General features: G+C 69.0%; 50 protein-coding genes, 2 tRNA genes and 1 pseudogene (2 of these 53 only partly in view). 32 read left to right on the top strand and 21 right to left on the bottom strand.

Annotation, left to right across the window (positions count from 1 at the left end; genetic code table 11):
- Nucleotides 1-222 carry the 5' end (the start) of a transglycosylase domain-containing protein gene (locus ACZ7OY_RS13560; RefSeq protein ID WP_471911538.1) on the bottom strand. 2,487 nt of this gene lie to the left of the window's left edge, so the window shows 222 of its 2,709 coding nt (coding positions 1-222); it begins with the start codon at nucleotides 220-222; the stop codon falls past the left edge of the window.
- Between the two features lie 374 nt (nucleotides 223-596).
- On the opposite strand from ACZ7OY_RS13560, the gene ACZ7OY_RS13555 reads away from it, so the two are divergent.
- The 4 genes from ACZ7OY_RS13555 to ACZ7OY_RS13540 all read left to right on the top strand — a co-directional run bounded on the left by ACZ7OY_RS13555 (nucleotide 597) and on the right by ACZ7OY_RS13540 (nucleotide 4,391).
- Entirely contained in the window at nucleotides 597-1,280 is a 684-nt protein-coding gene (locus tag ACZ7OY_RS13555) for a PadR family transcriptional regulator (protein ID WP_351609067.1), read from the top strand.
- Between the two features lie 43 nt (nucleotides 1,281-1,323).
- Nucleotides 1,324-2,406: an inositol-3-phosphate synthase gene (locus ACZ7OY_RS13550; RefSeq protein WP_384727162.1), complete on the top strand. Its 1,083-nt coding sequence runs from the start codon at nucleotides 1,324-1,326 to the stop codon at nucleotides 2,404-2,406.
- 122 nt (nucleotides 2,407-2,528) lie between these two features.
- Nucleotides 2,529-3,791 carry an MFS transporter gene (locus ACZ7OY_RS13545; protein ID WP_471911537.1) on the top strand — a complete coding sequence of 421 codons (1,263 nt, stop codon included), beginning with the start codon at nucleotides 2,529-2,531 and terminating at the stop codon, nucleotides 3,789-3,791.
- Nucleotides 3,792-3,908: 117 nt separating this feature from the next.
- Nucleotides 3,909-4,391: an LppU/SCO3897 family protein gene (locus ACZ7OY_RS13540; protein ID WP_471911536.1), complete on the top strand. Its 483-nt coding sequence runs from the start codon at nucleotides 3,909-3,911 to the stop codon at nucleotides 4,389-4,391.
- Between the two features lie 138 nt (nucleotides 4,392-4,529).
- Here the strand turns inward: ACZ7OY_RS13540 and ACZ7OY_RS13535 are convergent, their stop codons facing one another.
- Nucleotides 4,530-5,972, bottom strand: a complete 1,443-nt coding sequence (locus ACZ7OY_RS13535) for a CCA tRNA nucleotidyltransferase (protein WP_471911535.1) — start codon at nucleotides 5,970-5,972, stop codon at nucleotides 4,530-4,532.
- 260 nt (nucleotides 5,973-6,232) lie between these two features.
- On the opposite strand from ACZ7OY_RS13535, the gene ACZ7OY_RS13530 reads away from it, so the two are divergent.
- The 7 genes from ACZ7OY_RS13530 to trxA all read left to right on the top strand — a co-directional run bounded on the left by ACZ7OY_RS13530 (nucleotide 6,233) and on the right by trxA (nucleotide 15,918).
- Nucleotides 6,233-8,638, top strand: coding sequence for a DUF6049 family protein (locus ACZ7OY_RS13530; RefSeq protein WP_471911534.1), 2,406 nt, complete (start codon nucleotides 6,233-6,235; stop codon nucleotides 8,636-8,638).
- 45 nt (nucleotides 8,639-8,683) lie between these two features.
- A complete protein-coding gene (murJ, locus tag ACZ7OY_RS13525; protein WP_471911533.1) occupies nucleotides 8,684-10,924 on the top strand; it encodes a murein biosynthesis integral membrane protein MurJ in 2,241 nt (746 codons plus the stop codon).
- A 118-nt stretch (nucleotides 10,925-11,042) separates the two neighbouring features.
- Entirely contained in the window at nucleotides 11,043-12,734 is a 1,692-nt protein-coding gene (locus tag ACZ7OY_RS13520) for a protein kinase family protein (protein WP_471911532.1), read from the top strand.
- A 21-nt stretch (nucleotides 12,735-12,755) separates the two neighbouring features.
- Entirely contained in the window at nucleotides 12,756-13,481 is a 726-nt protein-coding gene (gene sigM / locus ACZ7OY_RS13515) for an RNA polymerase sigma factor SigM (RefSeq protein ID WP_471911531.1), read from the top strand.
- Entirely contained in the window at nucleotides 13,478-14,395 is a 918-nt protein-coding gene (locus ACZ7OY_RS13510; RefSeq protein ID WP_471911530.1) for an anti-sigma factor family protein, read from the top strand. Before sigM ends, ACZ7OY_RS13510 begins: the two co-directional genes overlap by 4 nt.
- Before the next feature lie 182 nt (nucleotides 14,396-14,577).
- Entirely contained in the window at nucleotides 14,578-15,546 is a 969-nt protein-coding gene (gene trxB / locus ACZ7OY_RS13505; protein ID WP_471911529.1) for a thioredoxin-disulfide reductase, read from the top strand.
- A 39-nt stretch (nucleotides 15,547-15,585) separates the two neighbouring features.
- Nucleotides 15,586-15,918 (top strand): thioredoxin, encoded by a 333-nt coding sequence (gene trxA, locus ACZ7OY_RS13500; RefSeq protein WP_162468644.1) that lies wholly within the window; start codon nucleotides 15,586-15,588, stop codon nucleotides 15,916-15,918.
- 92 nt (nucleotides 15,919-16,010) lie between these two features.
- Here trxA and ACZ7OY_RS13495 read toward each other — a convergent pair whose 3' ends face one another.
- The 9 genes from ACZ7OY_RS13495 to rpmH form a co-directional block, all read right to left on the bottom strand.
- Nucleotides 16,011-16,628 carry a GNAT family N-acetyltransferase gene (locus ACZ7OY_RS13495; protein WP_471911528.1) on the bottom strand — a complete coding sequence of 206 codons (618 nt, stop codon included), beginning with the start codon at nucleotides 16,626-16,628 and terminating at the stop codon, nucleotides 16,011-16,013.
- A gap of 332 nt (nucleotides 16,629-16,960) precedes the next feature.
- On the bottom strand, nucleotides 16,961-18,085 hold the full coding sequence (locus tag ACZ7OY_RS13490) for a ParB/RepB/Spo0J family partition protein (protein ID WP_471911527.1): 1,125 nt from the start codon (nucleotides 18,083-18,085) through the stop codon (nucleotides 16,961-16,963).
- Nucleotides 18,082-19,155 (bottom strand): ParA family protein, encoded by a 1,074-nt coding sequence (locus ACZ7OY_RS13485; protein WP_471911682.1) that lies wholly within the window; start codon nucleotides 19,153-19,155, stop codon nucleotides 18,082-18,084. Before ACZ7OY_RS13485 ends, ACZ7OY_RS13490 begins: the two co-directional genes overlap by 4 nt.
- A 332-nt stretch (nucleotides 19,156-19,487) precedes the next feature.
- Nucleotides 19,488-20,204, bottom strand: a complete 717-nt coding sequence (rsmG, locus tag ACZ7OY_RS13480) for a 16S rRNA (guanine(527)-N(7))-methyltransferase RsmG (protein WP_471911526.1) — start codon at nucleotides 20,202-20,204, stop codon at nucleotides 19,488-19,490.
- 119 nt (nucleotides 20,205-20,323) lie between these two features.
- Nucleotides 20,324-20,836, bottom strand: a complete 513-nt coding sequence (locus ACZ7OY_RS13475; protein ID WP_351609112.1) for a Jag family protein — start codon at nucleotides 20,834-20,836, stop codon at nucleotides 20,324-20,326.
- Nucleotides 20,837-20,851: 15 nt separating this feature from the next.
- On the bottom strand, nucleotides 20,852-22,150 hold the full coding sequence (yidC, locus tag ACZ7OY_RS13470; protein ID WP_471911525.1) for a membrane protein insertase YidC: 1,299 nt from the start codon (nucleotides 22,148-22,150) through the stop codon (nucleotides 20,852-20,854).
- Nucleotides 22,151-22,153: 3 nt separating this feature from the next.
- Nucleotides 22,154-22,519: a membrane protein insertion efficiency factor YidD gene (gene yidD, locus ACZ7OY_RS13465; protein WP_351609118.1), complete on the bottom strand. Its 366-nt coding sequence runs from the start codon at nucleotides 22,517-22,519 to the stop codon at nucleotides 22,154-22,156.
- Entirely contained in the window at nucleotides 22,516-22,887 is a 372-nt protein-coding gene (gene rnpA, locus ACZ7OY_RS13460) for a ribonuclease P protein component (protein ID WP_351609121.1), read from the bottom strand. The genes yidD and rnpA overlap by 4 nt, the downstream gene beginning before the upstream one ends.
- Nucleotides 22,888-22,906: 19 nt before the next feature.
- Nucleotides 22,907-23,044 carry a 50S ribosomal protein L34 gene (rpmH, locus tag ACZ7OY_RS13455; protein WP_005482975.1) on the bottom strand — a complete coding sequence of 46 codons (138 nt, stop codon included), beginning with the start codon at nucleotides 23,042-23,044 and terminating at the stop codon, nucleotides 22,907-22,909.
- 378 nt (nucleotides 23,045-23,422) lie between these two features.
- On the opposite strand from rpmH, the gene dnaA reads away from it, so the two are divergent.
- From dnaA to ACZ7OY_RS13405, 10 genes are all read left to right on the top strand, one after another.
- Complete coding sequence (gene dnaA / locus ACZ7OY_RS13450) at nucleotides 23,423-25,384, top strand: chromosomal replication initiator protein DnaA (protein ID WP_471911524.1); 1,962 nt, start codon at nucleotides 23,423-23,425, stop codon at nucleotides 25,382-25,384.
- A 1,118-nt stretch (nucleotides 25,385-26,502) separates the two neighbouring features.
- Entirely contained in the window at nucleotides 26,503-27,633 is a 1,131-nt protein-coding gene (gene dnaN, locus ACZ7OY_RS13445) for a DNA polymerase III subunit beta (protein ID WP_471911523.1), read from the top strand.
- 172 nt (nucleotides 27,634-27,805) lie between these two features.
- A complete protein-coding gene (gene gnd, locus ACZ7OY_RS13440) occupies nucleotides 27,806-28,681 on the top strand; it encodes a phosphogluconate dehydrogenase (NAD(+)-dependent, decarboxylating) (protein ID WP_471911522.1) in 876 nt (291 codons plus the stop codon).
- A 40-nt stretch (nucleotides 28,682-28,721) separates the two neighbouring features.
- Nucleotides 28,722-29,846, top strand: a complete 1,125-nt coding sequence (recF, locus tag ACZ7OY_RS13435; protein ID WP_471911521.1) for a DNA replication/repair protein RecF — start codon at nucleotides 28,722-28,724, stop codon at nucleotides 29,844-29,846.
- Nucleotides 29,843-30,403 (top strand): DciA family protein, encoded by a 561-nt coding sequence (locus tag ACZ7OY_RS13430; protein ID WP_471911520.1) that lies wholly within the window; start codon nucleotides 29,843-29,845, stop codon nucleotides 30,401-30,403. Before recF ends, ACZ7OY_RS13430 begins: the two co-directional genes overlap by 4 nt.
- A gap of 507 nt (nucleotides 30,404-30,910) precedes the next feature.
- Nucleotides 30,911-32,995, top strand: a complete 2,085-nt coding sequence (gyrB, locus tag ACZ7OY_RS13425; RefSeq protein WP_471911519.1) for a DNA topoisomerase (ATP-hydrolyzing) subunit B — start codon at nucleotides 30,911-30,913, stop codon at nucleotides 32,993-32,995.
- A gap of 42 nt (nucleotides 32,996-33,037) precedes the next feature.
- Nucleotides 33,038-35,632, top strand: coding sequence for a DNA gyrase subunit A (gene gyrA / locus ACZ7OY_RS13420; RefSeq protein WP_471911518.1), 2,595 nt, complete (start codon nucleotides 33,038-33,040; stop codon nucleotides 35,630-35,632).
- An 18-nt stretch (nucleotides 35,633-35,650) separates the two neighbouring features.
- Complete coding sequence (locus ACZ7OY_RS13415; RefSeq protein ID WP_471911517.1) at nucleotides 35,651-36,394, top strand: DUF3566 domain-containing protein; 744 nt, start codon at nucleotides 35,651-35,653, stop codon at nucleotides 36,392-36,394.
- Nucleotides 36,395-36,505: 111 nt separating this feature from the next.
- Nucleotides 36,506-36,582 (top strand) — tRNA-Ile (locus tag ACZ7OY_RS13410).
- Between the two features lie 315 nt (nucleotides 36,583-36,897).
- Nucleotides 36,898-37,794: an alpha/beta hydrolase gene (locus ACZ7OY_RS13405; RefSeq protein ID WP_471911516.1), complete on the top strand. Its 897-nt coding sequence runs from the start codon at nucleotides 36,898-36,900 to the stop codon at nucleotides 37,792-37,794.
- Nucleotides 37,795-37,892: 98 nt separating this feature from the next.
- Here the strand turns inward: ACZ7OY_RS13405 and ACZ7OY_RS13400 are convergent, their stop codons facing one another.
- Nucleotides 37,893-38,252 carry a DUF6344 domain-containing protein gene (locus ACZ7OY_RS13400; RefSeq protein ID WP_471911515.1) on the bottom strand — a complete coding sequence of 120 codons (360 nt, stop codon included), beginning with the start codon at nucleotides 38,250-38,252 and terminating at the stop codon, nucleotides 37,893-37,895.
- Nucleotides 38,253-38,612: 360 nt separating this feature from the next.
- On the opposite strand from ACZ7OY_RS13400, the gene ACZ7OY_RS13395 reads away from it, so the two are divergent.
- Nucleotides 38,613-38,741 (top strand): DLW-39 family protein, encoded by a 129-nt coding sequence (locus ACZ7OY_RS13395; protein ID WP_003999697.1) that lies wholly within the window; start codon nucleotides 38,613-38,615, stop codon nucleotides 38,739-38,741.
- A 175-nt stretch (nucleotides 38,742-38,916) separates the two neighbouring features.
- On the top strand, nucleotides 38,917-40,296 hold the full coding sequence (locus ACZ7OY_RS13390; RefSeq protein ID WP_471911514.1) for a hypothetical protein: 1,380 nt from the start codon (nucleotides 38,917-38,919) through the stop codon (nucleotides 40,294-40,296).
- On the opposite strand, the gene ACZ7OY_RS13385 is transcribed toward ACZ7OY_RS13390, so the two are convergent.
- Nucleotides 40,260-41,909 carry a serine/threonine-protein kinase gene (locus ACZ7OY_RS13385; RefSeq protein WP_471911513.1) on the bottom strand — a complete coding sequence of 550 codons (1,650 nt, stop codon included), beginning with the start codon at nucleotides 41,907-41,909 and terminating at the stop codon, nucleotides 40,260-40,262. The two genes, ACZ7OY_RS13390 and ACZ7OY_RS13385, sit on opposite strands and share 37 nt — an antisense overlap.
- Before the next feature lie 155 nt (nucleotides 41,910-42,064).
- Nucleotides 42,065-42,613 carry a helix-turn-helix domain-containing protein gene (locus tag ACZ7OY_RS13380; protein ID WP_351608954.1) on the bottom strand — a complete coding sequence of 183 codons (549 nt, stop codon included), beginning with the start codon at nucleotides 42,611-42,613 and terminating at the stop codon, nucleotides 42,065-42,067.
- A gap of 183 nt (nucleotides 42,614-42,796) precedes the next feature.
- Between ACZ7OY_RS13380 and ACZ7OY_RS13375 the strand changes: the two genes are divergently transcribed.
- Nucleotides 42,797-42,869 (top strand) — tRNA-Ala (locus ACZ7OY_RS13375).
- Between the two features lie 396 nt (nucleotides 42,870-43,265).
- On the opposite strand, the gene ACZ7OY_RS13370 is transcribed toward ACZ7OY_RS13375, so the two are convergent.
- The gene (locus tag ACZ7OY_RS13370) at nucleotides 43,266-43,964 is read right to left on the bottom strand and encodes a DUF5324 family protein (protein ID WP_471911512.1); all 699 of its coding nucleotides are present in this window, start codon (nucleotides 43,962-43,964) and stop codon (nucleotides 43,266-43,268) included.
- 362 nt (nucleotides 43,965-44,326) lie between these two features.
- Here ACZ7OY_RS13370 and ACZ7OY_RS13365 point away from each other — a divergent pair, with 362 nt between their 5' ends.
- Both ACZ7OY_RS13365 and ACZ7OY_RS13360 read left to right on the top strand, forming a co-directional pair.
- On the top strand, nucleotides 44,327-44,854 hold the full coding sequence (locus ACZ7OY_RS13365; RefSeq protein WP_471911511.1) for a peptidylprolyl isomerase: 528 nt from the start codon (nucleotides 44,327-44,329) through the stop codon (nucleotides 44,852-44,854).
- 112 nt (nucleotides 44,855-44,966) lie between these two features.
- The gene (locus ACZ7OY_RS13360) at nucleotides 44,967-45,848 is read left to right on the top strand and encodes a rhomboid family intramembrane serine protease (protein ID WP_471911510.1); all 882 of its coding nucleotides are present in this window, start codon (nucleotides 44,967-44,969) and stop codon (nucleotides 45,846-45,848) included.
- A 244-nt stretch (nucleotides 45,849-46,092) separates the two neighbouring features.
- Here the strand turns inward: ACZ7OY_RS13360 and crgA are convergent, their stop codons facing one another.
- Nucleotides 46,093-46,347: a cell division protein CrgA gene (gene crgA / locus ACZ7OY_RS13355; protein ID WP_351608942.1), complete on the bottom strand. Its 255-nt coding sequence runs from the start codon at nucleotides 46,345-46,347 to the stop codon at nucleotides 46,093-46,095.
- Nucleotides 46,348-46,488: 141 nt separating this feature from the next.
- Between crgA and ACZ7OY_RS13350 the strand changes: the two genes are divergently transcribed.
- The 6 genes and pseudogenes from ACZ7OY_RS13350 (at nucleotide 46,489) to ACZ7OY_RS13325 (ending at nucleotide 50,584) form a co-directional block, all read left to right on the top strand.
- Nucleotides 46,489-47,271: a DUF881 domain-containing protein gene (locus tag ACZ7OY_RS13350; RefSeq protein WP_471911509.1), complete on the top strand. Its 783-nt coding sequence runs from the start codon at nucleotides 46,489-46,491 to the stop codon at nucleotides 47,269-47,271.
- 26 nt (nucleotides 47,272-47,297) lie between these two features.
- Entirely contained in the window at nucleotides 47,298-47,987 is a 690-nt protein-coding gene (locus tag ACZ7OY_RS13345) for a class E sortase (RefSeq protein WP_471911508.1), read from the top strand.
- Between the two features lie 4 nt (nucleotides 47,988-47,991).
- Nucleotides 47,992-48,202, top strand: a pseudogene (locus ACZ7OY_RS13340) (hypothetical protein).
- On the top strand, nucleotides 48,199-48,837 hold the full coding sequence (locus ACZ7OY_RS13335) for an aminodeoxychorismate/anthranilate synthase component II (protein ID WP_471911507.1): 639 nt from the start codon (nucleotides 48,199-48,201) through the stop codon (nucleotides 48,835-48,837). The pseudogene ACZ7OY_RS13340 and the gene ACZ7OY_RS13335 overlap by 4 nt, the downstream one beginning before the upstream one ends.
- Complete coding sequence (locus ACZ7OY_RS13330) at nucleotides 48,768-49,817, top strand: class E sortase (protein WP_471911506.1); 1,050 nt, start codon at nucleotides 48,768-48,770, stop codon at nucleotides 49,815-49,817. Before ACZ7OY_RS13335 ends, ACZ7OY_RS13330 begins: the two co-directional genes overlap by 70 nt.
- Nucleotides 49,818-49,831: 14 nt before the next feature.
- On the top strand, nucleotides 49,832-50,584 hold the full coding sequence (locus ACZ7OY_RS13325; protein WP_471911505.1) for a class E sortase: 753 nt from the start codon (nucleotides 49,832-49,834) through the stop codon (nucleotides 50,582-50,584).
- Nucleotides 50,585-50,676: 92 nt separating this feature from the next.
- Here the strand turns inward: ACZ7OY_RS13325 and pknB are convergent, their stop codons facing one another.
- The 5 genes from pknB to ACZ7OY_RS13300 all read right to left on the bottom strand — a co-directional run.
- The gene (gene pknB, locus ACZ7OY_RS13320; RefSeq protein WP_471911504.1) at nucleotides 50,677-52,641 is read right to left on the bottom strand and encodes a Stk1 family PASTA domain-containing Ser/Thr kinase; all 1,965 of its coding nucleotides are present in this window, start codon (nucleotides 52,639-52,641) and stop codon (nucleotides 50,677-50,679) included.
- Between the two features lie 169 nt (nucleotides 52,642-52,810).
- The gene (locus tag ACZ7OY_RS13315; protein WP_471911503.1) at nucleotides 52,811-54,277 is read right to left on the bottom strand and encodes a peptidoglycan D,D-transpeptidase FtsI family protein; all 1,467 of its coding nucleotides are present in this window, start codon (nucleotides 54,275-54,277) and stop codon (nucleotides 52,811-52,813) included.
- Nucleotides 54,274-55,710 (bottom strand): FtsW/RodA/SpoVE family cell cycle protein, encoded by a 1,437-nt coding sequence (locus ACZ7OY_RS13310; RefSeq protein ID WP_384724941.1) that lies wholly within the window; start codon nucleotides 55,708-55,710, stop codon nucleotides 54,274-54,276. The genes ACZ7OY_RS13315 and ACZ7OY_RS13310 overlap by 4 nt, the downstream gene beginning before the upstream one ends.
- 27 nt (nucleotides 55,711-55,737) lie before the next feature.
- Complete coding sequence (locus ACZ7OY_RS13305) at nucleotides 55,738-57,273, bottom strand: Stp1/IreP family PP2C-type Ser/Thr phosphatase (protein WP_471911502.1); 1,536 nt, start codon at nucleotides 57,271-57,273, stop codon at nucleotides 55,738-55,740.
- 120 nt (nucleotides 57,274-57,393) lie between these two features.
- Nucleotides 57,394-57,671, bottom strand: partial view of an FHA domain-containing protein FhaB/FipA gene (locus ACZ7OY_RS13300; protein WP_351610948.1) — the 3' portion only. The gene runs 241 nt beyond the window's last position; 278 of the gene's 519 nt are visible here — the last part of the coding sequence; its start codon lies beyond the right edge, outside the window; it ends in the stop codon at nucleotides 57,394-57,396.

Below are 57,671 nucleotides of genomic sequence, written 5' to 3'. Positions count from 1 at the left end.
GCCTCCACCTCTCTGCGCCGCGCGTCGGGCCTCGGCACGGCTGCCGTACGACGACTCGGCGCCGTCCGGCTCATAGGAATCCGACCCGTACGAATCGGACAGAGACCCGGTGGCGCCTCGCGGTGCCGCGCGGCGACCGGAGGACGGACCGGACTGGCCACGTCGGGTCGCGGCACGTCCGCCTCCCTGCGGCTGCGGCGGTTTGCGACGGTGCTCGCTCATCGAACGATTACTCCTCGGGCAGGCGCACCCTTGCGCGCCTGGAAACGGCGGCTGGTTTCCGGTCCCCCCGAAGTACGGATGTGGTCGGTCTCGCATTCACCCGTACTGCACCGAGGACGAGGACGTCCCCAGGCGTCACTCGGTTCCCGGTGGTGTGCATGGCGCACAGACTACGCACCGCCAAAACCCGCCGAGCCTCGAAGTTCACCCCAAATCAGGCAACTTGCACACAACGAATCTGCGATGTGATCCCGTTCACCATCTCTCCCCTTGTCCCAGGAGGAAGGCCGTTCTATCGTGCTGATGTATCGAGTCGATACATCAGCACGACATAGAGACCGTCACGGCCCGTCCGCGGCAGAGAGGAGGCGACGATGAGCCGGCGTTCCGGGATCCTCGAGTTCGCCGTACTCGGCCTGCTCCGCGAATCCCCGATGCACGGCTATGAGCTGCGCAAACGACTCAATACGTCACTCGGTGTGTTCCGGGCGTTCAGCTACGGGACGCTGTACCCCTGTCTCAAGACGCTGGTCACCAACGGCTGGTTGATCGAAGAGACGGGCCATGCGCCCGAGGACGCCCTCGCCGCCTCCCTCGCGGGGCGCCGCGCCAAGATCGTCTACCGGTTGACGGCGGAGGGTAAGGAGCACTTCGAGGAACTGCTCTCGCAGACCGGCCCCGACGCGTACGAGGACGAACACTTCGCCGCTCGCTTCGCCTTCTTCGGGCAGACGTCACGCGATGTACGCATGCGCGTACTGGAGGGTCGCCGCAGCCGGCTGGAGGAGCGCCTCGAGAAGATGCGCGCCTCCCTGGCGCGCACCCGGGAGCGCCTCGACGACTACACGCTTGAGCTTCAGCGCCACGGAATGGAGTCCGTGGAGCGCGAAGTGCGCTGGCTGAACGAGCTCATCGAAAGTGAGCGGGCCGGGCGGGACCTCCAAGGTTCCGCCTCTGGGGGACCCGCTCAGCAGGACAACACATCTGGAGCGACGGGCGTCCTGCCCCGGCCGGGGGTCGACCCCCGGCCGGATACGCCCGACGACACCGCCACGTGAGTCCCATTCAGGGCCTCACTCGTACACACAGGGAGCAACCGGAATGGGTTCGGTTCGCGTAGCCATCGTCGGCGTGGGCAACTGCGCTGCATCGCTGGTGCAGGGCGTCGAGTACTACAAGGACGCCGACCCGGCGTCCAAGGTCCCGGGCCTGATGCACGTGCAGTTCGGCGAGTACCACGTCGGTGACGTCGAGTTCGTCGCCGCCTTCGACGTCGACGCCAAGAAGGTCGGCCTCGACCTCTCCGACGCCATCGGCGCCAGCGAGAACAACACCATCAAGATCTGCGACGTCCCGAACAAGGGCGTCACGGTCCAGCGCGGTCACACCCTGGACGGTCTCGGCAAGTACTACCGCCAGACCATCGAGGAGTCCGCCGAGGCCCCGGTCGACGTCGTCCAGGTCCTCAAGGACCAGCAGGTCGACGTTCTCGTCTGCTACCTGCCCGTCGGTTCCGAGGACGCGGCGAAGTTCTACGCCCAGTGCGCCATCGACGCCAAGGTCGCCTTCGTCAACGCCCTCCCGGTCTTCATCGCCGGCACCAAGGAGTGGGCGGACAAGTTCACCGAGGCGGGCGTCCCGATCGTCGGCGACGACATCAAGTCGCAGGTCGGCGCGACCATCACCCACCGTGTGATGGCGAAGCTGTTCGAGGACCGCGGTGTCCGTCTTGAGCGCACCATGCAGCTCAACGTCGGCGGCAACATGGACTTCAAGAACATGCTGGAGCGCGACCGCCTCGAGTCGAAGAAGATCTCGAAGACCCAGGCCGTCACCTCGCAGATCCCCGACCGCGACCTGGGCGAGAAGAACGTCCACATCGGTCCGTCGGACTACGTGGCCTGGCTGGACGACCGCAAGTGGGCGTACGTCCGCCTCGAGGGTCGTGCCTTCGGTGACGTTCCCCTGAACCTGGAGTACAAGCTCGAGGTCTGGGACTCCCCGAACTCGGCCGGTGTCATCATCGACGCCCTGCGCGCCGCCAAGATCGCCAAGGACCGGGGCATCGGTGGCCCGATCCTGTCGGCGTCCTCGTACTTCATGAAGTCCCCGCCGGTCCAGTACTTCGACGACGAGGCCTTCGCCAACGTCGAGAAGTTCATCAAGGGCGAGGTCGAGCGCTAAGACTGCGCGCCGAGCGTCGGCCAGGCACCACGCCACGACGCTGACACTGCTCCTGCCAGGGCGGTTGAGGGTCCCCGGGTTCCATGACCCGGGGACCCTCCGCATATGTGAGGCTGTGCCCCATGTCCGTCGTCCGCGATCTGCGCGTACTGCTGCGCTTCGGGAACTTCCGGCGCCTGCTGGGCGTCAGGTTGCTCTCCCAGGGAGCCGACGGCGTCTTCCAAGTGGGTCTCGCCACCTACGTCGTCTTCTCACCGGAGAAGCAGACCTCTGCCTCCGCGATCGCCTCCGCGATGGCGGTGCTCCTGCTGCCGTACTCCCTGGTGGGCCCCTTCGCCGGTGTCCTGCTGGACCGCTGGCGCCGACGACAGGTCCTTCTGTACGGCAATCTGCTGCGCACCCTGCTGGCCACGGTGACGGCGGCTCTGATGGTCGGCCGTGTCCCGGACTGGCTCTTCTACGTCTCCGCCCTGTGCGTCACCGCCGTCAACCGCTTCGTCCTGGCGGGACTGTCCGCCGCGCTGCCGCGCGTGGTGGACACCGAACGTCTGGTGATGGCCAACTCGCTCTCCCCGACCGCCGGAACGCTGGCCGCGACCGCCGGCGGCGGCCTTGCCTTCGCCGTCCGGCTGGTGGCCTCGAACTCCGATGCCGCCGTGGTGCTGCTGGGCGCCACGCTGTATCTGTGTGCGGCCCTCTCGTCGCTGCGTATGGCACCCCATCTGCTGGGCCCCGACCTCGCGCCGGTGCACCCCAGGCTGACGGCAGCGCTGAGCGGTACCGCCCGCGGGCTCGCGGCCGGTGTACGGCATCTCGCCGAACCGCGCAGGAGGGAGGCCGCCTGGGCGCTGGCCTCGATGACGCTGATGCGGTTCTGCTACGGCGCCCTGACCGTCATGGTCCTGATGCTCTGCCGGTACGCCTGGTCGTCCGACCCGGACGAGGGACTGGCCCTGCTGGGCCTCGCGGTGGGCGTCTCGGGAGCGGGTTTCTTCGCGGCGGCGGTGGTGACACCGTCGGCGGTGGGCCGGCTCGGGCCGGGCCGTTGGATCGTCGCCTGCTCGGCGGCCGCTGCCGTGCTGGAGCTCGCCCTGTTCCTGTCCTTCACCGAAGTCGGCCTGTTCGTCGCCGCGTTCGTCCTGGGTCTCGTCACCCAGGGAGCCAAGATCGCCACGGACACAGTCGTGCAGTCCTCGGTCGACGACGGCTTCCGCGGCCGGGTCTTCTCGTTGTACGACGTCCTCTTCAACGTCGCCTTCGTCGGTGCCGCCGCGGTGGCCGCCGTGATGCTCCCCGCGGACGGCCGCTCGGTGGCACTGGTGGTGTTCGTGGCCGCGGTCTACGGCGTGGTTGCGCTGGCTATGGCCCGCTTTGAGCATCGATAAGTGTCACATCAAAGCCACAGAGTCCCCTCGGAAAAGCAAAGTCACCAGTGGGGCCCGGTAACTTACCTGGGTCTTACTTCATGTTCAGAACACCCATGTTCCAGGGGGGCTTCACCCGTGACAACTCCGCCGCCGCCGGGCCAGAACCCGTACGCCCAGACTCCTCCCCCGCCCGCGGGGCAGCAGCCCGTCCCGCCGCAGGGGGCTCCCTACGCTCCGTTCCCCAACCAGGATGGCGCTCCGGTTCCCCCTCCGGCCGCTCCGGCCAAGAGCGCCGGCAAGAAGGCCCTGCGCATAGTCGGCGTGATCGTCGTCGCCGTCATCATCGGTCTCATCAAGTTCGGCATCGGCTTCTGGGCCAGCGAGACCGACGCCGAGACCACCTCGGTGGGCGCCTGTATGCACAACGACGGCACGGACAACAACGCGGACCTCAACGAGGTCGACTGCTCCTCCAGTGGCGCCCAGTACAAGGTCGTCAAAATATTCGACGGCTCCAGTGACGAGAAGAAGTGCGACGCCGTCACGGAGGCGACGATCTCCTACGTCCAGTACGGCAACGGCCACGACGTCGTTCTCTGCCTGAGCGAAGTCAAGTAAGGCACTCGGGGGGCAAAAGGCAGGGGCGGTGTTTCACGTGAAACACCGCCCCTGCCTCATAGGGACACGGGGGCATGTTTCACGTGAAACATGCCCCCGTTCCGCGCACCGTCACCTCTGCCGACGCTCCGCGCGCTGTCAGCTCTGCTCGGCCCACCACTCCTTGAGTGCTGCCACCGCCGCGTCGAACTCCATCGGCCCGTGCTCCAGCCGAAGCTCCAGAAGATGCTTGTACGCATGCCCGACGGCAGGACCGGGACCCACACCCAGGATCTCCATGATCTGGTTGCCGTCGAGGTCGGGCCGGATGGAGTCCAGCTCCTCCTGCTCCTTCAGCTGGACGATCCGCTCCTCCAGGCCGTCATAGGCCCGCGACAGCGCGGCCGCCCGGCGCTTGTTCCGCGTGGTGCAGTCCGAGCGGGTCAGCTTGTGCAGGCGATCGAGCAGGGGGCCGGCGTCCCGGACATAACGGCGGACGGCCGAGTCCGTCCACTCCCCGGTGCCGTAGCCGTGGAAGCGCAGATGGAGTTCAACCAGCCGTGAGACGTCCTTCACCAGCTCGTTGGAGTACTTGAGCGCGGTCATGCGTTTCTTGGTCATCTTCGCCCCGACCACTTCGTGATGGTGGAACGAGACCCGGCCGTCCGTCTCGAAGCGCCGCGTACGCGGCTTGCCGATGTCGTGCAGCAGCGCGGCCAGCCGGAGGGTGAGGTCGGGACTGTCCGCCTCCAGCTCGATCGCCTGCTCCAGGACGATCAGGGTGTGCTCGTAGACATCCTTGTGCCGGTGGTGCTCGTCGCTCTCCAGACGCAGCGCGGGAAGCTCGGGAAGCACATGATCGGCCAGGCCCGTGTCGACGAGCAGGCTCAGCCCCTTGCGCGGGTGCGCGGACAGGATCAGCTTGTTCAGCTCCTCCCGCACCCGCTCCGCCGAGACGATCTCGATCCGGCCGGCCATCTCCTTCATCGCGGCGACGACCTCGGGGGCGACCTCGAAGTCGAGCTGGGCCGCGAAGCGCGCGGCCCGCATCATCCGCAGCGGGTCGTCGGAGAAGGAGTCCTGCGGAGTGCCCGGGGTATGCAGCACGCGGGCCGCGAGGTCCGCACGGCCACCGTGCGGATCGATGAACTCCTTCGCCGGCAGCGCCACGGCCATCGCGTTCACCGTGAAGTCACGGCGGACGAGATCCTCCTCGATGGAGTCGCCGTAGGAGACCTCGGGCTTGCGCGAGGTCCGGTCGTACGCCTCGGAGCGGTAGGTGGTCACCTCGATCTGGTAGCCGTCCTTCTGGACCCCGACCGTGCCGAACGCGATCCCGACCTCCCACAGGGCGTCCGCCCAGGGCCGGACGATCTTCAGTACGTCCTCGGGACGGGCGTCGGTCGTGAAGTCCAGATCGTTGCCGAGCCGACCGAGCAGCGCGTCCCGGACCGACCCGCCGACCAGGGCGAGGGAGAACCCGGCCTCCTGGAAACGGTGGGCGAGCTCGTCGGCGACAGGAGCGACCCGCAGCAGTTCACTGACCGCGTGGCGCTGCCCCTGGCTCAGGGCACTGGAGGTGTCTTCGTTGGCGTTCGGCACAACAGAAGAGGGTACGTGGCCGGGGCGGCCGGGGGCGTCCGCATTAATCACGCACAGACATCCCAGCCGATACGCTCGCAGAGTGCGCCTTTGTGAACCTAGATCGAAGGTTCTCTTCATATCGGCAGATAGGGGTCCGGTGCACCGGCGATCCCCGATCTTGTAGTGCAGTCCGCGGCACTTCCCCTCAGCGCACATCGTTACCATGCGTGGACGCACATTCCAACGACCACTGACGACGACGAGGGACGGGCGAGCGCGTGGCCGAGGCGGCAGACTTCCAGGGGACGAGTCCCTCACCTGCCCGCCGGTTGCTGCGGCGCACCGGAGCACTGCTCGCCGGGGCACCGCTGCTGGCCGGTCTGCTCCAGCTGCCCGCTGCCGTCTCCGCGCAGGCCGCGAGCCAAGACTCCGCCCGGGAGGCCTCCGGCTCCCGCACCGTGTCCGTCTCCGTCGACACGCTCACCCCGTCCGTGCCGACCGACGGGGACACCGTGACCGTCTCCGGCACGGTGACGAACAACGGCAAGCAGGCGGTCAGCGACGCCCATGTGGGCCTGCGGGTCGGTTCCGTGCTGACCACCCGCTCGGCGATCGACAACACCGCCGTCCGCACCGGTTACTCCGGCGCGGACGGCTCGGAGGTCGGCGGCTCGTACGAGCAGGAGTTCCCCGAGCTCGCTCCGGGTGTCGCGCAGCACTTCAGCATCTCCGTACCGGTCGACAAGCTGGACCTCGGCAAGGACGGCATCTACCCGCTCGGTGTCTCCCTCTCCGGGCAGACGGCCGCACAGCCGTGGGAGCAGGTGCTGGGCATCCAGCGGACGTTCCTGCCGTGGCAGCCGGACGAGGCGGACACGAAGACGAAGACAACGGTGCTCTGGCCGCTGATCTCGACCGTCCACATGACGGCGGAGACCGGCTCGAACGAGCAGCAGACGCCGGTGTTCCTCAACGACGACCTGGCCCAGGAGATCTCCCCGGGCGGCCGTCTCGACCAGTTGCTGTCCCTGGGCAAGAGCCTGGACGTCACCTGGGTGATCGACCCGGACCTGCTCGCCTCCGTCGACGCCATGACCCGCAGCTACCGGGTGCGGGGCCCCGAGGACACCACCACGGCGGGCACCCACCAGGCGATCGCCAAGGCATGGCTGGCCGAGCTTCAGAAGGCGGTGGTGGACAAGGACGTCGTCGCCCTGCCCTTCGCCGACCCCGACCTTGCGGCTCTCGCCCACAACGGCACGAGCGTCACCGGCTCGCTCAGCCACCTCAAGGCGGCCTCCGACGTGGTCGCCAACACGGTGGAGCCGATTCTCCATGTGACGCCGAACACAGACTTCGCCTGGCCCGTCGACGGTGCCGTCGACCCGTCGATCGTCAAGGTCGCCACCTCCGCGGGGGCCGACAAGGTGATCGCACGCAGCGACAGCCTGGTGGAGACTGGCGGCCTGTCCTACACCCCCTCGGCCGCCCGCCCCCTCGGCGGCGGCACCACGGCGGTGGTCGCGGACTCGAGGCTGTCCAAGGCGTTCCAGGGCGACCTGACGAAGGCCTCGGACTCCACGCTCGCCGTACAGCGGTTCCTGGCCCAGAGCCTCGCGCTCGACCTCCAGACCGACAAACAGCGCAGCATCGTCGTGGCACCGCAGCGCATCCCGTCCGGCAGCCAGGCGCAGGCGATGGCCGCGGCCCTGAGCGCCCTGCAGAGCGGGAGCTGGTCCCAGTCGCAGGAGCTCACGGCGGCCGCCAAGGCCAAGCCGGACCCGGACGCCACCACCAAGATCCCCTCGGCGTCGAAGTACCCCTCCTCGCTGCGCAGGAAGGAACTGCCGCGGTCGGCCTTCGCGCAGATCGCCGCCACGCAGGACACGCTCGACAACTTCCAGGTGATCCTCTCCGACAGGTCCCGTGTGGTGACCCCGTTCGGCCGGGCGCTGAACCGTGAGATGTCCACGTCGTGGCGTGGCCGGCCGGTCGAGGCGAGCACGTTCCGCCAGGACGTCGAGGCCTACCTCGACACGCTCACCGTCCAGGTCAAGCTGATCGACAAGTCCGACACCAAACTCTCCGGGCGCAGCGCCACCATCCCCGTGACCGTGCAGAACAACCTGGTGCAGGGCGTCGACCATCTGGTGCTGCGGCTCACCTCGACCAACTCGACCCGGCTCAAGATCGGCGGCAAGCCCTACTCCGAGCAGCCCATCGCGGTCTCCGGCGGGCACAGCCAGACGGTGAAGTTCCCCACGTCCGCCAACGTCAACGGCCAGACGACGGTGATCGCCCAGCTGTACACGCAGGACGGCCAGGCGTACGGCGCACCGGTGACCTTCGACGTGAAGGTCACCGAGATCACCGCGACGGTGATGCTGGTCATCGGCGGTGGCGTGCTGCTTCTGGTCCTGGCCGGGTTCCGCATGTACACCCAGCGCAAGCGCGCGGCGGCCCGGGAGGGCCAGGAGAACGGCCCCGACGAGGACGACGAGAATGACGAGGCCGGCGAACCGGCCGAAGGCCCGCTGAACACCGAGGGGCCCCGCAGCCGTCTTGAGGAAGAGTCCGGCAGCCGGTCCGGGGCAGACGACCCGGAGCAGCAGAGTGACCCGACACCGGACACCGCAGCGGAAAGCACAGACCCGTCCGGCACGGGTGAGAGAGTGGACCGTTGAGGATGTCGTGGCCGGTGGGCCCGGGACGATGAGGTGGGGTAATCCATGAACGCGCCGTACGACGGTGACCGCGGCCAGGCCGCGGGCGGCTCGGGCCACCCCGAGGGCCCGCCGCCCGAGCATGGCCAGGTGCCGCCGCAGCACCCGGCGGACATGTACCTCCAGGACGCCTACGACCAGGACCCCTACCGGGCACAGGACCTCTCCGCCCAGGACCCGGTCGCCGAGGCGCTCTACGACCGTGCCGCGCACCCTCCGCCGCCGCCGGGCACGTACGAGCCGCAGCAGCCGCTGTACGGCCGGCCGCAGCAGTCGCCGTACGCCCCCGACCCGCGGGTCTGGGCCCAGACCCCCGCGCCGGAGCCGGCCGGCCCGACCCAGTACCTGCCGTTCGGCGAGGACCCGCGTACCACCCAGTTCGTGGGCGTCGACGACCTGGTGACCCAGGCCGGTGAGGAGCGTCACGAGACGGACGCCTTCGCCCACCTCTTCCAGGACCAGCAACAGGGCTCCGTGCGCCCGCAGACGGACGCCATGGCCGTGTCCGGACCCGCCACCCCCACGGTGGCGGCTCAGGGGCCCGTGGGGCCCCACCAGGCACCGCCGGCGCCTCCCGCGGCCGAGTCTGCCGCGCCGGCTCCCGCCGCGAAGAAGGGCGGGCGGGCCTCGGGCCTGCTGAAGTCGAGCGCCGTCATGGCCGCGGGCACGATGGTCTCGCGCCTCACCGGCTTCGTCCGCTCCGCGCTGATCGTCTCCGCCCTCGGTCTCGGCCTTCTCGGCGACTCCTTCCAGGTCGCCTACCAGCTGCCGACGATGATCTACATCCTGACCGTCGGCGGTGGCCTCAACTCGGTCTTCGTCCCGCAGCTCGTGCGGGCGATGAAGGAGGACGAGGACGGCGGCGAGGCCTTCGCCAACCGGCTGCTGACCCTGGTGATGGTGGCACTCGGCGCGCTCACCGCGCTGGCGATGTTCGCCGCACCGCTCCTGGTCCGCATGCTCTCGATCCCGGTCGCCAACGACCCCGCGGCCAATGACGTCGCCGTCACCTTCACCCGATACTTCCTGCCCTCGATCTTCTTCATGGGCGTGCACGTGGTGATGGGGCAGATCCTCAACGCACGTGGCCGGTTCGGCGCGATGATGTGGACCCCGGTCCTGAACAACATCGTCATCATCGTGACCCTCGGCATGTTCATCTGGGTCTACGGCACCGCGGGCAGCTCCGGGATGACGGCGGGCAACATCCCGCCGGAGGGCCAGCGACTGCTCGGCATCGGTGTCCTGCTCGGCCTCGTCGTCCAGGCCCTCGCGATGATCCCTTACCTGCGGGAGACCGGCTTCCGGCTGCGGCTGCGCTTCGACTGGAAGGGCCACGGCCTCGGCAAGGCCGCGATGCTCGCCAAGTGGACGGTGCTGTTCGTCCTCGCCAACCAGGCGGGCGCCATGGTCGTCACCCAGCTGTCCACCGCCGCCGGCAAGGACTCCGGCGTCGCGGGCACCGGTTTCGCCGCCTATGCCAACGCCCAGCTGATCTGGGGCCTGCCGCAGGCCATCATCACCGTCTCGCTGATGGCCGCGCTGCTGCCGCGGATCTCCCGCTCGGCGGCCGAGGGGGACGGCGGCGCCGTCCGCGACGACATCTCCCAGGGTCTGCGCACCACGGCCGTCGCGATCGTGCCCATCGCCTTCGGCTTCCTCGCCCTCGGCATCCCGATGTGCACGCTGATCTTCGGCTCCTCGGGCACCAGCGAGGCCACCAACATGGGCTTCATGCTGATGGCCTTCGGCCTCGGCCTGATCCCCTACTCCGTGCAGTACGTGGTCCTGCGCGCCTTCTACGCCTACGAAGACACCAGGACCCCCTTCTACAACACGGTCATCGTGGCCGCGGTCAACGCGAGTGCCTCGCTGCTGTGCTACTTCCTGGTCCCGGCGCGCTGGGCCGTGGTCGGCATGGCCGCCGCATACGGCCTCGCCTACGCCATCGGCGTGGGCATCGCCTGGCGCCGGCTGCGCAAGCGTCTGGGCGGCGACCTGGACGGCACGCACGTGCTGCGCACCTACGCGCGGCTGTGCATCGCCTCGGTACCGGCCGCCCTCATGGCGGGAGCGGCCTGTTACGGCATCGCGCAGACGCTCGGCCAGGGAGCCGCGGGTTCCTTCGCCGCGCTGCTGGTCGGCGGTGTCGTTCTGCTCGGCGTCTTCTACCTGGCGGCCCGCCGCATGCGCATCGAGGAACTCAACTCCCTCGTCGGCATGGTGCGCGGGCGCCTGGGGCGCTGAGGTGGGGGTAGGCGCACAACCATCGTGCGCCATCGTGTGTCGTGCATAGCAGCGGACTGTGGGCACAATTGGATTCGACGTCGTAGGGCGCGCAATGGATGGGGAGGCAGGGACGACGGTGGCAGAACGTAGTACGGCTGCCGTCGACGTGGCAGACAACGGCGGCGACAAGCTGCCGGCCGCGCAGGCGGACCAGTCCACGGCCGACGGGGTGGCCCAGAACCGGGAGCGGGACACGGACATCGACGAGGCACAGGGGAGTGGCGGGACCGAGAGTCCCGAGAAGGCCTCACCGCCCGAACTGCACAGCGGCCACAAACTCGCCAGGCGCTACCGCCTCGAAGAGTGCGTCACCCGTCTGGACGGATTCAGCAGTTGGCGCGCGGTCGACGAGAAACTTCGTCGCGCCGTCGGCGTCCACATCCTGCCGGCGGACCATACGCGAGCCCGGTCGGTACTGGCCGCCGCCCGTTCCTCCGCGCTGCTGGGTGATCCCCGGTTCGTGCAGGTGCTGGACGCCGTCGAGGAGAACGACCTCGTCTACGTCGTCCACGAGTGGCTGCCCGACGCGACCGAGCTGACCGCACTGCTGTCCGCCGGCCCGCTGGAGCCGCACGACGCCTACCAGATGGTCAGCCAGATCGCCGGGGCCATGGCCGCGGCCCACCGTGAGGGTCTCGCGCATCTGCGGCTGAACCCCAACGCGGTGCTGCGCGCCTCCACCGGCCAGTGGCGCATCCGTGGCCTCGCTGTGAACGCCGCGCTGCGCGGCATCAGTTCCGACACCCCGCAGCGCACCGACACCGAGGCGATCGGCGCCCTGCTGTACGCGGCCCTCACCCAGCGCTGGCCGTACGAGAACGACGCCTACGGCCTGTCCGGCCTGCCCAAGGACATCGGCCTCATCGCGCCCGATCAGGTGCGCGCCAATATCCACCGCGGCCTGTCCGAGCTCGCCATGCGCGCGCTCGCCAACGACGGTGCCACGGCCTCCCGCCACGAGGCCGCGTGCACGACGCCCGAAGAGCTGGTGAAGGCGATCGGCGAGATGCCCCGCATCCGTCCGCCGGAGCCCGCGTTCGCCGGGCCGCCGGAGTATCAGCGCACGACGTACCAGCAGGGCACCTACGGGCGCCCTGCAGCGCATCCGGGGGTCACCCAGCAGCTGCCGCCGACCCCGCCGCCGCCGTTGCAGAGCCGCACCGGCAAGGTTCTGAAGTGGGCCGTCTCGGCGCTTCTGATCGCCGCTCTCGGCCTGGGCAGCTGGCAGTTGGCCGACGCCCTGATGGACCAGGGCAACTCGCCCGACGACACCACCCAGACGACGGACGACGGCGACAAGACCACAGAGTCGCCCAAGCCGGCCTCCAAGCCGATCGCCATCGTCGGCGCCCGCGACTTCGACCCGTTCGGCGACCAGTCGGAAAAGCCCCGCGACATAAGCAAGGCCTACGACAGCTCGCCCAGCACGTACTGGCAGACCGATTACTACCTGGGCTCGGAATTCGGCAACCTGAAGTCCGGCGTCGGCATCATCCTCGATCTCAACAAGGTCCAGGACGTCGGAAAGGTGACGGTGTCCTTCGTCGGAGCCACGTCCGTGGAACTCCGAGCCGCTTCCGGTGACGAAACTTCGGAACCGACGACGTTCGACTCCTATGCCAAGGTCGCGTCGGGATCGGGCATCAATGTGACCCTCACCCCCACCAAGGAGCTCAAGTCCCGCTACCTTCTGGTCTGGCTGACCAAGCTGCCGCAGTCCGGCGGTGAGTGGCGGGGCCGAGTGGCAGACATCAAGGTGAACAGCTGACGACGAGGGAGAGGGGGTCCGATGGCAGATGGCACCGCATACGGCGGCACAAGCGATCAGGACCTCCTCACCCGTCATACAGCGGGGGATCCGGACGCCTTCGGTGAGCTCGTACGGCGTCATCGCGACCGTCTCTGGGCGGTCGCGCTGCGCACCCTGGGCGACCGCGAGGAGGCCGCTGACGCCGTCCAGGACGCCCTCGTCTCCGCTTACCGGGCCGCCCACACCTTCCGCGGCCAGTCGGCTGTCACGACGTGGCTGCATCGCATCACGGTGAACGCCTGTCTCGACCGTGCCCGGAAGGCAGCCTCCCGCAAGACCTCACCGGTCGACGACACCGAGCGCCTGGAACAGCTGCTGGAGCCGCACGAATCGGCCTCGGCCCCCGCCGAGCGCAACGATCTCCACCGTGAGCTCCTGGAAGCTCTGGGGACGCTCCCGCCCGATCAGCGGGCCGCTCTCGTCCTGGTCGACATGCAGGGCTACCCCGTCGCCGAAGCCGCCCGCGTCCTCGACGTGCCGACCGGGACGGTGAAGAGCCGCTGCGCCCGGGGCAGAGCCAGACTCCTGCCGCTCCTCACTCACCTGCGGCCGGAAAAGGCCGGTGACGACAGCGCGGTGAGCCAGGGGCGGAACCGGACGGAGGGGACATCCGTCCCACCGGCAGCGGGATCGCACGACAAGGATTCCCGTGATCCAGGATCAAGCGACTCAGCTGCTGTGAAGGGCGGAGGTGGGCGAGCGTGACATCCACGACGGACATGGCCGGGCACCCGGACGTCGCGGAGATCTCCGACCTCACCGAAGGTCTGCTGTCACCGTCCCGCACCACGCAGGTACGCCGGCATCTGAACATGTGCGAGCTCTGCGCGGATGTCCACGCCTCTTTGGAGGAGATCCGGGAACTGCTCGGAACGGCCTCCGGCCCGCCCCGCATGCCGGCCGAGGTCGCGGGCCGTATCGACGCGGCTCTCGCCGCCGAAGCGCTCCTTAGCGCCACGGCACCCGCCATCGGCGGCTCCCCGGCACCGACGGCCTCTCCTCGGCCCGCTTCCCCCGTGGGGGACGGCACGCATGTTTCACGTGAAACATCGGCCACCACGGACCGCCCCTCGGGCCATGCGCGCACCGACTCGACCGGACCAGGACGCAAGAGCAGCCGAGCGCGCGGGCGCCGCAAGGTGGTCGTCCTGGGGGTGGCCTGCACGGCTGCCGTCCTGGCATTGGGTTCCGTGCTGCTGTCCTCCCTCTGGAACAACACCTCGTCCGGGAACACGGCCCAGGGGCATCAGTCCACGGCCGCGGACACCTTCTCCGAAGGACAGCTCGAAGGCCAGGTCACCACACTCCTCGCTCACAGCACAGGCAGCTCGGAAGCCCCGAACAGCCTCGGCGCGGAGACCGCTCCCGGCACGGTGAAACCGAAGATCCTCCGCCAGCCCACGGTCCCGCCCTGCATCCAGCAGGGCATCGGCCGCAACGATGCAGCGCTCGCGACCGAGCTGGGCATCTACCAGGGGACGGACGCGCTCCTCGTGGTGCTCCCCGACGCATCCGACAGCACACGGGTCACCGTCTACATCGTGGATACGACCTGTGTGAGCCACCCGTCGGCCACCCCGGCCAAGGTGCTGCTCACCCACTCCTACACGCGCTCCTGAGCGCTCACACCGCGCCTCAGGCCTCTCTGCTTCCTCTGTGGTGTCCCGTTCGGTGACGCATCCGGGTGTGCCCGGACACAGCGGGAATGCGCGCCCCTTAGGATCCGTTGGGTGGGGTGAGAGTCTCGACAGGGTCTCCACCGGCCGTACGACGCAGCAGTCCAGAGACGAGGAATCAAGTCGTGAGCGACGTCCGTAACGTGATCATCATCGGTTCGGGGCCCGCCGGCTACACGGCGGCGCTGTACACCGCACGCGCGTCGCTGAAGCCGCTGGTGTTCGAGGGCGCCGTCACCGCGGGTGGCGCGCTGATGAACACCACCGAGGTGGAGAACTTCCCCGGTTTCCGCGACGGGATCATGGGCCCCGAGCTCATGGACAACATGCGCGCCCAGGCCGAGCGCTTCGGCGCCGAGCTGGTTCCGGACGATGTCGTCTCCGTCGACCTGACCGGTGACATCAAGACCGTCACGGACACCTCGGGCACGATCCACAAGGCCAAGGCCGTCATCGTCACCACCGGCTCGCAGCACCGCAAGCTCGGTCTGCCCAACGAGGACGCTCTCTCCGGCCGCGGAGTCTCCTGGTGCGCCACCTGTGACGGGTTCTTCTTCAAGGACCAGGACATCGCCGTGATCGGCGGCGGTGACACCGCGATGGAGGAGGCGACCTTCCTCTCCCGGTTCGCCAAGTCCGTGACGATCGTGCATCGCCGCGACTCCCTGCGCGCCTCCAAGGCGATGCAGGAGCGTGCCTTCGCCGACCCGAAGATCAAGTTTGTCTGGGACAGCGAGGTCGCCGAGATCCACGGCGACCCGAAGCTGGCGGGTCTGAAGCTGCGCAACCTCAAGACCGGCGAGCTGTCCGACCTGGCGGTCACCGGCCTGTTCATCGCGATCGGCCACGACCCGCGTACCGAGCTGTTCAAGAGCCAGCTCGACCTCGACGACGAGGGCTACCTCAAGGTCGCCGCACCGTCCACGCGAACCAACGTGACGGGTGTCTTCGCCGCGGGTGACGTGGTCGACCACACCTACCGTCAGGCGATCACCGCCGCCGGCACCGGCTGCTCCGCCGCTCTCGACGCCGAGCGCTTCCTCGCCGCTCTGGCGGACGAAGAGCAGGCCGAGCCCGAGACGACCTCTGTCTGACCCCCATCCTCCCCACGCATAACCAGTAAGGAGCCCGCTGTGGCCGGCACTCTGAAGAACGTGACTGACGCCTCCTTCGACGAGGACGTCCTCAAGAGCGACAAGCCCGTCCTGGTGGACTTCTGGGCCGCCTGGTGCGGTCCCTGCCGCCAGATCGCGCCCTCGCTCGAGGCGATCGCCGCCGAGTACGGCGAGAAGATCGAGGTCGTCAAGCTCAACATCGACGAGAACCCGGACACAGCTGCCAAGTACGGCGTCATGTCGATCCCGACCCTGAACGTCTACCAGAACGGCGAGGTCGCCAAGACCATCGTCGGCGCGAAGCCGAAGGCCGCGATCGTCCGCGACCTTGAGGACTTCATCGCCGAGTGACGTTCGAAGCCGTCTAGCCGACGGCGGATGTTTCACGTGAAACACGAATGGGCCAACCCGGAAGGGTTGGCCCATTCGCATATCAGCCGTCGCTACAGCGGCCGCAGGGCCGGCTCCTTCTGTACTGCTCCCAGCAAGCGGTCCAGCGCCATCTCGACGTCTTCCTTCCAGGAGAGCGTCGTCCGTAGCTCCAGACGCATACGCGGATACGTGGGATGCGAGCGGACCGTCTTGAAGCCCACGGCGAGCAGATGGTCGGCCGGAAGCACGCAGGCAGGCTCTTTCCAGCGGGCGTCGCCGAAGGCCTCGATCGCCTTGAAGCCACGGCGCAACAGATCCTTGGCGACCGTCTGCACCATCACCCGGCCCAACCCCTGGCCCTGGTAACCAGGCATGATGAAGGCGGTCATCAGCTGCACCGCGTCCGACGAGACGGGGCTTGTGGGAAAGGCCGTGGAGCGCGGCACATAAGCAGGCGGCGCGTAGAGCACGAAGCCCACCGGCACATCGTCGACGTAGACGACCCGACCGCACGATCCCCAGTCCAGGAGAACCCCGGAGATCCAGGCCTCCTTCTCCAAGGCGGGCGTACCCGCCTTCAGCGCGGCTTCACCACTGACAGGGTCCAGTTCCCAAAAGACACACGAGCGACAGCGCTGGGGAAGGTCCTGAACGTTGTCCAGCGTGAGCGGTACGAGCCGACGCCCCATGAAGGCTGTTCCTCGCTTCCTTCGCCCGCGGCCTCGCGGGCGGCTGCCAGAGCGTTCCGTTCCCTGAGCAAGCTGCCGACGAACCCGCCTACCGCGCCCAGCCCGAGCGTCACGCTCACCAGTCCGGTCCGGCTCATCGTTCGCATGGCCCCGGCCTCCCCATCAGAGGTGCTGCCAAAGGTGGATGCGCCTTACCCCCTGGCATCGTATCCACGATGCGATTACGTCGATACCGCCTAAAAGCAAAGAGCAGGCCGTGTTCCGGCATACACCGGACACGGCCTGCTCTGACTGGCCGGACGGGCTCAACCGCCCTGCCGACCCAGGCGGACTCAGTCCTCCGACTCGGCGGACTCGCTCGCCTGAAGGTCCTGCTGAACGTCCTGCTGAAGATCCTGCTGAAGGACCGGGCCCTCACCCGGAGCAAGCGAACCCAGGATCCGCTCCAGATCCTCCATGGAGGCGAACTCCACGGTGATCTTGCCCTTCTTCTGCCCCAGGTCGACCTTCACTCGGGTCTCGAAACGGTCCGAGAGTCGAGTCGCGAGATCGGACAGTGCGGGAGACACCCGTCCCCCCGCCCGCGGGCTCCTGGACCGCTGCGCCGTCTGCGGCCGCGACCCCATGAGGGTCACGATCTCCTCGACGGCGCGCACCGAGAGACCCTCGGCCACGATCCGGTGAGCCAGACGGTCCTGCTCCTCCGAGTCGTCGACCGACAGCAGCGCCCGGGCATGTCCGGCGGAGAGCACCCCGGCGGCCACGCGGCGCTGGACGGCCGGCGAAAGCTTGAGCAGACGCAGGGTGTTGGAGACCTGAGGGCGGGACCGGCCGATGCGGTCAGCCAACTGGTCGTGGGTGCAGTTGAAGTCCTTCAGCAACTGGTCATAGGCCGCAGCCTCTTCCAGCGGATTCAGCTGCGCTCGGTGCAGGTTCTCCAGGAGCGCGTCCAGGAGAAGCTTTTCGTCGTCCGTGGCCCGCACGATCGCCGGGATCGCCTCGAGCCCAGCCTCACGGCAGGCCCTCCAGCGCCGCTCGCCCATGATGAGCTCGTAGCGCGCGGGACCCAGCTGACGCACGACGACCGGCTGAAGGAGCCCGACCTCCTTGATGGAGGTGATCAGCTCCTGAAGGGCGTCCTCGTCGAACACTTCACGCGGCTGCCGAGGGTTCGGCGTGATGAAGTCGAGCGGGAGCTCGGCGAAGTGCGCACCCATCGGAGGCGCCGGGATCTCCGCAGCGCCACTCAGCGGCAGATCATCGGTTTCACGTGAAACAGGCGCCAACGTGGTCACCTTGGCCGCGGCCACACCGCGGTCCGCAGTCAGCACCGGACCTGGTGCAGGAGCCGCGGAAGCGGCTCCCCCTATGGCAGGCGGAGCCGGCGTCATCTCCGTCGGCGCAGCAGGGATCAGCGCGCCGAGCCCACGGCCCAGCCCCCTCCGTCGCTCACTCACTGGATCCCCTCCACCATGCTCGGGTCGCTCTGAGCGCCAATGTGGGCGTGTGTCGCGTCATAGCGGACGCCCACACCCCTCAGCGCAATTTCTCGTGCCGCCTCAAGATAGGAGAGGGCACCGCTCGATCCTGGATCGTAGGTCAGCACCGTCTGCCCATAACTCGGCGCCTCGGAGATACGGACCGAGCGAGGAATGCTAGTCCGCAGCACCTCCTCAACGAAGTGGGTGCGCACCTCTTCGGCGACCTGGGACGCCAGACGCGTCCGGCCGTCGTACATGGTGAGCAGGATGGTCGACACGTGCAGGACGGGGTTGAGGTGCCCCCGTACCAGGTCGACATTGCGCAGCAGCTGTCCCAGACCCTCCAGTGCGTAGTACTCGCACTGGATAGGGATGAGCACCTCCTGGCCCGCGACCATCGCGTTGACCGTCAGCAGACCGAGCGAGGGCGGGCAGTCGATGAGGATGTAGTCCAGCGGCTGCTCATAGGCCTGGATCGCCCGCTGAAGGCGGCTCTCGCGTGCCACCAGGGACACCAGCTCGATCTCGGCACCGGCGAGATCGATCGTGGCGGGGGCGCAGAAGAGACCCTCGACATCCGGGACGGGCTGGACGACCTCGGACAGGGGCTTACTGTCGACCAGGACGTCGTAGATGGACGGGACCTCTGCGTGATGGTCGATCCCCAGGGCGGTGGAAGCGTTGCCCTGCGGGTCGAGGTCGATCACGAGGACACGGCCACCGTGCAGGGCCAGGGAAGCGGCAAGGTTGACGGTGGTCGTCGTCTTGCCTACGCCACCCTTCTGGTTGGCCACGACCATGACACGGGTCTGGTGGGGCCGTGGCAGACCCTCGCCGGCGCGGCCGAGCGCCTCCACCGCCAATTGGGCAGCACGACCGATCGGTGTGTCGTCCATGGGGGGCGGTGTTTCACGTGAAACATCCTCCCCCATCGACTCGGTACGGGGACCGGGGACCGGATCGGTCATCGGTCCCGCGATGTTGGCGTCGGACCGCAAGGATTCACTCTCCTCGACTTCAAGCTCGCAATGAACAGAGCCTCCCATGTCTTCGGGGTCGTGAACCAGTGAGCCCTGGGGTTCTGTGGAGAAATCCACCTCTGTGGACAACTCCGTGCCCCCTTCGTGGGAGATCTCGGCCCCGGAGGCAGGGGCCTCGCTGCGGGATCCAAGAGGCTTACGGTCGCGAGGTTGAGCCGCGGCGTGGCCTCGGCTGATGATTCCGTGCAGCAGGGAGCGACGTTTCACGTGAAACACGATGCACAGCGGTTACGGCCAGGCCTTCGCGACACTCCGGGCTGCGTAGACGGGGAAGCTTGTGTGGAGTAGGTCTCACCCTCACGAAGGATCGGAGACACTCATCACACTGGACTTCAGTACTAGCGACGACGCCGCGTTCGGCTCGTCCGGGCGGCCTTCGCACGCTTCGCTGCGAACCGTACGCCGCCAGGGCTCTCCCCGACCTCGACCCGGACCACCGTGGACAGCGGGTCCACCACGCCCTCACCCACATGCAGGATGGACGTCTCCACGGCCCCGAGCTTGCTCAGCGCCGTGGCCGCGCTCTTGAGCTCCTCCTCCGCGGTGTCGCCCTTGAGCGCCAGCATCTCCCCGTACGGCCGCAGCAGCGGGATGCCCCAGGTGGCCAGCCGGTCCAGCGGAGCCACGGCCCGGGCCGTCACGACATGCACCGGCTGAACCTTGCCCATGACCTCCTCCGCGCGGCCACGGACCACGGTCACATGGTCGAGCCCCAGCAGTTCGACCACCTCGGTCAGGAAGTTCGTACGCCGCAGCAGGGGCTCCAGAAGGGTGATCTTCAGGTCCTCCCGCACCAGCGCCAGAGGGATACCGGGCAGACCCGCGCCCGAACCGACGTCGCACACCGTCACGCCCTCGGGCACGACCTCGGAAAGCACCGCACAGTTCAGCAGATGCCTCTCCCACAGGCGGGGCACCTCCCGCGGGCCGATCAGCCCACGCTGGACTCCTGCCTCAGCCAGGAGCTCGGCGTACCGGACCGCATCCTCGAAGCGATCACCGAAAACCTCACGCGCCTGTTCGGGCGCAGGGGGGAGCTCCGCTGCCTCCGTCACGGGGGACCGTCCTTCCGTACCGCATCGGCGCTCCGAGCGCCGACCACCAGAACCATCAGGCTGACAAAGATCGGCCCCGCCTGCGCAACAGACGGGGCCGGAGAGATGTACGTACCGAATCAGTTGGGCAGTACGACGACGAACCGCTGCGGCTCCTCGCCCTCGGACTCGCTGCGCAAGCCCGCTGCCTTGACCGCGTCGTGCACGACCTTGCGCTCGAACGGGGTCATCGCCTTCAGCTTCACCGGCTCACCGGTGCTCTTCGCCTCGGCCGCGGACTTGGCCCCGAGCTCGGAGAGCTCGGCACGCTTCTGCGCGCGGTAGCCGGCGATGTCCAGCATCAGCCGGCTGCGGTCCCCGGTCTCCCGGTGCACGGCCAGGCGGGTCAGTTCCTGAAGAGCCTCGAGCACCTCGCCGTCACGGCCGACCAGCTTTTGGAGATCCCGGCCGCCGGCGTCGCTGATGATCGAGACCGAGGCGCGGTCGGCCTCGACGTCCATGTCGATGTCGCCGTCGAGATCAGCGATGTCCAGCAGACCCTCGAGGTAGTCCGCGGCGATCTCACCCTCCTGCTCCAGGCGGGACAGGGTGTCTGCACCCTCGGCAGCGGCGGAGGTGGTGCCTTCCGTCACGGGATGGGCTCCTTCTTACTTCTTGGACGGGGACTTGGGGCGCTGCGGACCCTTGCGCTGACCGGACTGGGCCCTGCTGCGGCTGTTGCCGGTACCGGGCTTCGCGGCGGGGTTCTTCGCGGCGGCAGCGGGCTTGGCGTCCTGCGGCTCGTCCTGCGGCTCGTCCTCGGACTTGCTCAGCGACGTCGTGGGCTGCTCGGTCTCATCACCGGCCGGCTTCGCCGTACCGGTCTGACGCTGCGCCTTGGTCTGGCGCTTGGGCTGCTGCCGCTTGGCCACGGGCGCGGTCGACACGCCGTCCTCGGTCTGGAGGGCGACCTGGCTCTCGGCCTTGGTCACGTTGCCGTCGGCCTGCGCGGCAAGACCGGACTTGCTCAGACCGTTGATGAACTTCCGCTCGAACTCGTTGCGGTCGCGGCCCTTGGACACGATGGCCTTGACGATGGCCTTCTCACGGCGGTTGCGGGTCTTGCCGTGGTTCGTGACGTGCTTGTGCAGGCGCTCCAGGTACGCGGCCTGGGCCTTCGAACCCGGGGTCGGGTTGTTGTGGATGACGTACATCTGCTGGCCCATGGTCCACACGTTGGTGGTCAGCCAGTAGACGAGGACACCGACCGGGAAGTTGATGCCGAAGACGGCGAACATGACCGGGAAGACGTACATCAGCATCTTCTGCTGCTGCATGAACGGCGTCTTGACCGTCGTGTCGACGTTCTTGGTCATCAGCTGGCGCTGCGTGTAGAACTGCGAGGCCGACATCAGAACGATCATGATCGCGGTGACGACCCGGACGTTGGTGATGTCAGCGCCGAGCTGGGAGACCGCGGACGCGCTGTCGGTGAACTTCGCGGCGAGCGGGGCACCGAAGATGTGGGCCTTACGGGCGCTGGCGAGCAGCTGCTCGTCGATCACACCGATCGTCGTGCCGGTCGCGATGCCGTTGAGCACGTGGTACAGCGCGAAGAAGAACGGAGACTGCGCCAGGATGGGAAGGCACGAGGAGAGCGGGTTGGTACCCGTCTCCTTGTACAGCTTCATCATCTCTTCGGACTGGCGCTGCTTGTCGTTCTTGTAGCGCTCCTGGATCTTCTTCATCTCGGGCTGCAGCGTCTGCATGGCCCGGGTCGCCTTGATCTGCTTCACGAAGAGCGGGATCAGACAGATGCGGATCAGGATCACCAGGGACACGATGGACAGGCCCCAGGCCCAGCCCGTGTCGGGGCCGAAGACCTTCCCGTACACCGAGTGGAACTGGACGATGACCCAGGAAACGGGTGTCGTGATGAAGCTGAAGAGGCTGGCAATCGTGTCCACTAATCATGCTCCTTGGACATGGGACGGGGTCTCTGCGGCCGGGCTCGAGGGGTGGTCGGACATCCCCTGCCCCTCGGTGGCCGGTTCGGCGGCGGAGGTCCCGCCCTTGCGTGCGCGCCATGCGTTGCGCAGCAGTTCGTGCCACCGCGGACGCTTGCGCGGCGGAACATGGTCCACGCCACCGAGCGACCACGGGTTGCACCGCAGAATGCGCCAGGCGGTGAGTGCCGTTCCCTTGATCGCGCCGTGCCGGTCGATGGCCGTGTAGCCGTAGTGGGAGCACGACGGGTAGTACTTGCAGACCGGTCCCAGCAATGGACTGATCGTCCACTGGTACAGCTTGATCAGAGCCAGCAGCGGGTACTTCATCGCGCGCCCCCTCCCAGCAGCCGCTGAACTGCGGCGTCCAGGTCTCGGGCCAGCTGTGCATGGTCGGCGTCGCCCGCTCCGGGCAGCGCTCGTACGACTACCAGGCTACCGGGGGGAAACAGGGCGACTCGGTCACGCATCAGATGGCGCAGTCTGCGCTTCACTGTGTTGCGCACGACCGCGCCACCCACGGCCTTGCTCACGACGAAACCCGCACGCGTCCGGGGAGCGCTCTCCCCAGGCGCGTGCGGGTCCGTGACACCGCTACGAAGGTGGACGACGAGGAGCGGGCGTCCAGCCCGACGACCCCGTCGTACCGCGGCCGCGAAGTCCTCGCGCCGCCTCAGCCGATGCTCGGTAGGCAGCACGACGTCACGACCTGTGAAATCAGGCGGACAGGCTGGCGCGACCCTTGCTGCGGCGGTTCGCCAGGATCGCGCGGCCGGCACGGGTGCGCATCCGCAGGCGGAAGCCGTGGGTCTTGGCGCGACGACGGTTGTTCGGCTGGAAGGTGCGCTTGCTCACTCGGGGGCTCCAGAAATCAATCGGTAGTTGCGGGGTGCCGTCCTGGCTGTCACCGTGCGCCCACGAGTAGCTCGCGTTACGCCCGAGTGCACCGCTTCCCGATCACCGAAACGCGATCTGTGCCCATCGGAGGCAGGCGGCAGCAGCCATCGACAACTCGACCTGGTTACGGTACGCGGGGCTACGCCATCCGGTCAAACCGGGGCTCGCTGAGGGACACTGTCCACAGGCTGGGGACAACAACTTGAACCACACCCGCTGCCCTGACTACCGTGGCTGAACTCCGATTCGTTCCCTTGACCCCTGCCCCACCCGATTTGAAATCCCGATCCGTCCCGCAAGCGCACCCGCGTGGGACCCCGTGAGAGAGCGTGCCCTGTGGCTGACGTACCTGCCGATCTTGCCGCAGTGTGGCCACGCGTACTCGAACAACTTCTCGGCGAGGGCCGCGGACAGGGCGTCGAGGTCAAGGACGAACACTGGATCCGGCGCTGCCAGCCGCTCGCGCTGGTGGCCGACACGGCCCTGCTCGCCGTACCGAACGAGTTCGCCAAGAACGTGCTCGAAGGACGCCTCGCCCCCATTGTCAGCGAGAGCCTGAGCCGCGAGTGCGGCCGCCCCATCCGAATCGCGATCACCGTCGACGACTCCGCGGGCGAGCCCCCGGCTCCGCCGGCACCCCCCGCCCCGTCGCCCTCGCGCTACGAGGACGCCGAATCCCCCTCCGGCCAGTACGAGGGGGGATACGGCCGCCACCGCGCCGAGCCGTCCGCCCCCGCACAGGGCGACCAGCGTTCCCACCAGCGCGGCGAACAGATGCCCACCGCCCGCCCGGCCTACCCGTCCGAGTACCAGCGCCCCGAGCCCGGCGCCTGGCCCCGCCCGGCGCAGGACGAGTACAGCTGGCACCAGCAGCGCCTCGGCTTCCCGGAGCGCGACCCGTACGCCTCGCCGCCCCGTGACGCCTACGGCTCACCGCAGGACTCGTACGGCTCCACGGGTCCGGACACCTACGGCTCGTCCTCCCAGGACTCCTACGGCTCCAAGGGCCCGGACTCCTACGGCCCGCCGTCGGACTACCGCCCGCAGCCCATGGACCGGCCGCCCTACGACCAGCAGCGCTCCGACTACGAGTCGTCACGCGCGGACTACGACCAGCGCGAGCCCGCCCGCCGCGACCTGCCCGAGCCGCCCGCCGGCTCCGGACAGCCGCACCGCGGCGGCCCGGCCGGCTCCGGGCCGCCCACCGCCGGCGCGCCCGGCCCGCTGGCGGCGAAGCCCGCACCGGCCGCCGGACCCGGTGAGCCCACCGCGCGCCTGAACCCGAAGTACCTCTTCGACACCTTCGTCATCGGCGCCTCGAACCGGTTCGCCCACGCGGCCGCCGTCGCCGTCGCCGAGGCGCCCGCGAAGGCCTACAACCCCCTGTTCATCTACGGGGAGTCGGGCCTCGGCAAGACGCACCTGCTGCACGCGATCGGACACTACGCGCGCAGCCTCTACCCCGGCACCCGCGTGCGGTACGTGAGTTCCGAGGAGTTCACCAACGAGTTCATCAACTCCATCCGCGACGGCAAGGGCGACAGCTTCCGCAAGCGCTACCGCGAGATGGACATCCTGCTCGTCGACGACATCCAGTTCCTGGCGGACAAGGAGTCGACGCAGGAGGAGTTCTTCCACACCTTCAACACGCTCCACAACGCCAACAAGCAGATCGTGCTCTCCAGCGACCGGCCGCCCAAGCAGCTGGTGACCCTGGAGGACCGGCTGCGGAACCGATTCGAGTGGGGCCTGATCACCGACGTCCAGCCGCCCGAGCTGGAGACGCGGATCGCGATCCTGCGCAAGAAGGCGGTGCAGGAGCAGCTCAACGCCCCGCCGGAGGTGCTGGAGTTCATCGCCTCGCGGATCTCGCGCAACATCCGTGAGCTGGAGGGCGCGCTGATCCGGGTGACGGCGTTCGCCTCGCTCAACCGGCAGCCGGTGGACCTGGGCCTGACGGAGATCGTCCTCAAGGACCTCATCCCCGGCGGCGAGGACTCGGCTCCCGAGATCACCTCGACGGCCATCATGGGTGCCACCGCCGACTACTTCGGGCTGACGGTGGAGGACCTGTGCGGCACCTCGCGCGGCCGCGCGCTGGTGACGGCCCGGCAGATCGCCATGTATCTGTGCCGCGAGCTGACGGATCTCTCCCTGCCGAAGATCGGGGCGCTGTTCGGCGGCCGTGACCACACGACGGTGATGCACGCCGATCGCAAGATCCGCAATCTGATGGCCGAGCGCCGCTCCATCTACAACCAGGTGACGGAGCTGACCAACCGCATCAAGAACGGCTGACAGGACGGCCCGCACGGGCCGCCGAAGCGTCGAGGGCGCCCCCGGGAGCAGATCCCGGGGGCGCCCTCCGCCGTTCCCGGGAACTGCTCGACGGGGCGGCCGAGCAGGGCCGGTGGGGCTGACGCCCCAGCCCGCGACCCGGCCTCAGGCTCGGCCTCAGGCCCGGCCGCAGGACCCCGGCACCGGCCTCAGCTCCGACCGCAGGCCCGCCGACCCGGCCGTCGACCCGGCCGTCGAACCGGTCGCCGACCCGGCCTCAGATCCGGTCCCAGGCCCGTCGCACCGGCCGTACCACCCTCGCCGCGAGAAGCGGGCCCGCCGTCCGCGGGTCATCCACTGTTCGATTACTTGCGGGGTTACGGCCACCCTCCACAGATTGGGCGACTTTTTCCCGTCCACATCCTGGGGACTGGGAAGTTGTCCAGACGGTTTCCACAGGCGGCCCTGTTGAAGGACCATCAGACCAGGTCAGGTGGTTGTGGATTCGTGGACGAAGGATCTCCACAGACTGTGGACAACGCGACGGTCCACAAGCTGTGCACGAGGTTGTCCACCGACAACCCACAGGCAGAGGCTGCTTGTCCCCAGTGATCCCCGGCTTCTCCACAAGACTGTCCACTGTTCGGCAACCCTCCGCCGCTGCTCACTGCGTCGAGTGAAAGGCGTCACACGAAGGTGCCGGGTTGGGCTGTGGGAAAGGTGGGCAAAGCTGGGGACGACGCTGGGGAGAAGTGGCCCCCGGCTGTGCACGGTGTGTGCAGAACTTTCTGTTCTCCACAGAAACCCCGAGTTGTCCACTGCCGTCACCCACAGGGCCGGTGGACAAAAAATCGCCTCTGAGCTGCGAAAACGAGGTTATCCACGGTATCCACAGCCCCTACTACTACTCCCGACTAGAGAGAGCGAAGAATCCGTTTCGAAGGGGGTCCTGTGCACAACTCGCTGCTCGGTGCCCGGCTGCCCCTCGTCACGACTTGACCCCGATAGGCACCTACTGTCAGTGCCGTGCGTCAGACTGTTCCCCGGTGTCCTTCCCACCACGGGGACCGACGACACCGAGACAGACGACGAAGGCCAGGCAGAGCGAGAAGCGCCGGCAACAGCAGGAGGCGGCAACGGTGAAGATCCGGGTGGAACGCGACGTACTCGCGGAGGCAGTGGCCTGGGCGGCGCGCAGCCTCCCGGCCCGTCCGCCGGCGCCGGTCCTCGCCGGCCTCCTGCTGAAGGCCGAGGAAGGCCAGCTGAGCCTGTCCGGCTTCGACTACGAGGTCTCCGCACGCGTGTCGGTGGAGGCCGAGGTCGAGGAGGAGGGCACGGTCCTCGTCTCCGGCCGGCTGCTCGCCGACATCTGCCGCGCCCTCCCCAACCGCCCGGTGGAGATCTCCACAGACGGTGTACGGGCGACGGTGGTCTGCGGCTCCTCCCGGTTCACCCTCCACACCCTGCCTGTGGAGGAGTACCCGGCGCTTCCCCAGATGCCGAACGCGACGGGCACCGTCCCTGGCGAGGTCTTCGCCTCCGCCGTGCAGCAGGTCGCCATCGCGGCCGGCCGTGACGACACCCTGCCCGTCCTGACCGGTGTGCGCATCGAGATCGAGGGCGACACCGTCACGCTGGCCTCCACCGACCGCTACCGCTTCGCGGTCCGCGAGTTCCTGTGGAAGCCGGAGAACCCCGACGCGTCCGCGGTGGCCCTAGTGCCCGCCAAGACGCTCCTGGACACCGCCAAGGCCCTCACGAGCGGCGACAGCGTCATCCTGGCGCTGTCCGGCTCGGGCGCGGGCGAGGGCCTGATCGGTTTCGAGGGTGCCGGCCGTCGTACGACCACCCGGCTCCTGGAGGGCGACCTCCCGAAGTACCGCACGCTGTTCCCGACGGAGTTCAACAGCGTGGCCGTGATCGAGACCGCCCCCTTCGTGGAGGCCGTCAAGCGCGTCGCCCTGGTGGCCGAGCGCAACACCCCGGTGCGGCTCAGCTTCGAGCAGGGCGTGCTCATCCTGGAGGCCGGCTCCAGCGACGACGCACAGGCTGTGGAAAGGGTCGACGCCCAGCTCGAGGGCGACGACATCTCCATCGCCTTCAACCCGACGTTCCTGCTGGACGGCCTGAGCGCGATCGACTCGCCGGTGGCCCAGCTGTCCTTCACGACGTCCACCAAGCCCGCGCTGCTCAGCGGCAAGCCGGCGGTGGACGCGGAGGCGGACGTCGCCTACAAGTACCTGATCATGCCGGTGCGGCTGAGCGGCTGACGGTTGTCCACACCGTCCGCGGGTCCGGTGGACAACCGGACCCGCGGACGAAGCCGCAGGTGAGGGCGTACGTATGAGCGGGTATGCCCACAGGTGTGCGTGAGCGTCCGGGTTTAGGCTCGGACACAGGTACGAAAGTGCCCTCGCCACACAGCAACCTAAGGAACAACTGATGGAGCTCGGTCTCGTCGGCCTCGGCAAGATGGGCGGCAACATGCGCGAGCGGATCCGCCGCGCAGGTCACACCGTCATCGGATACGACCGCAACCAGGACCTCGCCGACGTCCACAGCCTGGAAGAACTTGTGGGCAAGCTCCCCGGCCCGCGGGTGGTCTGGGTGATGGTCCCGGCCGGCTCCGCGACCCAGGCCACGATCGACGAACTGGGTGAGCTGCTGGAGCCCGGTGACATCGTCGTGGACGGCGGGAACTCCCGCTGGACGGACGACGAGCAGCACGCGCGGGAGCTGGCGGCCAAGGGCATCGGCTTCGTCGACTGCGGCGTCTCCGGCGGTGTCTGGGGCCTGGAGAACGGCTACGCGCTGATGTACGGCGGTGACGCCGCCGACGTCGCCAAGGTGCAGCCCGTCTTCGACGCCCTCAAGCCCGAGGGGTCGTTCGGCGCGGTGCACGCGGGCAAGGTCGGCGCGGGCCACTTCGCGAAGATGGTCCACAACGGCATCGAGTACGCCATGATGCAGGCTTACGCCGAGGGCTGGGAGCTGCTGGAGAAGGTGGACTCCGTCACGGACGTGCGCGAGGTCTTCCGCTCCTGGCAGGAGGGCACGGTCATCCGTTCCTGGCTGCTCGACCTCGCGGTGAACGCCCTCGAAGAGGACGAGCACCTGGATGAGCTGAAGGGTTATGCACAGGATTCCGGCGAGGGGCGCTGGACTGTGGAAGCCGCCATCGACAACGCCGTGCCGCTGCCCGCGATCACGGCCTCGCTGTTCGCCCGGTTCGCCTCCCGCCAGGAGGACTCGCCGCAGATGAAGATGATCGCCGCGTTGCGCAACCAGTTCGGCGGCCACGCGGTCGAGAAGAAGTAGTCCGCTACCCGAAGGATCTGGGGGAGGTCGGTTCACGACCATGCACGTCACGCATCTGTCGCTGGCCGACTTCCGCTCGTACGCCCGGGCCGAGGTTCCGCTCGACCCGGGCGTCACCGCCTTCGTCGGCCCCAACGGCCAGGGCAAGACGAACCTCGTCGAGGCCGTCGGCTATCTGGCCACCCTGGGCAGCCACCGGGTCTCCTCCGACGCGCCGCTGGTCCGCATGGGCGCCGACCGCGCGATCGTCCGGGCCCAGGTCCGGCAGGGCGAACGGCAGCAACTGGTCGAGCTCGAGCTCAACCCGGGCAAGGCCAACCGGGCCCGTATCAACAGGTCGTCGCAGGTCAGGCCGCGTGACGTGCTGGGCATCGTACGGACGGTGCTGTTCGCTCCCGAGGATCTCGCGCTGGTCAAGGGCGATCCCGGGGAGCGGCGCCGTTTCCTCGACGAGCTGATCACCGCCCGCTCCCCGCGGATGGCCGGCGTGCGCGCCGACTACGAGCGGGTCCTCAAGCAGCGCAACACCCTGCTGAAGTCGGCCGCGCTGGCCCGCCGCCACGGCGGCCGCTCGATGGACATGTCCACGCTCGACGTGTGGGACCAGCACCTCGCGCGCACGGGCGCGGAGCTGCTCGCCCGGCGTCTCGACCTGGTGGCCGCGCTCCAGCCGCTCGCCGACAAGGCGTACGAGCAGCTGGCCCCCGGTGGCGGGCCGGTCGCCCTGGAGTACCGGCCGTCCGCGTCCGGGATCACCGGCCACACCCGTGAGGAGCTCCACGACCAGCTGATGGCGGCCCTGGCCGAGGCCCGCAAGCAGGAGATCGAGCGGGGCGTCACCCTGGTGGGGCCGCAGCGCGACGACCTGATGCTCAAGCTCGGGCAGCTCCCCGCCAAGGGCTATGCCTCGCACGGCGAGTCCTGGTCCTACGCGCTGGCGCTGCGGCTGGCTTCGTACGAGCTGCTGCGGGCCGAGGGGAACGAGCCGGTGCTGATCCTCGACGACGTCTTCGCCGAGCTCGACGCCCGTCGCCGGGAGCGGCTGGCCGAGCTGGTCGCCACCGGTGAGCAGGTCCTGGTGACGGCCGCGGTCGACGACGACGTCCCTCATGTGCTGGCGGGCGCGCGGTACGCCGTGGCCGACGGGACGGTCGAGCGGCTGTGAGCGGTCAGGAACCGGCCCGGGAGAAGGATTCCGGGCAGATACCCGGAAAGACACCCGAGCCCTCGGGTGTGGATCTCGCGCGGGTGGCGCTGCGGGCGGCCCGTGAGCAGGCACGCGCGCGTGGGGACGCGGCGCAGCAGAAGAGGCAGGCGCGCCGGGGTGGCGGTCTGCGTTCCGGGGCACGCGCCGACGGCCGTGACCCGATGGCGCTCGGCTCCGCGATCAGCCGGCTGCTGACCGAGCGCGGCTGGGAGACGCCCGCGGCGGTGGGCGGGGTGATGGGCCGCTGGCCGGAGATCGTCGGTGCGGACGTGGCCAAGCACTGTGTTCCGGAGAAGTACGACGAGGACGAGCGGGTGCTGGTGGTGCGCTGCGACTCCACGGCCTGGGCGACGAACCTGCGCCTGCTCGCCCCGACGCTGGTGGCCCGGCTGAACGAGGACCTCGGGCACGGCGCGGTGAAGCTGATCAAGGTGTTCGGGCCCAGCGCCCCGGTCCGTCGGTACGGTCCGCTGCGCGCTCCGGGCAGCACCGGGCCCGGTGACACCTACGGGTGAGCCGAGGGTGATCGCGGGTCGGCCCGTGTCCGCCGGGGCGGGCTGCCGCCGGCCTGCTGGAGGGCCTTCGCGGGGCTGTCCGGAGGCCGGCTCCGGGCTGTCGCGGGCCTGATCCGGGGCCGATTGCGGGCCGGCCGGGGGCCGCGTGGAGGTGACTTACCTCACGTGGTGGGGGTACGGGGTGCTTTCGTCGTACGACCGCACGCGGTTGCGAATTCTGATCTGACCCCTGAGTAGCAAAGGGTTGACACCTCAAAGCGCTGAGTGCCGCTGTGAGCCTCTTGGAGCCCCCATCCGTATATCGGGACCCGGAAGAGCCCGGTTCAGGGCGGCACATGCGGACTCAGGTACCGGCAAACCCCCATCACTGTCGGCGCAACCGGTAGACTGGAAGCAGATCCCGCCCCAAACGTGGGGACCGCCCGGGAGAAGCTGAGCAACGCTGATCAAGGCTTACCAACGCAACATGCCGCAGCCGCTCCGGCAACCTGCCGACGAGCCTGGCTCGTGCTGTGCCAGAAAGGGCGCTTCGTGGCCGATTCCGGCAACACCGACGAGAACATCCCGTCCACCGACGAAGGCGCGAACGACGTGGCCACCCCCTCGGGCGGCGAGGTAACCGCCTCGTACGACGCCAGCGCCATCACCGTCCTCGAGGGTCTGGACGCGGTCCGCAAGCGACCCGGTATGTACATCGGCTCGACCGGTGAGCGCGGTCTGCACCACCTCGTGTACGAGGTCGTCGACAACTCCGTCGACGAGGCGCTGGCCGGGCACGCGGACACGATCGACGTGACGATCCTCGCCGACGGCGGTGTCCGTGTGATCGACAACGGCCGTGGCATCCCGGTGGGCATCGTCGCCTCCGAGGGCAAGCCGGCCCTGGAGGTCGTGCTGACCGTGCTGCACGCGGGCGGCAAGTTCGGCGGCGGCGGCTACGCGGTCTCCGGCGGTCTGCACGGCGTGGGCGTCTCGGTGGTGAACGCCCTGTCCAGCAAGGTCTCCGTCGAGGTCAGGACGGACGGCCACCGCTGGACGCAGGACTACAAGATGGGCGTCCCCACGGCGCCGCTGGTCAAGCACGAGGCCATCGAGGAGACCGGCACCTCGGTCACCTTCTGGGCCGACGCGGACATCTTCGAGACCACCGAGTACTCCTTCGAGACGCTCTCGCGGCGTTTCCAGGAGATGGCGTTCCTCAACAAGGGCCTGACGATCAAGCTCACCGACGAGCGCGAGTCGGCGAAGGCCACGGCCGGGGCGGACGAGGCGGGTGCGGACGAGAAGAGCGAGGTCAAGACCGTCACGTACCACTACGAGGGCGGCATCGTCGACTTCGTGAAGTACCTCAACTCCCGCAAGGGGGAGCCGGTGCACCCGTCGGTCATCGACCTGGAGGCCGAGGACAGGGACAAGAGCCTGTCCCTCGAGGTCGCGATGCAGTGGAACAGCGGTTACAGCGAGGGTGTGTACTCCTTCGCCAACATCATCCACACGCATGAGGGCGGTACGCACGAAGAGGGCTTCCGCGCGGCGCTCACCAACCTGATCAACAAGTACGCGCGCGACAAGAAGCTGCTGCGCGACAAGGACGACAACCTCACGGGTGACGACATCCGCGAGGGTCTGACGGCGATCATCTCGGTGAAGCTCAGCGAGCCGCAGTTCGAGGGCCAGACCAAGACCAAGCTGGGCAACACCGAGGCGAAGACCTTCGTCCAGAAGGCGGTCTACGAGCACCTCGCCGACTGGCTGGACCGCAACCCGGTGGAGGCCGCGGACATCGTCCGCAAGGGCATCCAGGCGGCCACCGCGCGCGTGGCGGCCCGCAAGGCGCGTGACCTCACCCGTCGCAAGGGTCTGCTTGAGTCGGCCTCGCTGCCGGGCAAGCTCTCCGACTGCCAGTCGAACGACCCCACCAAGTGCGAGATCTTCATCGTCGAGGGTGACTCCGCCGGCGGTTCGGCCAAGTCCGGCCGCAACCCGCAGTACCAGGCGATCCTCCCGATCCGCGGCAAGATCCTCAACGTGGAGAAGGCGAGGATCGACAAGATCCTCCAGAACCAGGAGATCCAGGCTCTGATCTCCGCCTTCGGCACGGGTGTGCACGAGGACTTCGACATCTCCAAGCTCCGCTATCACAAGATCATCCTGATGGCGGACGCCGACGTCGACGGCCAGCACATCAACACCCTGCTGCTGACCTTCCTGTTCCGCTTCATGCGGCCGCTGGTCGAGGCGGGTCATGTGTTCCTCTCCCGTCCCCCGCTCTACAAGATCAAGTGGGGCCGGGACGACGCGGAGTACGCGTACTCGGACCGGGAGCGCGACGCGCTGATCGAGCTCGGCCGGCAGCGTGGCAAGCGGGTCCGTGAGGACTCGATCCAGCGCTTCAAGGGTCTCGGCGAGATGAACGCCGAGGAGCTGCGCATCACCACGATGGACCAGGAGCACCGCGTCCTCGGCCAGGTCACCCTGGACGACGCGGCCCAGGCCGACGACCTGTTCTCGGTCCTGATGGGCGAGGACGTCGAGGCCCGGCGTCAGTTCATCCAGCGCAACGCCAAGGACGTCCGCTTCCTCGACATCTGAGTCGGTCTCAGCTGACCGCATCAGAAAGGATCCTCACCAGCAATGACCGACGAGAACACGCCTGCCGCGCCTGAAGAGGGCGGCGAGATCGTCCTTCGTGTCGAGCCCGTCGGGCTCGAGACGGAGATGCAGCGCTCCTACCTCGACTACGCGATGTCCGTCATCGTCTCGCGCGCGCTGCCCGACGTCCGGGACGGCCTCAAGCCCGTCCACCGGCGCGTGCTGTACGCCATGTACGACGGCGGCTACCGCCCCGAGCGCGGCTTCTACAAGTGCGCCCGCGTCGTCGGCGACGTCATGGGCAACTACCACCCGCACGGCGACTCCTCGATCTACGACGCGCTGGTCCGCCTCGCGCAGCCGTGGTCGATGCGGATGCCGCTGGTGGACTCCAACGGCAACTTCGGCTCCCCGGGCAACGACCCGGCGGCGGCGATGCGGTACACCGAGTGCAAGCTCGCGCCGCTGTCGATGGAGATGGTCCGTGACATCGACGAGGAGACCGTCGACTTCACGGACAACTACGACGGCCGCTCCCAGGAGCCGACCGTCCTGCCCGCCCGCTTCCCGAACCTGCTGATCAACGGTTCGGCGGGCATCGCGGTCGGCATGGCCACCAACATCCCGCCGCACAACCTGCGCGAGGTCGCGGCCGGCGCCCAGTGGTACCTGGAGAACCCCGAAGCCTCGCACGAGGAGCTGCTGGACGCCCTCATCGAGCGCATCAAGGGCCCGGACTTCCCGACCGGCGCCCTCGTGGTGGGCCGCAAGGGCATCGAGGAGGCCTACCGCACGGGCCGCGGCTCGATCACCATGCGCGCGGTCGTCGAGGTCGAGGAGATCCAGAACCGCCAGTGCCTGGTGGTCACCGAGCTGCCGTACCAGGTCAACCCGGACAACCTCGCGCAGAAGATCGCCGACCTGGTGAAGGACGGCAGGATCGGCGGCATCGCCGACGTGCGCGACGAGACCTCGTCCCGCACCGGTCAGCGGCTGGTCATCGTCCTGAAGCGGGACGCGGTCGCCAAGGTCGTGCTGAACAACCTGTACAAGCACACCGACCTCCAGACGAACTTCGGCGCCAACATGCTGGCGCTCGTCGACGGTGTGCCGCGCACGCTCTCCCTGGACGCGTTCATCCGCCACTGGGTGACGCACCAGATCGAGGTCATCGTCCGCCGTACGCGCTTCCGGCTGCGCAAGGCGGAGGAGCGGGCGCACATCCTGCGCGGCCTGCTGAAGGCCCTGGACGCCATCGACGAGGTCATCGCGCTGATCCGGCGCAGCGACACCGTCGAGATCGCGCGCGGGGGCCTGATGGAGCTCCTGGAGATCGACGAGATCCAGGCCAACGCCATCCTCGAGATGCAGCTGCGCCGGCTGGCCGCCCTGGAGCGTCAGAAGATCGTCCAGGAGCACGACGAGCTCCAGGCGAAGATCGCCGAGTACAACGCGATCCTGGCCTCCCCGGTCCGCCAGCGGGCGATCGTCAGCGAGGAACTGGGCGCGATCGTCGACAAGTTCGGCGACGACCGCAAGACCATGCTGGTGCCCTACGACGGTGACATGTCCATCGAGGACCTCATCGCCGAGGAGGACATCGTCGTCACCGTCACGCGCGGTGGCTACGTCAAGCGCACCAAGGCGGACGACTACCGGGCGCAGAAGCGCGGCGGCAAGGGCGTACGCGGCGCGAAGCTCAAGGAAGACGACATCGTCGACCACTTCTTCGTGTCGACGACGCACCACTGGCTGCTGTTCTTCACCAACAAGGGCCGCGTCTACCGTGCGAAGGCGTACGAGCTGCCCGACGCCGGCCGGGACGCGCGCGGCCAGCACGTGGCGAACCTGCTGGCCTTCCAGCCGGACGAGGCGATCGCCGAGATCCTCGCGATCCGGGACTACGAGGCGGTGCCGTACCTGGTGCTGGCCACGAAGGCCGGTCTGGTCAAGAAGACGCCGCTGAAGGATTACGATTCGCCGCGTTCGGGTGGTGTCATCGCCATCAACCTGCGGGAGCGGGAGGACGGTTCCGACGACGAACTGATCGGAGCCGAACTCGTCTCGGCTGATGATGATCTACTGCTGATCAGCAAGAAGGCCCAGTCGATCAGGTTCACCGCCTCGGACGACACTCTGCGGCCCATGGGGCGTGCCACCTCGGGCGTCAAGGGCATGAGTTTCCGCGAGGGCGACGAGCTGCTCTCGATGAATGTTGTTCGACCGGGTACGTTCGTGTTCACTGCCACCGACGGCGGATACGCGAAGCGGACCGCCGTCGACGAGTACCGCGTCCAGGGCCGCGGCGGCCTCGGCATCAAGGCTGCCAAGATCGTCGAGGACCGTGGATCGCTCGTCGGAGCGTTGATTGTCGAGGAGAGCGACGAGATCCTCGCCATCACGCTGTCCGGTGGTGTGATTCGCACGCGAGTCAGCGAGGTCAGGGAGACGGGCCGTGACACCATGGGCGTCCAACTGATCAACCTGGGCAAGCGCGATGCCGTCGTCGGTATCGCACGTAACGCCGAGGCGGGACGCGAGGCGGAGGAGGTCGACGGCGATGCCGCCGTGGACGAGTCCGCCGAAGACGTCACGGCCATCGGCACGGACGAGGGCGAGGAGCCCTCGGCCGAGTAGCACGAGGAGTGAGTCATCGTGAGCGGAGCCACAGGCGCCGGACCGTCCGGTACCTCGATCGGTACGGAAACGGACGGCGGCGGCCGTGGCTCCGCCACGAATGCGACAGACTCGCACTCGACTGACACTCATGGAACCCAGGGGGGAACTGTGACGGACACCCGAGGCCCGCAGACCCAGCAGACGGCTGGAGCGGGCCCGGCCGCCCCGGCCGCCCCGGCGCAGCCGCCCGGCCAGCCCGGCATGCACGCCGGCTCGCCGCTGCCGGGGGAGCGCCAGCCCCAGCAGCCTGCCGGGCCCTACCACCCGCCGCAGGCCTACCAGACGCCCGCGCCGGCCGCTCCGGCGTCCGCGGTGCGCCGGCCGCGTACCGGCGCCCGTACGACGCCGCGGGTGCGCAAGGCCCGCCTGCGGGTCGCCAAGGCCGACCCGTGGTCGGTGATGAAGGTCAGCTTCCTGCTCTCCATCGCCCTGGGCATCTGCACGATCGTCGCGGCGGCCGTGCTGTGGATGGTCATGGACGCGATGGGCGTCTTCTCGACCGTCGGCGGCACCATCTCCGAGGCCACCGGCTCGAACGAGTCGAACGGCTTCGACCTCCAGTCGTTCCTGTCGCTGCCGAACGTCCTGATGTTCACGACGATCATCGCGGTGATCGACGTCATCCTCGCGACGGCTCTCGCGACCCTCGGGGCGTTCATCTACAACCTCTCCGCGGGCTTCGTGGGCGGCGTCGAGCTGACGCTGGCCGAGGACGAGTGACCTCCGCCGACGGCCTCGCCACCGCCCCGGCGACTACCGATTTTGGGACTGCCCAGGTCGTGCGCTAATCTTCAGGAGTCAGCGCGCGGGACACACACCGCAAAGCGCGGCGGGGCTATAGCTCAGTTGGTTAGAGCGCATCCCTGATAAGGATGAGGCCACAGGTTCAAATCCTGTTAGCCCCACCAGCATGAAGACCCCCGGTCCACTCGGACCGGGGGTCTTCTGCATCAGCGGCTGATACCGGCCGTCTGTCGGCCGGCGCCTCCCCAGGCGCGGCTGAGGGGCCGGTGAGAGCCCGAAGGCACGGAGCGCTGCCGGGCCCCCTGAGGCGCCTGGCGGGCGGCTGAGGGGGCCGCACCGCCTGGTCCCACCGGAACGCCGTGGCGTCCCGCGGTGCCCGACCCTGCGGGAGGTCGGGCGCGGGCCCGGCGGGAGCTTAAGGTCCAGTGTCCGACGGAGAGTTGGGGCGCGGGGAAGGGCCCGCGGGAGAGGGGACCTCGATGTCGTACGACGGTGCAGGGAACCGGGGGCCGGGATCCGGGCCCGGTCTGCCCGCAGGGCCCGACCTGCCCGACCTGGTCGTCCGGCTGCGCGCCGCGGCGTACGAGCGGCGTGCCGTCCGTCCCCGGGGTCCCGAACTGCCCCGGGTGGCGGACGGCTTCGTCACCACGGACGCCGGAGCCGTTCCCGTCCGCCGCTACCGCCCCGGAGACGGACCGCGCCCGCTGCTGGTGTACCTGCACGGCGGCGGGTTCGTCTTCGGCGACCTCGACACCCACGACCGCACCTGCCGTCGTATCGCGCAGGCCTGTGACGTGGACGTCCTCGCGGTCGACTACCGGCTGGCCCCCGAGCACCCCCACCCTGCGGGCGTGCGGGACGCCGTGGCGGTGCTGCGCGCCGTACGGCCCGACGCGGTGGCCGGCGACAGCGCCGGCGGCTTCCTCGCCACCGCGGCATGTCTCGTGCTGCGCGACGAGGGCGGGCCGCTGCCCGCGCTGCAGGCCCTGTTCTGCCCGAACACCGATCTGCTGCTCCGTCAGCCGTCCATCACCGAGAAGGGCACCGGTCACGGCCTGGACGCGGAGGACCTCGCCGTCTTCGTCGAGCAGTTCGTCCCGGACCCCGCCCGGCGCCGCGCCGCTTCCCCGCTGCACGCCGACGATCTGTCAGGACTGCCCGGCGCCCTGATCGTCACCGCCGAGCACGACGCGCTGCGCGACGAGGGCGACGCCTACGCCCACAGGCTCGTAGAGGCCGGTGTGCCGGTCCGTCACCGGGTCGAACCCGGGCTCGTCCACGGGTTCATCCAGGGCATGGACCTCACCGACCCGGCCGCGGCGGCCGCCCACGAGCGTCTCTTCGCCGATCTGCGGGAGCTGATCCCGCGGTCCTAGGGCCCGTCCGGCCGACGAAGAGGCCCTCGACCTGGTCCAGGTCGAGGGCCTGCGCGTTCGGTCGTCGGCGCCGTGCGGAAGTCCGCCGGCCGCGGCTGTCACTGCTGGAGGGGCGCGGGGGGCTCGTCCGGGGCCTCGGGGCCTTCACAGACGGACTGGACCGGCGGGGCCGCCTCGGTGTCCGCCGTCGGGCGGTTGCGGCAGCTCGGGGACTTTCCGTGGGCCTCGGCCCGGATCCGCTGTTTCATCGTGGGAGGCAGGGACCGGTCGAAGGACCAGAGCCAGGGGGCCGGGGCCGGAACCGTCATTCCCAGGGCGTTGCTGCTGCTCTTGCGGATCGGCTCGGTCCGGGCTACCGCAGTCGTGGCGGTCGTCGTGACGAGTCCGAGCGCCGTGCACAGCGCGAGGAAGGCGGTGACGATGACGGTCCACAGTTTCGTGACCTGGTTGCGGCCCATGGCCCCTCACATTCGGGTCGGTCGATTTGCGTACTTTGTTCATGATGTGTATGTCGGTCGCGAAGTGGTGGACCGACGCCCACGGCGCGTCGATCTTCGGATCAACACCACACGGATGGGTGCAAGGGGGGTCAAAAATCGGAAGAGGGGGAGCAGGCGGGCGCAATGCGGGCGAAGTCGCTGCGCGTGGAGGGGTGCTCACTCTCCGGCAGCCGTGCTGGTCGGCGGGGTTCGGGCCGCTCGTACTGCGCTGTCGTGGACCGCAGTTGGGGCCCCGATGCAGGTCACTGATCGGTATCGGCCGGTGTGTATAGTCGGGCGCCAGAGGTCCCCTACGTCAAGGAAAGACGAGGTCGCGCGGTGAAGAAGCTTCTCCTGGTCGCACTGGCCGCCATCGGCGGGCTCCTCGTGTACCGCCAGATCCAGGCGGATCGCGCCGAGCAGGATCTGTGGACGGAGGCGACTGACTCCGTGCCCACGGGTTCGTGAGTACCGACACCGGATTCTGAACAGACCCCGACCGCCCCTGCGGTCGGGGTTTTGTGTTGTCCGCGGCCTTCGGTTTCGGACGCTCGTACGGATTGACCGGGTGCCCCGCCGCCCGGCGGGGCAGGATGGGCGACGTTCCGGTCCGGCAGCGGCGAGGGGGCGCGTGGTGGGGCGCGTGTGGGGACGGTGTACGAGGGCGTGGAGACACGCCGGGGTCCGGCGGAGGCGGCCGCGGGCACGTGCGGTTGCCGCGACGGCGGTTCTGTGCGCCCTGGCGGCCACCGCGGCCGTACCGGGCGCGGCAGCCGTCCCCCGCACGTCGGCCGCCTCCGGGGCGTCGTCCGCGTCCGAGGCTCCCGGCTACGCCTTCGCCGAAGGCGACCGGAGCGTCGTCGGCGCGGCCGGGACCGCGGACGCGGGGCGCCTGGATCCCGGGGAGACCTACCGGAGCACCCTCCCGAAGAGCGGCAAGACCTACTACCGCCTGGAGCTCGACGCCACGTCGAGCACGTACGCCGCCGCCACCGCCGTGCCCGCCCCGGACGCCTCGATCGCCGCCGTGGACGGGATCAGGGTCTCCGTACAGGACTCGGACGGCCACGCCTGCTCGTACGACTCGGCGATCTTCGGAGCCGCTCGCAGTCCGCGGCCCGTCACGGCGTGGGGCGCGCGGGAGGTGTCCCCGGCCAGAACCCTGTGCCGGGAGCCGGGCACGTACTACCTGGTCGTGGAGCGGCTCGGTAGGGCGGACACCGCGCCGCGGGCCTGGGACCTGGAGCTCGCCGTGTTCTCGGAACCCCGGCCGGAGCAGGCCGGCGCGACGCGTGCGCCCGAGGTCTGGAACTCCGCTTCCCCCGCCCCGCTCGGGGACGAGCCGCGCGAGCGCCAGGGCGGTGCGGGCTTCGGCTCGGCGACCGCGGTCGGGCAGGGGGTCTGGCGGGCGGACATCGTGCCCGGACAGACGCTCTTCTACAAGGTGCCCGTCGGCTGGGGACGACAGCTGTACGCCACCGCCGACTTGGGCAGCGCGAGCGGCGGCAGCGGCTACGCCGTGGGAGCCCTGGTGCTGTCGCTGTACAACCCGGTGCGCGCGCAGGTCGAGGACGTGGGCGTCAGCTACGACGGCACACAGAAGTCCGCCGCACTCGCCCCCGTGCCACCGGTCCGCTACGCCAACCGCTACGACGCCACCGACGCGGTCGGCGCGATGCGCTTCGCCGGTTCCTACTACCTGGTGGTGCATCTCGCCGCGCAGGTGGCCGACCGGTTCGGCGCCGGCCCGTTCGGGCTGACGCTGCGGGTACGGGTCGCCGGCGCCGGGGAGGCCGGGCCGGGATACGCGGGACGGTCCGCCCCGCAGGGCGTTTTCGAGGTCACGGCGCAGGACCGGGCGGCCGCGGAGGGCGGCGCGGGCCGCGACACCGCGATGACGGCGCTCGCCGCGGGCGGGATCGGCATGGGCAGTGTGCTGCTGCTGGGCCTCGGGGTGTGGACGGCTGCGGCGCGCCGCAGGGACGCTCAGACGCGGGCCAGGGCCCAGAACCCCACGGCGTAGCAGGCCAGCGCCAGCAGCAGCAGCGGGACGGCCACCCGGGCGGGCGGGCCGGGGCGGCGCCGGGCACGGTGGCGTGCGGTCTCCCGGGCCGCCGGTGGCGTCTGCGGGACTTCGGCGGTGTACGAGGCGGTGGAGGCGTCGGCGTGCCCCGGCCGCGGGCGGGAGGCCGGGAGCGGGGGCGCGGGCGGGGTGTACGTGGGCTCGTCGGGGGAGGCGGGCACGGGGTGCCGGGGCGCGAGGGCTTCGGGGGTGGGCGTCCTGGACGTCCTGGGCGGCGGAAGGTGGAAGCTGCCGGTGTCCGACATGGACGCCGCGCGGGACGGCGCCGGGGCGGCCGGAGCGGCCGCATGGGCGGGCAGGGACACAGAGGGGGCCGGTCGAGCGGCGGACGGAGACGGGGCCGGTGCGGGGGCCGGTGGGGACGGGGACGGGGACGCGGTGGGGGCGGGGGCTGCCGGCGCCGGGGACGGGGTGGAGGGCGGGAGGCTCGGGCTCAGGCGTGGGTCGGTGGGGGCGGTGCCCGGGCCGGCCGCGCGGACCGTGGTGCCGGTGCTGTGCCCGCTGTCCGGCGCGCCGCCCGCCGGGCCGGTGGCCGTGTTCCTGTCCGGAGCGGCGGGCGTGCCCGGGGTGCGGCTCGGGTCGGAGATCGTGCCTGGGCCGGGCGAGGTGCCAGGGTCCGCCGGGACGGCGGAGGCGGGACGCGGCGGCCGGGGTCCGAGGGAGGGCGCCGGACCGAGTGGCCCGTCGGGTCCGAACCCCGCGGGGAGCGGACCGAGTTGGTCGAAGATCTCGATCAGGTCGTCGTCGAGGCCGGGCTCCGGCAGCAGCTCGGCGGCCGCGCCGAGCGCCTTGCGCGCTCCCGTGGCCGTACGGAACCGGGCTTGCGGGTCCGGCTGCAACAGCATCGCCACGACCTGCCAGAGCGGCTCGGGGATGCCCTCGGGCGCTCCCGGCGTCCCGTGCGCCGCGAAGTACTGCACCAGCGCCTTGGCGTCGGGCTTGGCGCCCTCCAGCAGATACAGCGTGACCAGCCCCACGGCGAACAGGTCGGCAGCGAAGTCCGGCTCCGCGCCCATCAGCTGCTCGGGCGCCAGGTAACCGGGCGTCCCCACCACGAGGTTGGTCTCCGTCAGACGGGGCTCGCCGAGCCGCATCGCGATGCCGAAGTCGGACAGCCGCAGCCGGGGCCGGGCCGTCCCGGTGGCTTCGAGCAGCACGTTGGCGGGTTTGATGTCGCGGTGCACGACGCCTTCCGTGTGCACCGCGGCCAGTCCGGCCAGGAGCTGGTCGATCAGGGTGCAGACGAACGCCGGCGGCAGCGGGCCGTAGTCGCCGATCAGATGGACCAGCGAACCACCCGCGACCAGGTCCATGGTGAACAGGACCTTGTCGTCGTCGGCGGCCCAGCTGGCGGGCGCGAGCACATGGGGATGGTCGATGCGCATCGCCTGCTCGCGCACGAAGCGCAGCAGCGAGTGCGCGTCGCTCTGCTGAAGGACCTTGGCGGCCACATAGCGGCGTCGGCGGTGGTCCCAGGCGCGCCAGACGGCGCCGACCCCGCCGCGTCCGATCGGGTCGACCAGTTCGTACCGGCCGGCGAAGACCTCACCCATGGCTGTGCGCTGCTCCTCCCCCTGAGGCGTTCCCTCTTGCCCTCCCCCGCGGCAGGGGCGACGACTCCTCCCACGGCGGGCGCGACGGCTCGTGTGTGCCCCCTCAGGGCGTCGGCCCGGTCCCCGAACCCCCTTCGGTCACCGGGCCGTCGGCGTCAGCTCTGGTGGGACTGGTAGTGCGTCACCGCGTCCGAGGTGCGGCCGGCGCCGTAGACCCGGAGGAACTCTGCCAGCTCCGGGTGGGTCGGGGCGAGGGTGTCCGCGGCCTCGATGATGTCGCCGGCGGCGGCCACCGACCGCAGCAGCGACTGGATCTCCCGGACCACTCGCTTGACCGTGGGCGCACCCGAACTGCTGGTCGCCTGTGTGCTGTTGCTGAGCACCGAGCCCCCCTGTGACCTCTTGATCTCGTCCATTCGCGCGGTGGCCTCGGCGGCGCTGACGCTGCCGTCCGCGACCTGCCCCGCCAGGTCCTGGAGCAGCTGGACCCGCTGCACCACGGCCGGATTGCCGATCTTCGCCCGCTGACCGCTCATCAGCTGGGACAGCATCGGCGCGGACAGGCCCAGCACCCCCGCCAGACGGGCCTGGTTGAGGCCCAGGTCTTCTATGAGCTTACGGAAGAGCGCCCCCAGTGGCTCCCCGTACCAGTTCCGCTGCAGTTCCCGCGCTCTCGCGGTCGCTTCCTGCTGTGCGGCGTCCATTGCGTCTCCCCATCGCTTCCCCAAAAAACGGCGGTTCGCTGTAGCGAACCACGTCGAGCATCTTACGGAGAGTGGTCGCTCACGGGGACCCCCCAACTTTTTGCGAGATACCCGGGGGGACCCGGTAGTCTTGTCTGCGGCGCCCACCGGGATGCGGTTTCTCCGGTCGGACGCCTTGCTTCCGGGGCCTTAGCTCAGTTGGTAGAGCGCTGTCTTTGCATGGCAGATGTCAGGGGTTCGACTCCCCTAGGCTCCACAGAACGGACCGGCCGGACACCTCGCAGGTGTCCGGCCGGTCTTTTGCATGTTCCGTGACGTGTGTCACTCGGGTGATCCGGGAGGGAGTCCGGGGCGTTGCAGTTCTTTGCGCAAATATGCGCGGAGAGTGGCGTCGGTCGACCGTCCCCGAGGAGGCGGCCGGGCAGGCGCGGCGAAGCCCCTCCGAGGCGGCGGCCTTGCGTGAAACGGCATCCGCGCGACCGCGTGACCGGACGGGTGCGTTGCGTCAAGGAAACGTGAGGGGATTGTGGAGAGTCGGTGCGTTGCAAACGTCACCGCAAAACACGCCTCCACGGTTCCACGTGAAACATCGCCGAGGGGCGGAGAACCACCGGGTCCTCCGCCCCTGGGCGGTAGTCGGCCTGGTCCGGCTTCAGCCGCGGTCCTCGCGGTCCGCCGCCTCTTCCTCGGTCTCCTTGGCCTGTACCTCGGGATCGAGGGCGGACTGGCTGCCGTCCACCGAGGCCAGCCGATTCGACTCGGGTACGTCCGTCGCGGCCGGCGGCTCGACGAGCCACTCCGGGTTGGCCTGCCTGTCCCACCACTTCCACGCGACGAAGGCGCAGGCTGCCAGCGCGGCCAGACCGGCCATCACCTTCACGGCCCGCCCGGCCTTCGCCCGCCGCTTGTGCTTGCGGGCCAGCTGCTGGATCTCCTTCGGGGTCACCTGACCGCGCAGCGCGGCCAGTGCGGCGAGGCTGCGGGCGGTCGCCTCGTCCTTGACGGGACCGGCCGCCGCCACCGCCTGCTCGATCTTCGGACGGGAGTAGTCGGCGGCCTGCCGGGCGACCTCGCGGGTGCGGACCGCCGCCTCCTGGGCGGCCTGGTCGACCTTGGGCGGCACATGGGAGCGCGCTTGTTCCAGCCGGGGTGCCAGGTAGGCGTCGTACTGGACGCGGGCCTGTTCCGCGGCCTGCGACACCTTGGGCGCGAGCCGTACGCGGGCCTCGGATGCGTAGTACGCGGCCTTTTCCTTGGCCGTGTCGGCGTAGGGCGCCACAACTTCCGCGGCGTGCAGCACGCTGTCCTTCGCCGTTTCGGTCGCGGCGCGCACGCTGTCGATGCGGGTCACGGGTTCCTCCTCCTCGGTGGCGTACGGTAATTCGGCTTTCCACCCTTTTACGGATCATGCCTGTCGGCGTGCGCCGGGGCATGCGCGGACGGGCATACGGGTCATACCGTCCGACTTGCGATCACTTCCCGCCAAGAGCGTCCGGGTTGGTGATCAAGTGCAATAACGGATGAATGCGGAGAACGTGAGCTTGCCGTCGACAATGCCACGGATCGTCGCCGAGTGCCCGTGTCGTGGGAGCACTGGTGCCGTTTTCCGCAAGCAAGTACCCGGATATCCGCCCAGAAGAAGTCGTCGGGCGCCGCGCCGCCCGGGCCGTGCGAGGATTCGGGCAGTCACAGAAAGACAACGGAAGGCAGACCGTGGCCGAGCAGCTCTACGCCACCCTGAAGACCAACCATGGCGACATCGAGGTTCGGCTCTTCCCGGACCACACGCCCAAGACGGTCAAGAACTTCGTCGAGCTCGCCCAGGGCGAGCGTGAGTGGACCAACCCCGAGACGGGCGAGAAGTCCACGGCCAGGCTCTACGACGGCACGGTCTTCCACCGGGTGATCAGCGGCTTCATGATCCAGGGCGGTGACCCGCTGGGCAACGGCACCGGCGGCCCCGGTTACCAGTTCGCGGACGAGTTCCACCCGGAGCTCCAGTTCTCGAAGCCCTATCTGCTGGCCATGGCCAACGCCGGCCCGGGCACCAACGGCTCGCAGTTCTTCATCACCGTCTCCCCGACGGCCTGGCTGAACCGCAAGCACACCATCTTCGGCGAGGTCACCGACGCGGCGAGCCAGAAGGTCGTCGACTCCATCGCCTCCACCCAGACGAACCCGCGCACCGACCGCCCGGTCAACGAGGTCGTCATCGAGTCGGTCGTCGTCGAGACCCGATAGGGCTGACGCCCAAGGCCTGTCCGGGCGGATCAAGCCGCAGGGAACCTTATGCCCCGCTCGTCCGTAAGGATGAGCGGGGCAAGGCATTGCATACGACGACCTAGGGGATGCCATGGACCAGGCTCGCGGCAGTCGGCAGGACGCCCAGAGTCTGCCCGGCTGCTACCGGCACCCGGACCGTGAGACCGGAATCCGCTGCACCCGCTGCGAGCGCCCGATCTGCCCCGAGTGCATGGTCAACGCCTCGGTCGGCTTCCAGTGCCCCGACTGCGCCCGCGAATCCGGCACCAGTGCGGCCGCGGCCCGGCCCCGCACCGTCGCGGGCGGCACCGTCGCCGCCGACCCGCGTCTTGCCACCAAGGTGCTGATCGGCGTCAACCTGGCTCTCTTCCTGGTCCAGCAGATCCTCGGCGACCGCTTCAGCGAACGGTTCGAGCTCCTCGGCCAGGCCTACGTCCCGCTGCTGCACTCCGTCGAGGGCATCGCCCAGGGCCAGTGGTACCGGCTGCTCACCGCGATGTTCCTGCACGGCAGCTATATCCACATCCTGTTCAACATGCTCAGCCTGTGGTGGATCGGCGGCCCCCTGGAGGCGGCCCTCGGCCGGGCCCGCTACCTGGCGCTCTACTTCGTCTCCGGGCTGGCCGGCAGCGCGCTCAGCTATCTGATCGCCGCGCCCAACCAGCCCTCGCTCGGGGCCTCCGGCGCGATCTTCGGTCTCTTCGGCGCGACGGCCGTACTCATGCGCCGGCTCAACTACGACATGCGTCCCGTGATCGCCCTGCTGGCGATCAACCTGCTCTTCACCTTCGGCCCGGGCATGAACATCGCCTGGCAGGCACACATCGGCGGCCTGGTCGCCGGTGTCGCCATCGGCTATGCCATGGTCCACGCGCCGCGCCGGCACCGCGCTCTGGTGCAGTACGGCAGCTGTGCAGTGGCGCTGGCCGTCGTCGTGGGCGTGACGCTGTTGAGGACGTTCCAGCTCACCTGAGCGGTCGGTTGTCCACAGCTTGTGGCGGATCTTGTGCACATCGTGCGGGAACAGCTGTGCCCCCTGTCACTGACCCGGGTTTACGCAGGTCAAGCAGGGGGCGAACAAGCTTTCGACGATGGGCGATTCCGTCACACCGGCGTCAACCCTCGATGAGTTATCCACAGATCGTCTTTCTTTTCCCCATGTGGAAAACGGCTGTGGATAACTCAGCGGATAACCGTGGGCAGAGCCCCGGACCGCCCTACTTCCACTGGGTGGAGACGCCGAATCCCGCCGCGATGAAGCCGAAACCAACCACGATGTTCCAGTTGTCCAGCTTGTCGATGGGCAGGGAGCCGTCGGACACGTAGAAGACGACGATCCAGGCGAGGCCGATGAGGAACATGGCCAGCATGACCGGCGCGACCCAGCCACGGCTGTTGAGGTTGATGGTGGTCGCCTGCTTCGCCGGGGGCGGCGTGTAGTCGGCCTTCTTGCGGATACGTGACTTCGGCACGAGGGTCTCTCCTGTCGATGCGCTGCGTGGCCGCGCAGGGAACTCTGACTGGCTCGGGGCAGCGTACAAGGGGACTCTTAGCGCTCCCCCGGGCGTCCGTTAGCGTAGTGCTTCCGTGGCGTCGAAGGAGATAAGGGTACGTTGAGCAATTCTGCCGACTCTCCCCGGATCGAATCCAGTCCTGACCACCGCCGGGGCGGTCTCCGGCCCGTTCGGGTGCTCACGGTCGCCGTCTTCGCGCTGGCCGGGCTGCTCTTCTTCACCAGTTTCAACACGGCCAAGGGCACCAACATCCGTACGGACACCTCGCTGCTGAAGCTGTCCGACCTCATCCAGGAGCGCAGCCGCAAGAACGGCCAGCTGGACGAGTCCAACGCGGCCCTGCGCAACGACGTCGAGTCCCTCGCCGCGGGCGACGACGGCAGCACCGCCGCGGAGGACGCGAAGGTCACGGCCCTGGAGAAGCGGGCGGGGACCCAGAAGGTCAAGGGGGAGGCGATCACGGTCACCCTCAACGACGCCCCGCCGGACGCGACGGCCAAGCTCCCGGGCTACCCCGAGCCGCAGCCCGACTATCTGGTCATCCACCAGCAGGACCTCCAGGCCGTGGTGAACGCCCTGTGGGCGGGCGGCGCCAAGGGCATCAAGGTCATGGACCAGCGGCTGATCTCCACCAGTGCCGTGCGCTGTGTCGGCAACACCCTGATCCTCCAGGGCCGGGTCTACTCGCCGCCGTACAAGATCACTGCGGTCGGTGACCCGGAGAAGCTCCAGAAGGCCCTCGCGGAAGCCCCGGCGATCCAGAACTACATGGTGTACGTCAACGTCTACGGGCTCGGCTGGAAAGTCACCGAGAACGGCACGGTGACTCTGCCCGGCTACTCGGGCACAGTGGATCTGCACTACGCGAAGCCCGTGGAGTAGAGCAGCCGCCGGGGGGCCCTGTGTCGGTGCGTGTGATCGTCAGGACCTTCAGCGAGCTCTGCATCACCGTGGGCACCGTGATCGTGCTCTTCGTCGTCTACGTGCTGTTCTGGACCGGGGTGAAGGCCGACCGGGTCATGGACCACCAGATCGACCAGTTGCAGCAGGAGTGGGCGCACGGCGGTGTCCGGCCGTCGCCGGCCCCCGGTGCCGCCGCCTCCCCCGCCCCGGCGCCGGCGGCGTACCGGAGCGGCAGGCCCTTCGCGATCATGTACATCCCCCGGCTCGGTTTCACGTGGAACAAGCCGGTCCTGGAGGGCACCGCCACCGCCACCCTGAAGAAGGGCCTGGGCCACTACGCGGGCACCGCGCGGCTGGGGCAGACGGGCAACTTCTCCGTGGCCGGTCACCGGCGTACGTACGGTGATCCGTTCAAGGACTTTCCGCAGCTGCGCCGGGGGGACGCGGTGGTGCTGACGGACGGGACGACCTGGTTCACGTATCGGATCGACAAAGGGCCCTACAAAACCGTGCCCACGGACGTTGAGGTGATCGCCCCTGTGCCACGTAAGTCCGGGTATACGCGTGCGGGCCGCTATCTGACGTTGACCACGTGCGATCCCGAGTGGGGGCACAGTCACCGGCTGATCGTGTGGGCGCACCTGGACTCCACACAGCCCGTGGAGGCAGGCGAACCCGAGGCGCTGCGCCGTTAGTCTGGTGCCGTGCGGCGTGAGTCTGGTGCCGTGGTACGAGGGGAAGGGACGGCATGTACGGCTGGATCTGGCGGCAGCTGCCGGGAAACGCCTGGGTCAAGGCGCTGATCTCGATCGTGCTGGTTCTGGCCGTGGTCTACGTCCTCTTCCAGTACGTCTTCCCGTGGGCCGAACCGCTGATGCCCTTCAACGATGTGACGGTGGACAACCAGTGAGCGCGCGCATTCTCGTCGTCGACAACTACGACAGCTTCGTCTTCAACCTGGTCCAGTACCTGTACCAGCTGGGTGCCGAGTGCGAGGTCCTGCGTAACGACGAGGTGTCGACCGCGCACGCGCAGGACGGTTTCGACGGGGTGCTGCTGTCCCCCGGTCCGGGCACGCCCGAGGAGGCCGGGGTCTGCGTCGAGATGGTGCGCCACTGCGCCGCCACCGGTGTCCCGGTCTTCGGGGTCTGCCTGGGCATGCAGTCCATGCAGGTGGCGTACGGCGGTGTGGTGGACCGCGCGCCGGAACTGCTGCACGGCAAGACCTCGCCGGTGGAGCACGGCGGCAAGGGCGTCTTCGCCGGTCTGCCGTCCCCCTTCACGGCGACCCGGTACCACTCGCTGGCCGCGGAGCCGGCGACGGTGCCGGACGAGCTGGAGGTCACGGCCCGCACGCACGACGGCATCATCATGGGGCTGCGCCACCGGGAACTCCCGGTCGAGGGCGTGCAGTTCCACCCCGAGTCGGTGCTGACCGAGCACGGCCACCGGATGCTGGCCAACTGGCTGGTCGAGTGCGGCTACGCGGGTGCCGTGGCGAGGTCGGCGGGGCTCGCCCCGGTGGTGGGCAGGGCCACGGCGTGACCGCGCTCGGGGACCGGTACGACGGCGCGTCGTACGGACGCCCCCTCGACGACGAGACCGTCGCGTTGCGGCTGCCCGACCCGTCGCTCATGGGAGCCGGTGGGCCTGCATCGGCTTCTGCGGCCTCAGCGGCCTCCTCCGCCACTCCAGCCACCCCGGGCGGCCGCGCGGCCCGCAGAAAGGCCGCCAAGCGCCGTGGTGGGCGTCATGGGGGCAGCGCACCCGAGACCGGTACACCGTCGGGTGGGTCCGGATCCCGCGCACCCCTGTCCCGGGTCGAGGCGCGCAAGCAGGCGCGGGCGCGCAAGGCCAGCCCAGCCGTGGTCGCCAGCCGGGCGATCGGCGAGGTGTTCATCACGACCGGTGTGCTGATGCTGCTGTTCGTCACCTACCAGCTGTGGTGGACGAACGTGCGGGCCCATGCCCAGGCGGGCAAGGAGGCCAGCAGCCTCCAGCAGGACTGGGCGAGCGGGAAGCGGGCGCCGGGCACCTTCTCGCCCGGGCAGGGTTTCGCCATCCTGCACATTCCCAAGCTGGACGTCGTGGTGCCGATCGCGGAGGGCATCAGCAACAAGAAGGTGCTCGACAAGGGCATGGTCGGGCACTACGGCGAGAGTCCGCTCAAGACCGCGATGCCCGACGCGAAGACGGGCAACTTCGCGCTCGCCGGCCACCGCAACACGCACGGTGAGCCGTTCCGGTACATCAACCGGCTCCAGGCGGGCGACGAGGTCGTGGTCGAGACCCAGGACACCTACTACGTCTACAAGATGACGTCGATGCTGCCGGTGACGTCGCCGAGCAACACCACCGTCATCAACCCCGTTCCCGCCGGGTCGGGGTTCACCGGGCCCGGCCGCTACATCACTCTGACGACGTGCACGCCGGAGTTCACCAGCAAGTACCGGTTGATCGTCTGGGGCAAGATGGTCGAGGTACGGCCGCGCAGCAAGGGCAAGCCGGATGCGCTCGTCAGTTAAGGGCAGAGGAAACAGTGGCAGCGACCGCCGATGAGACCGAAGAGCACACCGCCGTGCCCGAGTCCGGGCCCGCGCCGCGGCGCCGGGGCCAGGGCCGGATCGCCCAGGCGGTCAGTGTCTTCGGTGAACTGCTCATCACGGCGGGCCTGGTGCTCGGTCTGTTCGTCGTCTACTCGCTGTGGTGGACGAACGTCGTCGCCGACCGGGCGGCGCACAAGGAGGCCGACAAGGTCCGCGACGGCTGGGCCTCCGGGCCGGACACCGGCCCCGGTGCGCTCGACACCCGCGACGGCATCGGCTTCCTGCATGTGCCCTCGATGAGGAACGGCGAGGTCCTGGTCGACAAGGGCACGTCGACGAAGGTCCTCAACGACGGGGTCGCCGGCTACTACGTCGATCCGGTCAAGGCCACGCTGCCCACGTCAGGCAAGAACGGCAACTTCGCTCTGGCCGCCCACCGCGACGGCCACGGGGCGAAGTTCCACAACATCGACAAGGTCGAGAAGGGCGACCCGATCGTCTTCGAGACCAAGGACAAGTGGTACGTCTACAAGGTCTACGCGATTCTCCCCGAGACCTCGAAGTACAACGTCAAGGTCCTCGGGTCCGTCCCCAAGGAGTCGGGGAAGACGAAGCCGGGCCACTACATCACGCTGACGACCTGCACCCCGGTGTACACGAGCCGTTACCGGTACGTGGTGTGGGGCGAACTGGTGCGGGTGGACACGGTGGACAGCAAGCGCACACCACCGAAGGAACTGCGCTGACGCAGATCCGGGCACGGCGACGGCCCCCGACCGAGTGATCTCGGTCGGGGGCCGTCGCCGTGGTGCGGTTGCCTTTCGCGGCGGTCCTGCCGTCAGCCGCTGTTGCCGCCGAAGAAGTTGCCGCCGTTGTTGCCCTTCACGGTGATCAGGTCGACGCTCGTGCCCGTCTGGACCGGGTTGCCCTGGCCGGGGTTGGAGGCGACGACGGTCGCGTCGTCGTCCGGGGAGCCCTGGATGTTGCCGACGTTGAGGCCCACCTGCGCCAGCATCTGCTTGGCGTCCTTCAGCTTCTGGCCCTGGATGTTCGGGACCGGGACCTGCTGCTGTTGCTTGGCCTTGCCGATCTGGATCTGGACCGTGGAGCCCTTGTCGGCCTGAGTGCCGCGCTCCGGGACGGTCGAGATGACCTTGCCGACCTGGTTCTGGTCGTCGGTCTCCACCTCGACGCAGTTGCCGGTGAGGTTGTTGGCCTCCATCTGGGCCACCGCGTCGTCACAGCCCCTGCCCAGGACGTCCGGGACGGTGGACTTCTCCTCGGCCTTGGCGACCGTCAGCGTGATCGTGGAGCCCTTCTCGACCTCCTTGCCGAGCTCCGGATCCGACTCGAGGACGGTGCCCGCCTCCAGGGTGGACACCTTCTCCTTGGTCTTGACGTTGAACTGGTACTTGTCGGACTCGAGGATGCTCTTGGCGTCGTCGACCTTCTTGCCGACGACGTTCGGCACGGCCACCTTCGGCGCTCCGGTCGAGACGACCAGGTTGACGGTGGACTGCTTCTTGACCTCGGTGCCCGCCGTCGGGTCCTGCGAGCAGACCTTGTTGGTCTCGGTGTTCTCGCAGGGCTTCTTGGTGATGGCGATCTTCAGGTCGGCGTTGTCCGCCATCTGTTGCGCCTGGGCGACGGTCTGGTCGACGAAGCTGGGCATGCTGACGGTGTCGTTGCCCGCGCCACCGCCGCCGAATGCCCACTTGCCGATCAGGATGGCGCCTACGAGGACCAGGACGGCCGCGACCGCCAGCAGGACCGTCGAGGTGTTGTTCTTCTTCTGGCGGCGCCGGTCGGGGCGGTCGTCGTAGTCGTAGCCGCCGCCCCCTCCCGGGCTCATGGGCGGCATCATCGTGGTGGCACCGCCGTCGGCGCGCAGGGCGGTCGTCGCCTGGTCGTCGCCGTAGCCGCCGTAGCCGACCGAGCCCATCGCCGCGGTGGCCGCCACCGGCTGGCCGTCGAGGCAGGCCTCGATGTCGGCGCGCATCTCGTCGGCGGACTGGTAGCGGTAGTTGGGGTCCTTGACCAGTGCCTTGAGGACGATCGCGTCCATCTCCGGCGTGATCTCGGGGTCGAAGACGCTCGGGGACTGCGGCTCCTCCCGGACGTGCTGGTAGGCGACCGCGACCGGGGAGTCGCCCACGAAGGGCGGCCGGACGGTCAGCAGCTCGTACAACAGGCAGCCGGTGGAGTACAGGTCGGAGCGGGCGTCGACCTGCTCGCCCTTGGCCTGCTCCGGCGAGAGGTACTGGGCGGTACCGATGACCGCCGCGGTCTGGGTCATCGTCATGCCGGAGTCGCCCATGGCGCGGGCGATGCCGAAGTCCATGACCTTGACCTGGCCGTTGCGCGTCAGCATGACGTTGGCCGGCTTGATGTCACGGTGCACGATGCCGCTGCGGTGGGCGTACTCCAGGCCCTGGAGGATGCCGATGGTCATCTCCAGCGTGCGCTCGGGCAGCAGCTTGCGGCCGCTGTGCAGAAGCTCACGCAGAGTGGAGCCGTCGACGTACTCCATGACGATGTACGGGATCGAGACCCCGTCGATGTAGTCCTCGCCCGTGTCGTAGACCGCGACGATCGCGGGATGGTTGAGCGAGGCGGCTGACTGGGCCTCCCGGCGGAACCGGGCCTGGAAGGACGGATCGCGCGCGAGGTCTGCGCGCAGCGTCTTCACCGCCACCGTGCGGCCGAGCCGGGTGTCATGCGCGAAGTAGACCTCCGCCATGCCACCACGGCCGAGCACATGGCCCAGCTCGTACCGGCCGCCTAGGCGACGCGGCTCTTCCATAGCTACCTACCAGCCCTCTCCGTCGGTCCCGACCCGCACGTCTGTGCGGTCGGCGGCTGTCGTCCGGGCATACCGTACCCGGATCGGTCTATGTGACCTGGCCTAGCCCGTCACCCGATACAGGACCGGTATCGCAACGTGCACCGATGTGAAGGGGACGTGAGCGGGGTCACTTCTTGCTGTCGATGACTGCCTTCATCACGTCCTTTGCGATCGGAGCCGCGAGACCACCGCCTGTGATGTCACCGCGGTTGGCGGCGCCGTCCTCGACGACGACGGCGACAGCGACCGGGCTGCTGCCGTCGGACAGTTTGGCGTACGAGATGAACCAGGCGTACGGCTTCTCGCTGTTGTTGAGGCCGTGCTGGGCGGTACCGGTCTTGCCGCCCACGGTGACGCCGTCGATCTGGGCCGAGGTTCCGGTGCCGGACTTGACCACAGTCTCCATCATCTGCTGGAGCTTCTGGGCGGTCTCGGAGGAGACGGCCTGGGAGAGCTCCTTGGGCTCGTTCGTCTCGATGACGTCGAGGTTGGAGGCGCGCAGCTGGTCGACCATGTAGGGCTGCATCAGCTTGCCGTTGTTGGCGACGGCCGAGGCGACCATGGCCATCTGGAGCGGGGTGGCCCGGTTGGAGCCCTGGCCGATGCCGTCGAGGGCGTTCTGCGGGGCGTTGTCCTTGGGGTAGATGCTCTCGGCGGCGCGCACCGGGGTGTCGAGCGTGGCGTTGTTGAAGCCGAACTTCTCGGCCTGCTCGATCATCTTGTCGTTGGTGACGTTGGCGGCCATCTTCGCGAAGACGGTGTTGCAGGAGACGCGCAGTGCCTCGCGCAGGTTGGCGTTCTCGCAGCCGCCGTGCTCGTTGGTGAGGTTGGTGCTGGTCCCCGGGAGTTTGTACGGGTCCGGCGTCTTGGTCGGGTCGTCGATGCCGGAGACCACGCCGTTCTCCAGCGCGGCGGCGGCGGTGACGACCTTGAAGGTGGAGCCGGGCGGATAGGTCTCGCGCAGGGCCCGGTTGAGCATCGGGTCGTCGGGGTTGTTCTTCTTCAGGACCTTGTTCCAGGCCTTCTGGTCACTGTCCGAGGTGCCGGCGAAGGTCGACGGGTCGTACGAGGGCGTGGAGACCAGGGCGAGGATCTTGCCGGTGGCCGGGTCGATCGCGGCGACGGCGCCCTTCTTGTTGCCCAGGCCCCTGTAGGCGGCCTTCTGGGCGGCGGCGTTGAGGGTGGTGACGACGCTGCCGCCCTCCTTCTGCTTGCCCGTGATCATGTCCAGGGTGTTGCGGAAGAAGAGCCGGTTGTCGGTGCCGGTGAGGATGCCGTCCTCGAGCTTCTCGAGCTGGTTGGCGCCGAAGGCCTGCGAGGAGAACCCGGTGACCGGCGCCCACATGGCGCCGTCCTTCCAGGTGCGCTTGTACTTGAAGTCGTTGTCGCCCGACTCGACGGAGCCGGTGATGGCCTTGCCGTCGACGATGATGTCGCCGCGCGGGCTGGCGTAGCGCGTGATGTTGACGCGGCGGTTGTCCGTGTCGGAGGCCAGGGTGTCGGCCTTGACGTACTGGAGCCAGTTGTCGCGCAGGAGCAGGGTGAGGACCAGGAGACCGCAGAAGATCGCGATTCGGCGCAGGGGCTTGTTCACGGGCGGACCACCTGGGTCATCTCGGCGTCGGGGTTGGAGGCGGGGGCGGGGGCCGGGCGGCGCGCGGTGTCGCTGATGCGGAGCAGGATGCCGATCAGGGCCCAGTTGGCGATGACGGAGGAACCGCCGTACGCCAGGAACGGCATGGTCATACCGGTCAGCGGGATGAGGCCCATCACACCGCCGGCGACGACGAACACCTGGAGGGCGAAGGCGCCGGACAGGCCGATGGCGAGCAGCTTGCCGAACGGGTCGCGGGCGGCGAGGGCGGTGCGCACGCCGCGTTCCACGATCAGGCCGTAGATCAGCAGGAGCGCCATGATGCCGGCGAGGCCCAGCTCCTCGCCGAAGGTGGCGAGGATGAAGTCGGAGTTGGCGGCGAACCGGATCAGTTCGGAGTGGCCCTGGCCGAGGCCGGTGCCGAGGGTGCCGCCGGAGCCGAACGCCCACAGGGCCTGCATGGCCTGCTCGGAGTGGCCGGCGACGCCCTTACGGCTGAGGGCGTACTCGCCCATCGGGTCGAGCCAGGCCTGGACGCGCTGCTGGACGTGGGGTTCGAAGCTGGCCACGCCGACCGCGCCGCCCGCGGACATCAGCAGACCGAAGACGATCCAGCTGGTCCGCTCGGTGGCGACGTACAGCATGACGATGAACATTCCGAAGAACAGCAGCGAGGTGCCGAGGTCGGTCTCGAAGACCAGGATCAGGATCGAGATGAACCAGACGACCAGGATCGGGCCGAGGTCGCGGCCGCGGGGCAGGTACAGGCCCATGAAACGGCGGCTGGCCAGGGCGAGCGCGTCGCGCTTGACCATGAGATAGCCGGCGAAGAAGATCGCCAGGACGATCTTGGCGAACTCTCCGGGCTGGATGGAGAAGCTGCCGACGTGGATCCAGATCTTGGCGCCGTAGATGTTGGCACCGAGTCCGGGGACCAGCGGCAGGAGCAGCAGCACCAGCGCGCCGACCATGGAGATGTAGGTGTAGCGCTGCAGGGTGCGGTGGTCCTTGAGGAAGACCAGGACGACGATGAACAGCGCGATGCCCATGGCGGTGTACATCAGCTGACGGGGTGCGGCGGTGCCTGCCTGCTGGATGGACTGGAGCAGTTTGGACTGGTCCAGCCGCCAGATGACGACGAGTCCGAGCCCGTTCAGCAGCGTGGCCAGCGGCAGCAGCAGCGGGTCCGCGTACGGGGCGAACTTGCGTACGGCGAGGTGGGCGACGCCGGCCAGGAGGCCGAGGCCGAGGCCGTAGCTCAGCAGGCCGGACGGCACCTTGTCGTCGATGGCCAGGCCCACGTTGGCGTAGGCGAACACCGGGATGACGACGGCGAACACCAGGAGCGCGAGCTCGGTGTTGCGCCGGCTCGGGGTCCCGATCGAGCCGATCGTGGACGTGTGGTGCGTCGGCGAGTTGGTAGTACTGCTCATCGTGTGACGGGGCCTCTCACGGCTTGCCTACTGCTTACCGCACAGCGAGACGACCTTCTGCTCCTCCTCCGAGAGGCTGGGGCCGGGGCTGGGAGTGGCGGTCGCGGACTTGGACGGGGTCGGGGACGTCGATGCCGACGCGTTCGGCGACGGCGATGCCTTGGACGTGCGGGAGGCGCTGGTGGTTCCCGTGGTGCCTCCGGCCTCGCCCTCGCCCGTCTTGGCGCTGTTCTCGCTCTCGGCGGTGCGGCGCTGTGCTTCCTTCTTGCACGCGGAGACCTGGACCGACAGTTCGTCGATCTTCTTCTGGGCGGTGCCCAGGTTGCCTTCGGCGATCGTGGCCTGGACCAGCTTCTGCTGGTAGGGCGGCAGGTACTTGAGTTCGATGTCGGGGTGGTCCTTCTCCACCTTCGACAGCGAGACCCACGCCAGGTCCTGGCTGATACCGCGGTACAGGGCCACGTGCTCGCCCTTGGTGCCGACGTAGTACTGCGTCTGCGTCCAGCGGTAGCCGCCGTACAGGCCGCCGCCGATCACCGCGAGGGCCAGGACGCTGTAGAAGGATCTCTTCAGCCACCTGCGGCCCTTGCTCGGCTTGACGAAGTCGTCGTCGGTGTAGTCGCCGAAGCTGCCGGCCGGGATGTAGCCGGTGGTGTCGCCGGAGCCGGGCGGGCCGAACTCGCCGCCGCCGCCCTGTCCGGGCACCTGGCGGCCGAGGCCGGAGGCGCGTCCGGCGGGCGTCTGCATGATGCCGTTGTCGTGCAGCTGGTTCTGGTTCTCGGCGACCGCGCCGACCACGACCGGGGTGTCGGAGAGCTGCCCGGCGAGGGTGTCACCGGTGTCCAGGTCGAGGACGTCGGCGACGATGACGGTGATGTTGTCGGGTCCGCCGCCGCGCAGCGCGAGCTGGATCAGCTCCTGCACGGTCTCCTGCGGGCCCTGGTAGCTCGCGAGGGTGTCCTCCATCGTCTGGTGGGAGACGACCCCGGACAGTCCGTCGGAGCAGATCAGGTAGCGGTCGCCGGCCCGGACCTCGCGGATCGACAGGTCGGGCTCGACGTGCTCGCCGCTGCCGAGCGCGCGCATGAGGAGCGAGCGCTGCGGGTGCGTGGTCGCCTCCTCCTCGGTGATGCGTCCCTCGTCGACCAGGCGCTGCACCCAGGTGTGGTCCTGGGTGATCTGGGTGAGGACGCCGTCGCGCAGCAGGTACGCCCGCGAGTCGCCCACGTGGACCAGGCCCAGTCGCTGGCCGGTCCACAGCAGGGCGGTGAGCGTGGTGCCCATGCCTTCGAGCTGGGGGTCCTCCTCGACCATGGCGCGCAGCTGGTCGTTGGCCCGCTGGACGGCGGTGCCGAGCGAGGTCAGGACGTCGGAGCCGGGGATGTCCTCGTCGAGAGCGACGATGGTGGAGATCGCCTCGGAGGAGGCGACCTCGCCGGCGGCGGCGCCGCCCATTCCGTCGGCGATCGCGAGCAGGCGGGGACCGGCGTAGCCGGAGTCCTCGTTGCCCTCCCGGATCATGCCTTTGTGCGATCCGGCGGCGAAGCGCAGTGAGAGACTCATGCGCACCTCGCCCGTCGGCTCCGGGTACATCCGCACGGTGCCCACCCTCCGGTCGGGAGCGCGCCGGGGTCCGGGGTGTGGACCGCGCCTGCGTGCTCGCTCCGCTCGCTCATTGTCGTACTACTTCCGCAGCTCGATGACGGTCTTGCCGATGCGGATCGGCGCACCCGGCGCAATCGGCGTGGGAGTCGTCAGCCGGCTCCGGTCGAGGTACGTGCCGTTGGTGGAGCCCAGGTCCTCGACGATCCACTGACCGTCCCGGTCCGGGTAGATCCTGGCATGGCGGCTGGAGGCGTAGTCGTCGTCCAGCACGATCGTGCTGTCGTGCGCCCGGCCCAGGGTGATGGTCTGGCCCTGCAGCGCGACGGTGGTACCGGTGAGGGTGCCCTCGGTCACCA

It is taken from the genome of Streptomyces sp. NPDC107559, assembly GCF_055657365.1.
This window is presented reverse-complemented; position numbering and strand designations above follow the sequence as displayed.

Bases quoted from the DNA above. Each gene is read 5' to 3' on its own strand.
- ACZ7OY_RS13555 (WP_351609067.1), top strand. From the start codon at position 597: ATGAGCCGGCGTTCCGGGATCCTCGAGTTCGCCGTACTCGGCCTGCTC.
- ACZ7OY_RS13550 (WP_384727162.1), top strand. From the start codon at position 1,324: ATGGGTTCGGTTCGCGTAGCCATCGTCGGCGTGGGCAACTGCGCTGCA.
- ACZ7OY_RS13545 (WP_471911537.1), top strand. From the start codon at position 2,529: ATGTCCGTCGTCCGCGATCTGCGCGTACTGCTGCGCTTCGGGAACTTC.
- murJ (WP_471911533.1), top strand. From the start codon at position 8,684: ATGAACGCGCCGTACGACGGTGACCGCGGCCAGGCCGCGGGCGGCTCG.
- sigM (WP_471911531.1), top strand. From the start codon at position 12,756: ATGGCAGATGGCACCGCATACGGCGGCACAAGCGATCAGGACCTCCTC.
- ACZ7OY_RS13495 (WP_471911528.1), bottom strand. From the start codon at position 16,628: ATGGGGCGTCGGCTCGTACCGCTCACGCTGGACAACGTTCAGGACCTT.
- ACZ7OY_RS13485 (WP_471911682.1), bottom strand. From the start codon at position 19,155: ATGGGAGGCTCTGTTCATTGCGAGCTTGAAGTCGAGGAGAGTGAATCC.
- yidD (WP_351609118.1), bottom strand. From the start codon at position 22,519: ATGAAGTACCCGCTGCTGGCTCTGATCAAGCTGTACCAGTGGACGATC.
- gnd (WP_471911522.1), top strand. From the start codon at position 27,806: ATGGAGCTCGGTCTCGTCGGCCTCGGCAAGATGGGCGGCAACATGCGC.
- recF (WP_471911521.1), top strand. From the start codon at position 28,722: ATGCACGTCACGCATCTGTCGCTGGCCGACTTCCGCTCGTACGCCCGG.
- gyrA (WP_471911518.1), top strand. From the start codon at position 33,038: ATGACCGACGAGAACACGCCTGCCGCGCCTGAAGAGGGCGGCGAGATC.
- ACZ7OY_RS13405 (WP_471911516.1), top strand. From the start codon at position 36,898: ATGTCGTACGACGGTGCAGGGAACCGGGGGCCGGGATCCGGGCCCGGT.
- ACZ7OY_RS13400 (WP_471911515.1), bottom strand. From the start codon at position 38,252: ATGGGCCGCAACCAGGTCACGAAACTGTGGACCGTCATCGTCACCGCC.
- ACZ7OY_RS13385 (WP_471911513.1), bottom strand. From the start codon at position 41,909: ATGGGTGAGGTCTTCGCCGGCCGGTACGAACTGGTCGACCCGATCGGA.
- ACZ7OY_RS13380 (WP_351608954.1), bottom strand. From the start codon at position 42,613: ATGGACGCCGCACAGCAGGAAGCGACCGCGAGAGCGCGGGAACTGCAG.
- ACZ7OY_RS13360 (WP_471911510.1), top strand. From the start codon at position 44,967: ATGGACCAGGCTCGCGGCAGTCGGCAGGACGCCCAGAGTCTGCCCGGC.
- pknB (WP_471911504.1), bottom strand. From the start codon at position 52,641: ATGGAAGAGCCGCGTCGCCTAGGCGGCCGGTACGAGCTGGGCCATGTG.
- ACZ7OY_RS13310 (WP_384724941.1), bottom strand. From the start codon at position 55,710: ATGAGCAGTACTACCAACTCGCCGACGCACCACACGTCCACGATCGGC.
- ACZ7OY_RS13305 (WP_471911502.1), bottom strand. From the start codon at position 57,273: ATGAGTCTCTCACTGCGCTTCGCCGCCGGATCGCACAAAGGCATGATC.